General features: G+C 68.7%; 49 protein-coding genes and 7 pseudogenes. 31 read left to right on the top strand and 25 right to left on the bottom strand.

All coding sequences use genetic code 11. The features are described 5' to 3' along the window. Positions 1-279: 279 nt before the first annotated feature. Positions 280-989: pseudogene (locus IEZ21_RS11875) on the top strand (IS6 family transposase). Positions 990-1,239: 250 nt separating this feature from the next. On the opposite strand, the gene IEZ21_RS11870 reads toward IEZ21_RS11875, so the two are convergent. The 3 genes from IEZ21_RS11870 to IEZ21_RS11860 form a co-directional block, all read right to left on the bottom strand. After that, entirely contained in the window at positions 1,240-1,668 is a 429-nt protein-coding gene (locus IEZ21_RS11870; protein ID WP_051745863.1) for a cupin domain-containing protein, read from the bottom strand. Positions 1,669-1,734: 66 nt separating this feature from the next. Further along, complete coding sequence (locus tag IEZ21_RS47500; protein ID WP_281399423.1) at positions 1,735-2,328, bottom strand: transposase family protein; 594 nt, start codon at positions 2,326-2,328, stop codon at positions 1,735-1,737. A 197-nt stretch (positions 2,329-2,525) separates the two neighbouring features. Beyond that, the gene (locus tag IEZ21_RS11860; protein WP_189321807.1) at positions 2,526-3,173 is read right to left on the bottom strand and encodes a TetR/AcrR family transcriptional regulator; all 648 of its coding nucleotides are present in this window, start codon (positions 3,171-3,173) and stop codon (positions 2,526-2,528) included. A 156-nt stretch (positions 3,174-3,329) separates the two neighbouring features. On the opposite strand from IEZ21_RS11860, the gene abc-f reads away from it, so the two are divergent. Both abc-f and IEZ21_RS11850 read left to right on the top strand, forming a co-directional pair. Further along, positions 3,330-4,949, top strand: a complete 1,620-nt coding sequence (gene abc-f / locus IEZ21_RS11855; RefSeq protein WP_189321806.1) for a ribosomal protection-like ABC-F family protein — start codon at positions 3,330-3,332, stop codon at positions 4,947-4,949. 47 nt (positions 4,950-4,996) lie between these two features. After that, positions 4,997-5,677 carry a CatB-related O-acetyltransferase gene (locus tag IEZ21_RS11850; protein WP_033329548.1) on the top strand — a complete coding sequence of 227 codons (681 nt, stop codon included), beginning with the start codon at positions 4,997-4,999 and terminating at the stop codon, positions 5,675-5,677. Between the two features lie 307 nt (positions 5,678-5,984). Here the strand turns inward: IEZ21_RS11850 and IEZ21_RS11845 are convergent, their stop codons facing one another. Continuing rightward, positions 5,985-6,242 (bottom strand): hypothetical protein, encoded by a 258-nt coding sequence (locus IEZ21_RS11845; protein ID WP_189321805.1) that lies wholly within the window; start codon positions 6,240-6,242, stop codon positions 5,985-5,987. 198 nt (positions 6,243-6,440) lie between these two features. On the opposite strand from IEZ21_RS11845, the gene IEZ21_RS11840 reads away from it, so the two are divergent. Next, positions 6,441-6,767: a hypothetical protein gene (locus IEZ21_RS11840; RefSeq protein WP_189321804.1), complete on the top strand. Its 327-nt coding sequence runs from the start codon at positions 6,441-6,443 to the stop codon at positions 6,765-6,767. A 382-nt stretch (positions 6,768-7,149) separates the two neighbouring features. Further along, on the top strand, positions 7,150-7,644 hold the full coding sequence (locus IEZ21_RS11835) for a lamin tail domain-containing protein (protein ID WP_189321803.1): 495 nt from the start codon (positions 7,150-7,152) through the stop codon (positions 7,642-7,644). A gap of 152 nt (positions 7,645-7,796) precedes the next feature. On the opposite strand, the gene IEZ21_RS11830 is transcribed toward IEZ21_RS11835, so the two are convergent. Then, the gene (locus tag IEZ21_RS11830) at positions 7,797-8,357 is read right to left on the bottom strand and encodes a dihydrofolate reductase family protein (protein WP_189321802.1); all 561 of its coding nucleotides are present in this window, start codon (positions 8,355-8,357) and stop codon (positions 7,797-7,799) included. 328 nt (positions 8,358-8,685) lie between these two features. On the opposite strand from IEZ21_RS11830, the pseudogene IEZ21_RS49100 reads away from it, so the two are divergent. Continuing rightward, positions 8,686-9,229 (top strand): annotated as a pseudogene (locus tag IEZ21_RS49100) (transposase); the annotation flags it as partial. A 19-nt stretch (positions 9,230-9,248) separates the two neighbouring features. Here the strand turns inward: IEZ21_RS49100 and IEZ21_RS11820 are convergent. The 4 genes from IEZ21_RS11820 to IEZ21_RS11805 all read right to left on the bottom strand — a co-directional run bounded on the left by IEZ21_RS11820 (position 9,249) and on the right by IEZ21_RS11805 (position 13,273). Further along, the gene (locus tag IEZ21_RS11820; RefSeq protein ID WP_189321801.1) at positions 9,249-10,262 is read right to left on the bottom strand and encodes an alpha/beta hydrolase; all 1,014 of its coding nucleotides are present in this window, start codon (positions 10,260-10,262) and stop codon (positions 9,249-9,251) included. Positions 10,263-10,635: 373 nt separating this feature from the next. After that, on the bottom strand, positions 10,636-10,791 hold the full coding sequence (locus IEZ21_RS11815; protein ID WP_246567600.1) for a hypothetical protein: 156 nt from the start codon (positions 10,789-10,791) through the stop codon (positions 10,636-10,638). Positions 10,792-11,432: 641 nt separating this feature from the next. Further along, positions 11,433-12,317 carry an aldo/keto reductase gene (locus tag IEZ21_RS11810; protein ID WP_189321800.1) on the bottom strand — a complete coding sequence of 295 codons (885 nt, stop codon included), beginning with the start codon at positions 12,315-12,317 and terminating at the stop codon, positions 11,433-11,435. A gap of 14 nt (positions 12,318-12,331) precedes the next feature. Continuing rightward, the gene (locus IEZ21_RS11805; RefSeq protein WP_189321799.1) at positions 12,332-13,273 is read right to left on the bottom strand and encodes an NAD-dependent epimerase/dehydratase family protein; all 942 of its coding nucleotides are present in this window, start codon (positions 13,271-13,273) and stop codon (positions 12,332-12,334) included. 70 nt (positions 13,274-13,343) lie between these two features. Between IEZ21_RS11805 and IEZ21_RS11800 the strand changes: the two genes are divergently transcribed. From IEZ21_RS11800 to IEZ21_RS49095, 3 genes and pseudogenes are all read left to right on the top strand, one after another. Further along, positions 13,344-14,252, top strand: coding sequence for a LysR family transcriptional regulator (locus IEZ21_RS11800; protein ID WP_033329585.1), 909 nt, complete (start codon positions 13,344-13,346; stop codon positions 14,250-14,252). An 875-nt stretch (positions 14,253-15,127) separates the two neighbouring features. Continuing rightward, the gene (locus tag IEZ21_RS11795) at positions 15,128-15,805 is read left to right on the top strand and encodes a reverse transcriptase domain-containing protein (RefSeq protein ID WP_308429627.1); all 678 of its coding nucleotides are present in this window, start codon (positions 15,128-15,130) and stop codon (positions 15,803-15,805) included. Between the two features lie 50 nt (positions 15,806-15,855). Further along, a pseudogene (locus IEZ21_RS49095) lies at positions 15,856-16,011 on the top strand (IS701 family transposase); the annotation flags it as partial. Between the two features lie 154 nt (positions 16,012-16,165). On the opposite strand, the gene IEZ21_RS11790 reads toward IEZ21_RS49095, so the two are convergent. Continuing rightward, a complete protein-coding gene (locus IEZ21_RS11790; protein ID WP_189321797.1) occupies positions 16,166-17,602 on the bottom strand; it encodes a serine hydrolase domain-containing protein in 1,437 nt (478 codons plus the stop codon). Positions 17,603-17,741: 139 nt separating this feature from the next. On the opposite strand from IEZ21_RS11790, the gene IEZ21_RS11785 reads away from it, so the two are divergent. The 5 genes and pseudogenes from IEZ21_RS11785 to IEZ21_RS47485 form a co-directional block, all read left to right on the top strand. Continuing rightward, on the top strand, positions 17,742-18,467 hold the full coding sequence (locus IEZ21_RS11785; protein WP_189321796.1) for a TetR/AcrR family transcriptional regulator: 726 nt from the start codon (positions 17,742-17,744) through the stop codon (positions 18,465-18,467). 153 nt (positions 18,468-18,620) lie between these two features. Next, on the top strand, positions 18,621-19,058 hold the full coding sequence (locus IEZ21_RS47495; RefSeq protein ID WP_246567598.1) for a Rossmann-fold NAD(P)-binding domain-containing protein: 438 nt from the start codon (positions 18,621-18,623) through the stop codon (positions 19,056-19,058). 7 nt (positions 19,059-19,065) lie between these two features. Beyond that, on the top strand, positions 19,066-19,485 hold the full coding sequence (locus tag IEZ21_RS47490; RefSeq protein ID WP_246567596.1) for a Rossmann-fold NAD(P)-binding domain-containing protein: 420 nt from the start codon (positions 19,066-19,068) through the stop codon (positions 19,483-19,485). Between the two features lie 124 nt (positions 19,486-19,609). Next, positions 19,610-19,675, top strand: a pseudogene (locus IEZ21_RS48780) (hypothetical protein); the annotation flags it as partial. Between the two features lie 148 nt (positions 19,676-19,823). Continuing rightward, positions 19,824-20,291 (top strand): annotated as a pseudogene (locus IEZ21_RS47485) (IS5 family transposase); the annotation flags it as partial. 23 nt (positions 20,292-20,314) lie between these two features. On the opposite strand, the gene IEZ21_RS11770 reads toward IEZ21_RS47485, so the two are convergent. Further along, the gene (locus IEZ21_RS11770; protein WP_189321794.1) at positions 20,315-21,142 is read right to left on the bottom strand and encodes an alpha/beta fold hydrolase; all 828 of its coding nucleotides are present in this window, start codon (positions 21,140-21,142) and stop codon (positions 20,315-20,317) included. 70 nt (positions 21,143-21,212) lie between these two features. Between IEZ21_RS11770 and IEZ21_RS11765 the strand changes: the two genes are divergently transcribed. From IEZ21_RS11765 to IEZ21_RS11740, 6 genes and pseudogenes are all read left to right on the top strand, one after another. After that, complete coding sequence (locus IEZ21_RS11765; protein WP_189321793.1) at positions 21,213-22,163, top strand: GlxA family transcriptional regulator; 951 nt, start codon at positions 21,213-21,215, stop codon at positions 22,161-22,163. Between the two features lie 335 nt (positions 22,164-22,498). Further along, positions 22,499-23,695, top strand: a complete 1,197-nt coding sequence (locus IEZ21_RS11760) for an RNA-guided endonuclease InsQ/TnpB family protein (protein ID WP_189321792.1) — start codon at positions 22,499-22,501, stop codon at positions 23,693-23,695. Positions 23,696-23,907: 212 nt separating this feature from the next. Next, positions 23,908-24,150: a DUF6411 family protein gene (locus IEZ21_RS11755; RefSeq protein WP_189321791.1), complete on the top strand. Its 243-nt coding sequence runs from the start codon at positions 23,908-23,910 to the stop codon at positions 24,148-24,150. A 7-nt stretch (positions 24,151-24,157) separates the two neighbouring features. Beyond that, positions 24,158-24,385: pseudogene (locus tag IEZ21_RS11750) on the top strand (polyphosphate kinase 2); the annotation flags it as partial. A gap of 96 nt (positions 24,386-24,481) precedes the next feature. Continuing rightward, positions 24,482-25,447: a YihY/virulence factor BrkB family protein gene (locus IEZ21_RS11745; protein WP_189321790.1), complete on the top strand. Its 966-nt coding sequence runs from the start codon at positions 24,482-24,484 to the stop codon at positions 25,445-25,447. A 311-nt stretch (positions 25,448-25,758) separates the two neighbouring features. Continuing rightward, entirely contained in the window at positions 25,759-26,160 is a 402-nt protein-coding gene (locus IEZ21_RS11740) for a hypothetical protein (RefSeq protein WP_189321789.1), read from the top strand. Between the two features lie 181 nt (positions 26,161-26,341). On the opposite strand, the gene IEZ21_RS11735 is transcribed toward IEZ21_RS11740, so the two are convergent. Beyond that, on the bottom strand, positions 26,342-27,022 hold the full coding sequence (locus IEZ21_RS11735; protein WP_189321788.1) for an NAD(P)H oxidoreductase: 681 nt from the start codon (positions 27,020-27,022) through the stop codon (positions 26,342-26,344). Positions 27,023-27,134: 112 nt separating this feature from the next. Between IEZ21_RS11735 and IEZ21_RS11730 the strand changes: the two genes are divergently transcribed. The 3 genes from IEZ21_RS11730 (at position 27,135) to IEZ21_RS11715 (ending at position 29,897) form a co-directional block, all read left to right on the top strand. Further along, positions 27,135-28,064 carry an AraC family transcriptional regulator gene (locus IEZ21_RS11730; RefSeq protein ID WP_444544975.1) on the top strand — a complete coding sequence of 310 codons (930 nt, stop codon included), beginning with the start codon at positions 27,135-27,137 and terminating at the stop codon, positions 28,062-28,064. 430 nt (positions 28,065-28,494) lie between these two features. Beyond that, positions 28,495-29,052 carry a GNAT family N-acetyltransferase gene (locus IEZ21_RS11725; RefSeq protein WP_213089287.1) on the top strand — a complete coding sequence of 186 codons (558 nt, stop codon included), beginning with the start codon at positions 28,495-28,497 and terminating at the stop codon, positions 29,050-29,052. A gap of 584 nt (positions 29,053-29,636) precedes the next feature. Continuing rightward, on the top strand, positions 29,637-29,897 hold the full coding sequence (locus IEZ21_RS11715; protein WP_246567594.1) for a hypothetical protein: 261 nt from the start codon (positions 29,637-29,639) through the stop codon (positions 29,895-29,897). 215 nt (positions 29,898-30,112) lie between these two features. Here IEZ21_RS11715 and IEZ21_RS11710 read toward each other — a convergent pair whose 3' ends face one another. From IEZ21_RS11710 to IEZ21_RS11700, 4 genes are all read right to left on the bottom strand, one after another. Further along, positions 30,113-31,687 carry a TIGR03086 family metal-binding protein gene (locus IEZ21_RS11710; protein WP_189321786.1) on the bottom strand — a complete coding sequence of 525 codons (1,575 nt, stop codon included), beginning with the start codon at positions 31,685-31,687 and terminating at the stop codon, positions 30,113-30,115. 259 nt (positions 31,688-31,946) lie between these two features. Further along, positions 31,947-32,366 carry a hypothetical protein gene (locus IEZ21_RS47480; RefSeq protein ID WP_246567592.1) on the bottom strand — a complete coding sequence of 140 codons (420 nt, stop codon included), beginning with the start codon at positions 32,364-32,366 and terminating at the stop codon, positions 31,947-31,949. 84 nt (positions 32,367-32,450) lie between these two features. Next, positions 32,451-33,164 (bottom strand): hypothetical protein, encoded by a 714-nt coding sequence (locus IEZ21_RS47475; protein ID WP_246567590.1) that lies wholly within the window; start codon positions 33,162-33,164, stop codon positions 32,451-32,453. A 119-nt stretch (positions 33,165-33,283) separates the two neighbouring features. Then, positions 33,284-33,688 carry a hypothetical protein gene (locus IEZ21_RS11700; protein ID WP_246567588.1) on the bottom strand — a complete coding sequence of 135 codons (405 nt, stop codon included), beginning with the start codon at positions 33,686-33,688 and terminating at the stop codon, positions 33,284-33,286. Between the two features lie 472 nt (positions 33,689-34,160). On the opposite strand from IEZ21_RS11700, the gene IEZ21_RS11695 reads away from it, so the two are divergent. The 5 genes from IEZ21_RS11695 to IEZ21_RS11675 all read left to right on the top strand — a co-directional run bounded on the left by IEZ21_RS11695 (position 34,161) and on the right by IEZ21_RS11675 (position 40,216). Next, positions 34,161-35,165 (top strand): hypothetical protein, encoded by a 1,005-nt coding sequence (locus IEZ21_RS11695; RefSeq protein WP_213089286.1) that lies wholly within the window; start codon positions 34,161-34,163, stop codon positions 35,163-35,165. 1,050 nt (positions 35,166-36,215) lie between these two features. Then, on the top strand, positions 36,216-36,950 hold the full coding sequence (gene biuH / locus IEZ21_RS11690) for a biuret amidohydrolase (protein ID WP_213089285.1): 735 nt from the start codon (positions 36,216-36,218) through the stop codon (positions 36,948-36,950). Between the two features lie 122 nt (positions 36,951-37,072). Further along, positions 37,073-37,813: a cysteine hydrolase family protein gene (locus IEZ21_RS11685; protein WP_189321783.1), complete on the top strand. Its 741-nt coding sequence runs from the start codon at positions 37,073-37,075 to the stop codon at positions 37,811-37,813. A 155-nt stretch (positions 37,814-37,968) separates the two neighbouring features. Further along, positions 37,969-39,705: a regulator gene (locus IEZ21_RS11680; RefSeq protein WP_189321782.1), complete on the top strand. Its 1,737-nt coding sequence runs from the start codon at positions 37,969-37,971 to the stop codon at positions 39,703-39,705. A 94-nt stretch (positions 39,706-39,799) separates the two neighbouring features. Continuing rightward, the gene (locus tag IEZ21_RS11675) at positions 39,800-40,216 is read left to right on the top strand and encodes an AtzH-like domain-containing protein (protein WP_246567586.1); all 417 of its coding nucleotides are present in this window, start codon (positions 39,800-39,802) and stop codon (positions 40,214-40,216) included. Between the two features lie 127 nt (positions 40,217-40,343). On the opposite strand, the pseudogene IEZ21_RS11670 reads toward IEZ21_RS11675, so the two are convergent. The 4 genes and pseudogenes from IEZ21_RS11670 to IEZ21_RS11655 all read right to left on the bottom strand — a co-directional run bounded on the left by IEZ21_RS11670 (position 40,344) and on the right by IEZ21_RS11655 (position 46,319). After that, a pseudogene (locus IEZ21_RS11670) lies at positions 40,344-41,064 on the bottom strand (IS6 family transposase). A gap of 294 nt (positions 41,065-41,358) precedes the next feature. Beyond that, positions 41,359-42,771, bottom strand: a complete 1,413-nt coding sequence (locus IEZ21_RS11665) for a family 2B encapsulin nanocompartment shell protein (protein ID WP_189321781.1) — start codon at positions 42,769-42,771, stop codon at positions 41,359-41,361. A gap of 372 nt (positions 42,772-43,143) precedes the next feature. Beyond that, the gene (locus tag IEZ21_RS11660) at positions 43,144-45,447 is read right to left on the bottom strand and encodes a family 2 encapsulin nanocompartment cargo protein terpene cyclase (RefSeq protein ID WP_189321780.1); all 2,304 of its coding nucleotides are present in this window, start codon (positions 45,445-45,447) and stop codon (positions 43,144-43,146) included. A 98-nt stretch (positions 45,448-45,545) separates the two neighbouring features. After that, positions 45,546-46,319 (bottom strand): bestrophin-like domain, encoded by a 774-nt coding sequence (locus tag IEZ21_RS11655; protein ID WP_189321779.1) that lies wholly within the window; start codon positions 46,317-46,319, stop codon positions 45,546-45,548. Positions 46,320-47,893: 1,574 nt separating this feature from the next. Here IEZ21_RS11655 and IEZ21_RS11650 point away from each other — a divergent pair. After that, positions 47,894-48,346, top strand: a complete 453-nt coding sequence (locus IEZ21_RS11650) for a hypothetical protein (protein WP_189321778.1) — start codon at positions 47,894-47,896, stop codon at positions 48,344-48,346. 229 nt (positions 48,347-48,575) lie between these two features. Here IEZ21_RS11650 and IEZ21_RS11645 read toward each other — a convergent pair whose 3' ends face one another. The 5 genes from IEZ21_RS11645 to IEZ21_RS11625 form a co-directional block, all read right to left on the bottom strand. Then, a complete protein-coding gene (locus tag IEZ21_RS11645) occupies positions 48,576-48,806 on the bottom strand; it encodes a hypothetical protein (RefSeq protein ID WP_189321862.1) in 231 nt (76 codons plus the stop codon). A gap of 18 nt (positions 48,807-48,824) precedes the next feature. After that, a complete protein-coding gene (locus IEZ21_RS11640) occupies positions 48,825-50,015 on the bottom strand; it encodes a DUF5685 family protein (protein ID WP_189321777.1) in 1,191 nt (396 codons plus the stop codon). 115 nt (positions 50,016-50,130) lie between these two features. Further along, on the bottom strand, positions 50,131-51,732 hold the full coding sequence (locus IEZ21_RS11635; RefSeq protein ID WP_189321776.1) for a hydantoinase/oxoprolinase N-terminal domain-containing protein: 1,602 nt from the start codon (positions 51,730-51,732) through the stop codon (positions 50,131-50,133). Next, positions 51,729-52,823, bottom strand: a complete 1,095-nt coding sequence (locus tag IEZ21_RS11630) for an S-methyl thiohydantoin desulfurase family protein (protein WP_213089284.1) — start codon at positions 52,821-52,823, stop codon at positions 51,729-51,731. Before IEZ21_RS11630 ends, IEZ21_RS11635 begins: the two co-directional genes overlap by 4 nt. Further along, entirely contained in the window at positions 52,816-54,192 is a 1,377-nt protein-coding gene (locus IEZ21_RS11625; RefSeq protein ID WP_213089283.1) for a purine-cytosine permease family protein, read from the bottom strand. Before IEZ21_RS11625 ends, IEZ21_RS11630 begins: the two co-directional genes overlap by 8 nt. Before the next feature lie 268 nt (positions 54,193-54,460). Between IEZ21_RS11625 and IEZ21_RS11620 the strand changes: the two genes are divergently transcribed. Continuing rightward, on the top strand, positions 54,461-55,102 hold the full coding sequence (locus IEZ21_RS11620; RefSeq protein ID WP_189321775.1) for a TetR/AcrR family transcriptional regulator: 642 nt from the start codon (positions 54,461-54,463) through the stop codon (positions 55,100-55,102). A gap of 257 nt (positions 55,103-55,359) precedes the next feature. Then, positions 55,360-56,187, top strand: coding sequence for an intradiol ring-cleavage dioxygenase (locus IEZ21_RS11615; protein WP_189321774.1), 828 nt, complete (start codon positions 55,360-55,362; stop codon positions 56,185-56,187). Positions 56,188-56,255: the final 68 nt, after the last annotated feature.

Genomic DNA, 56,255 nt, shown 5'->3' with positions numbered 1-56,255 from the left:
CGCTGGCGGAGGGGCGGTGTAGCGTCGGGATTCAGCAGTCGTGGCTCCGAAGTATCGGTTCGCCCGTGATCACGATCGCGGGCGATTTTGCTTTTTCAGTGTTCCTCCGGGCCAGGCGATCACCTCCGGATTCGACTACGCGAGTCCGCTTCGAGCCGTCTTGAAGGAGAAGGTATGGCTACCGGCACCGTGAAGTGGTTCAACGCTGAGAAGGGCGCTGTCACGTTGGTTGACTGGATGGGATGATTTTCTGGTTGATCGTGCGGGAGAGGGCTGTTCGTGGGGGCCGTGTCGCCGTCGTACAAGGGGCACCGGTACCCGGTCGAGGTCATCTCCCACTGCGTGTGGCTGTACTTCCGCTTCCCGCTGTCGTTGCGCGAGGTCGAGGAGCTCATGCTCGAGCGCGGGATCGTGGTCTCCTGCGAGACGGTGCGCCGCTGGTGCGCCAAGTTCGGGCAGGCCTACGCCAACGCCCTGCGCCGCCGTCGGCCCCGGCCCGGTGACAAGTGGCACCTGGACGAGGTCTTCATCACCACCAACGGGGAACAGAAGTACCTGTGGCGGACCGTCGACCAGGACGGCAACGTGCTGGACATCCTCGTGCAGGACCGCCGGGACACCGCCGCGGCCAGGCGCATCTTCCGCCGCTGCTGAAGAACACGGGTGCGGTGCCCCGGGTGGTCGTCACCGACGGGCTCCGCTCCTACGGCGCGGCCCACCGCGAGGTCATACCCTCCGTCGGGCACCGGCAGTCGAAGTACCTGAACAACCGGGCGGAGAACAGCCACCAGCCCACCCGGCAGCGCGAACGGGCGATGAAGGGCTTCCGCTCCGTGGGCGGAGCACAGCGGTTCCTGTCCGCGTTCAGCGGCATCTCGCCCCACTTCCGCCCCCGCCGTCATCTGATCCCCGCATCCGACTATCGAGCCGAGATGACCGTCCGCTTCGCGATCTGGGACCAGGCAACCGGCCGGCCCGCAGCGGCCTGAGCACATAGCCGCAACCCGGCCCCACCACACCCCGACACACCTTCACCCGACGACGCACTCGATAAGTTGACAGCGCCTGTTGCCCGGCTTGCGCTCCGTCCCTGGCGGCACGTCAGCGCACTTCGGCGTGAGGTCGCGCAGACCCAGATCGGGTGATCGTCGGGTCCGCGCGAACCGCGCGACCGGCCGAGAGTGACCGGGCTCAGTGCGTGTTCCGGTCCTGCAGGGCGCGCGGTTCCCCGCCGTGTCCCTACCCCCCGGCGCACGCGGGCGCGTCCGCGTCGACGGACAGCGGGCTGCCCTCGGGCACGAGATAGGTGACGTACAACTCGACCGGCTCGGTGCCGAGGTTGCGGCCGATGTGGACGTGACGGGCTCCGGCCGGCTCGATGAACGATGTGCTCGTCGGCGTGACTTCCACTGAGCAGTCCTGCAACGTGCGGGTGAGTGTGCCCGACTTGACGACCGCGATGAGCTGGCCCGAGTGGTAGTGCCAGCCTGTGGAGCCGCCCGGTGCGATGGTGATGGACCGCACGATGACGTCCGTACGCCCCTTGGCCTTGACCTTCAGCGTTCCGGCCGACGTGCCCTTGGCGAGGATCGTACCGGTGACCCCGCTGCCGGGAGTGGCGAGCGCGGACGTCGACCCGAAAGCCAGTGCGGCCGCACAGCCGGTCATGACGAACGCTCTGCGAACCTTGCCTATCCGAGACGTACTGCTCACGGAAATCCCCCTCCGGATCGGTCAACTCGTCGGCTCTCCTGACGGCTTGAGCCCGACAGACTCACTGCCCCCACACCTCGCCGTCCACACCCCGGCGGTCCGGATCGCTCCGAGCCACTGGTGAGGGGCCAGGCCTCCGCGATACGCGAAGGCCTGGCCGTCCGTTTCCCCAATTACCTTCTTCGTGGCCCCGCAACGGGGCTCCCGGCCTCCGGGACCGGCATGGCCGCGTCGGGTGGCGAAATCGTCCGCCGTGCACGCGCGGCGTGGCGAACTGCGGATCCGGCAGTGCCATGACCCTGCGCAGCAGGTCATCCGCCCGGCTCCCACACCCAGTTGGGCAGCCAGACGGGAACCGGCCCGTCCTGCCGGCGCGAGCCCGACACGCTCCAGCATGCGGTTCAACCGGGTGGTGAAGCGCGCATAGGGGGCGGTCAGCTGCGCGAACCGTTCAGCGAAGATGCGGCGCGGACAGTTCGCGTCACCGCAGATGAACCGCCGAACCCGCAGCAGGATCACGACGCTCTGCCCACCGAGCGGGAGATCCCTCAACCTGCGCCGGTAGGAGACGTGCACTCGGTCCGAGAACTGACCACAATCACCGTCACCGGCCACAGTCGGTGACGGCGGAGGTCCACAAAGACCTGACCGGGCATCACTATCCGCTGTCCGGTGGTGAGGCGTACGCCGTCTCACGCGAGGCCAACCCCTCGCAGTCGAACACAGCGGTAACCCTCTGCGACCGCTCCCCAAGATCTGCGCCAGAGCCCCGTTCTCGGTTACGGAGCCAGCTGGAACTGGTGAAGTCTCACTCAGGTGTCGCTTGCTGACGGGGGCTCGGCGAAGGCGCTGGCGGCTGCGGCGAGGGCGGCGGTTCTGGCTGCATGGCCGGGCAGGTGCGGGTCGGGTGGCGTGCGGAGGAGCACCAGCTGGTGGTACAGCGGCGCGGTGGCGGCGATGAGCAGTCGCCGAGCGTCGGTGTGCGGCGGGAGTTCGCCGCGCCGGACAGCTCGGCTGACGATGATCTCGCAGCGGGCGTACCGGTCCTCCCAGAGCCGCTGTTGGGCGTGGGCGGCTTTCTCGGAGCGGAACGAGGCGGCGATCAGAGCTGCGACGATCGGCGGCTGCGCAATCAGGGCTGCCTGGATCTCCTGGTTCAGTGCTGCCAGGTCGCCTTCCAGTGAGCCGGTGTCCGGTGGCCGCCAGTCGTCGTCGCTCGCCGCGTCGAGAACGTCGGCGAGCAGGCCGCCGACGTCCCCCCAGCGCCGGTACACCGTTGTGCGGTGCACGCCCGCGCGGGCGGCGACGGCGTCCATGCTGAGCCCGTCATAACCGTGTTCGCCGAGCTCCGCGCGGACAGCGTCGAGTACCTGCGTACGAATACGGGCGGTGCGGCCCCCGGGTCGGCGTCGTGTCGGCGTCGGCCGGGTGCCTTCCGGCCCTGGGGCTTCGGGAGTCATCGCTGGTAATCCGTTTGCTCAGGGGGACAGCGTTATGGCAGCATTTTAATGCATCAGTTGTCGCACTAGTGGAGTGATCGATGCTCTTCCGAAGCGTTCGCCCGGCCCTGCGGCCCTTCACTGCCGCCTCGTCCTCGAATGCTTTGGAGTCCCCGCATGCCTACACAGATCACCGCGCTCGCCGTCAGCAAGTCCTTCAACGACAGGCTCGTCCTTGACTCGGTGAGCTGCTCGCTCGCCGCGGGCGAGCGCACCGGGATCATCGGTGAGAACGGATCCGGCAAGACCACCTTGCTGCGCCTGCTCGCCGGGCGTGAACGGCCCGATCAGGGCGAGGTCGTCGTCCAGGCCGCCGGCGGCGTCGGCTATCTCGCCCAGGACGAGCGGCTGACCCCGCAGGCGACCGTCCAGCAGATCATCGACCGGGCCCTGAGCGATCTACGCGCCGTCGAGCAGCGAATGCGCCGTCTGGAGGCCGCGATGGCCGATGGCGACGAGTCGGGCATGGCCGAGTACGGCGAACTGATGACGTTCTTCGAGCTGCGCGGCGGCTACGACGCCGACGCCCGTGTGGAACGTGCCCTGCACGGCCTCGGCCTGAGGCTGGTGAGCCGTGACCGTACCGCTGGCAGTCTGTCCGGCGGAGAACAGGTCCGGTTACGGCTGGCGGCCGTCCTGGCGGCCGCGCCGGAGGTGCTGCTGCTGGACGAGCCGACCAACCATCTCGACGAGGGTGCCCTGAGCTGGCTGGAAGAACACCTGCGCACCCGGCGGGGCACCACGGTGATGGTCTCCCACGACCGCGTCTTCCTCGAACGTGTCGTCACCAGCCTGCTGGAGGTGGACGCCGACCGGCGCCGCGTCGTCCGGTACGGCAACGGCTACGCCGGCTACCTCGCCGAGAAGACGGCTGCCCGGCAGCGCTGGGCTCAGGCGTACGACCAGTGGCGGGCCGACGTCGACCGGCTCCGCGAGGCCGCCGCGACCACCGCCCGCCAGGTGGCCCCCGGCCGTCCGATGAAGGACGGCAACAAGATGGCCTACGACCGGGCGGGCGGCCGAGTGCAGCAGTCGCTGGCCAGCCGGGTACGCAACGCCGAGGAACGGCTGCGCCGCCTGCTTGCCGACCCGGTCCCGCCCCCGCCGGAGCCGCTGCGCTTCACCCACGTACTGCGGGCCCGCCGCCTGCAGGGCGTCGTACTCGACACCGCAGACATCGCCGTCACCGACCGGCTCGACCGCACGAGTCTCACCGTCATGGCGGGCGAACGCCTGCTGATCACGGGGCCGAACGGAGCGGGCAAGAGCACCCTGCTCGGCGTCCTGGCCGGAGAAGTCGCCCCCGACGGCGGGAGCGTCACCCGCCGCGGCAGGATCGGCTACCTCCCCCAAGAGCCGCACCCCGGGGAACCGGAGGAGACCGTGCTGGCCGCCTTCGCCCGTGGACGGGCGGGGGAGGCCGCCGGGTACACCGAACGGCTGCTGTCCCTCGGCCTGTTCGACCGCGACCAGCTCACGGTGCCGGTCGGCTGGCTGTCCACCGGGCAGCTGCAGCGTCTCGCCCTGGCGCGATTGCTCAGCGAGCCGTCAGACGTCCTGTTGCTCGACGAACCCACCAACCATCTGTCGCCCGCCCTCGTCGAGGAGCTGGAAACCGCTCTAACTGGGTACAACGGCGCCATCGTCATCGTCAGTCATGATCGCCGGCTGCGTCGGCGCTGGCGGGGCGCCCACCTGGCCATGCGCGCGACTTCGACGTCCGCCACCAAGTGCTGAGGTCCTCCAGCCCCGCTGACATCCCTTCAGGAAGGAAGCACTTCGTGATGCCACCTGTTCCCGCTGACCCGACCGTGGTCCATCCGATGCCCGAGCAGCCGCGGGTGGTACTGCTGAAGCCACTGGTCACCTCGCCGCTGATCGAGGTCGGGGAGTTCTCCTACTACGACGACCCCGATGATCCGACCGCCTTCGAAACTCGCAACGTGCTGTACCACTATGGACCGGAAAAGCTGGTCATCGGGAAGTTCTGCGCGCTGGGCGAGGGCGTGCGGTTCATTATGAACGGCGCCAACCACCGTATGGACGGCCCCTCGACGTTCCCTTTCCCAATCATGGGCGGTTCCTGGTCCGAGCACTTCGACCTCATCACCGGCCTGACCGGACGGGGGGACACCGTGGTGGGCCATGACGTCTGGCTCGGTTACCGGGCCATGGTGATGCCCGGCGTCCGCATCGGGCACGGAGCGATCATCGCTTCCGGCTCCGTGGTCGTCGACGACGTCCCCGACTACGGCATCGTCGGCGGCAACCCCGCCCGTCTCATCCGCCGCCGCTACAGCGATGCGGACGTCAACCGCCTCCTGGCCCTGGCTTGGTGGGACTGGCCGCTCCAGCACATCACCGAACACATCCGCACGATCATGTCCGGCAGCATCGACGACCTGGAGAACGCAGCGGCCGCACAGGCGGCAGAGGCACCTCAAGACCCGCCGCCGGGCCGTTGAACGGTCCTGGCAGAGGCCGACCGGCCCTGCAAAGGCCGGGCTCCTCTTGGGGAAACGCTACGTGCGGTGAGGCCGAACGACTTCACCGCCAGGTCGCCGAACTCCGGTGGTCGCCGTATATGCGGTGATCCGCTCCCGTATCAGCGATCCCTTCACATTCCAGCACCGAGAATCGAGCTGTCCGCATACCTGCCGTTCTCTCTTTGCTCATTCAGGCGGCAGAACGTTAGCAGCGAGGGCTCGGGAGGGGTCCCGGAACTGTCCAGGGGAGCACGCCTGTTGAAGACGACGATGGTGGTCGGGCCAGTTACTGGCTGTTCTTCTCTTCCAACCATTCCACGTAGTTGTGAGAGGCGTTGCTGCCCTGCTTGCCGGGCGAGATCTTCAAGATCGCCTTGTCGTTCTCGGGGTTACCGCTGAGATACGCCTCGGTGAGGACGTACGGCAGCCCGTCCACTCGGAACCGAATACTGCCGTCGGGGTACGCGCTGACGCGTACCTTCCGGCCGTCAGGAAGCTCGATCGGATCGGCAACGAAATGCGCCTTGAGGGGCTGGTCAGCCATACAGACCTCCAGGTCATACAGGCTCGACAGGAACGGGCAGCCTACCGCCAAGCTCGGCTGCCCAGGACGCGTTCTTCGAGCAGCTCGGGGTGAGCCCGATCTACCAGGCTGCGCGAGACGCTGGGCGGCTGACGCCGTAGCCGAGCGGGTGGCTGTCGTGGGAGCGACGGGGCGCCTGCACGAGTACGCTCCCCGTTCATGACAGAACCGAGGGCGAACGCACATTCGGTGCCGGATCGTCAGAACCAGATGTGGGGTCTCTTCGTTGCCTCGCTCTCTGTCTTCCTCACGAACTGGTTTATGAGCTGGGGAAAGGCGTATGTGATCAACGATGACTTGCCCAACTTCTGCGGCGATGTGCGCAGAAGACTCTTTCCGCCGGAGGTGGCGTGCGTGGCCGAGAACGGCACGGTCGCCGGCGGGAACGCCTGGTGGGTCGCGCCTCTGTTCTTCACCTCGGGCGCGCTGACCTTGATGTTTGCGGTCTTGGCCCTCAGAAGGGCCGCGGTCAGCCGGAAGGCGTGAGACGGCCTCCCAGGAGGCTCTCCACACCTTTCAGTGGTCATCACGCCAGCGGTACGCGCTCCTTGCTCAGGCTCAGAAAATGTCGGCGACAGCGCCGGCGTCAATGGCCAGCGCCCCGCCGATCGAACAAACGATCATAAGATTGGGGGGACACGCCGGTACCGGCGCGATCACCCTCCACGCCGGCCGAAATCGCTAAGGCGTTTCGTCACGGGCAGCGCTTCCCCCGCCGTAACCGGACCCGTGGCCGCGCCGGCCTCGGCGACACATCAACGAGCGGTACGTTTCCTCCGGGATGGGATCCCGTGATCCGGTAATCGGATGGTCGCGGGCGTCTGTAGGCTTCTGCCCCTCATCAGCACCATTGAGGGGGGACCTCATCATGCGTACGCATTCTGTCTTCGCCGCGGCCGCCGTAACCGGCGCACTGGCCGTTCTCGCTGCCACACCGGCTCAGGCCGCCGAGTACTCCTCGGCGTTGAAGGTCCGCGGAGTCCAGTACGACGCGCCCGGCCGGGACTCCAACAGCTGCTCCACCGGCAACACCGACGAGGAATACCTGACGATCAAGAACTACTCGTCCTCGGCGACCGTCAACCTCAAGGGCTACGTCGTCAAGGACGCCGCCGGCAACCGCTTCACCTTCACCGCCGGCCACTCCCTCCAGCCCGGCGACTACATCAAGCTCCGCGGCGGCAACGGCACCGACTCCGACAGCAGAAACGTCGTCTACCGCGACAACTGCAACTTCATGTGGAACAACGACCGCGACACGATCTACCTGTACAAGCCCTCCGGCAACCGCGCAGACGTCCACTCCTACACCAAGACCGCAAACGACCGGGACGGCAACGGCTACATCCGCTACCACAACTGACCCCGACCCACATTTAAGCTCGCGGTCCGCTACGAGGCGACCGTCCTCGTAGCGGCCATCAACGAGTGGCTGTGACCAGCACACTCGATACACGCCCGAGCCGGCCCGGCGGCATCCAAACCTGAACGGCCCGGTCGGGGCCGCCACGGTTCCTACGCTTCCGCAACGGGGTGGTAGCGCACATCGACCTCGGCAAAGGGCTGTGAGCCGTGGGCGTGTCGCAGCCGGATCGGCCGGCCGCCGGGGTTGTCGAAGAGCCGGATGCCGTCACCCAACAGGACGGGGGCAATGTGCAGGTTGATTTCATCGATCAGGCCGCGTTCGAGCAGTTGGCGGCCGATCGTCGGGGAGAGGACTTCGAGGTTCTTGCCGTCGGCGGCCTCCAGGCCGATGCGTACCGCCTCGGCCACGTCGCAGTTCAGGAACGTGACACCGTCGGCGGGCGTGGCGTCTTCGGGGTGGTGGGTGAGGACGAAGATCCGGCCCTTCCAGTCCTCGCTGTAGGGTCGGGCGCTCGGGTCGCGGTCCCAGCCGTTCCGCCCGCCCAGGACCGCGCCGGTGGTCTCGATGTACTCCTCTTCCACGCCGTCGCGGCCGGTGACGCCGGTCAGCCAGTCCATGGCGTGGTTCGGGCCCGCCACGAACCCGTCCAGCGACATGCTGAAGTGCAAGAGGACCTTGCCGGCGGCCTGTTGCGGTTCGAGGTCGAACATCTGGAGCTCCTTCGCTCGTCGTGCCGGCGCGAAAGCGCCGGCTACACAGTTAGACCAGACGGACGCCCCAAACTCATCGCCGCATCCCGGACCGTTCGGGCGCCGCAGACACGGAGCGACCCGGCGGTCCACCACCGTCGGGACCGCCGCTGTCCGAAACCGCCCGGTTTCTCAGTGAAGGGCTCGATCGTCGTCAGAACATCAGCCGTTGGCACCGGCACAGCGGTCTGGCTCTGCCAGGCGGCCGAAGCTGATCGGGCCGGACCAGACGGGGCGGGGCACAGCACTACCTCCGATACAGCCCCTAGTCGAGCCGGCCGACCACGGGCTCGGACGCTCCCGGGGCGGGCTGACTAGCAAGATCCACCTTGCGGTCGAGCAGAACCAGAAACCTCTGTCGATCGTGATCACGGCTGGTCATCGGGGTGACTCCCCGCAGTCCGAGCCGGTTCCGGAAGGCATCCGAGCGCCCCGGCTGGCCGCCGGGGGCCGAAGCCGCTCGGGCGTCCGGCCGAGTCCGAGCTGACAAAGCGAACGACTCTCGCAAGAACCGCGCCTACCTGCGCAGACGCGGCATCAAGGCGACCATTCCGGTCCCGGCGGATCGCGTCCGAAATCGTAAGAACCTCGGCGCTCGCGGAGGCCGACCTCCGAGGTTCGACAAGACCGGCTACTGCGAGCCCCATGCCGTCGAGTGCGGGATCAACCGCCTCCATCGCCATCGCGCGGTGGCCACGCGCTACGACGAATTTGCCGTCCGCTACGAGGCGACCGTGCTGATCGCAGTTATTCACGAGTGGCTGTGCCCCGCCCTTTCTCGACAGACCCCCATCTTGGTGGCGGATGGCCATTCCTCGTTGGGGGCGTGGTGATCTGACGAACCGCCAGGTCTTACGGGGCGAGCATGGCCAGTGCGCTCGCCACCGGTGCAGGGTCCAGCGGGCCGATGTGCGGAGCGGTGGGGAAGTCATGGACCCGGAAGGGATTGTGAGGCGTCCGTGCATCGGCCTCCGCGATCATCCGGTCCTGGAGCTTCGTGGCGATCGTCCGGTCCTTGCCGAAGCGGAGATACGTGCGGGGCAGCCGTCCCCAGGTATCCGCCCTGCCGACGGCCCGCCCCGCGTAGGCCGTGGTCGACTCGTCTGTTTGCATGCTGCCGAGCCGCTGCCGGAACACATCGTCCGGATAGCCCGCGCACATCATCTCCCGGAGCGCCTTGAGGTCCCCGGCGTCACCCGTGCGGGGATTGAGCCGCATCACGCCGAGCTGTTCCGGGTCCCCGATGATCTGATCGAACGGTATGAGCGCGTTCTCGTTCTCCGGCGCCGCGGTGCAGGCGTCGGGGGTCGGCAGGGCGGGGCTGGGGCAGAAGGCCGCCATGTAGCAGATGTGGTGGAGCAGTTCCGGTACGGCGTTGCTCACCCGGCTCACGGTGGCACCGCCCAGGCTGTGGCCGACCAGGACCACCGGGCCGTGCGCCGCCGCGCGGCGCACCATGCGCGTCACGCGCTTCTCGTAATCGTCCAGAGAGAGGGCGGCGACAGGTGAGGGCTCGGTGGCCATGGCCGCCAGGTCCTGCCGCTGGTACGACTCCGGCACGAACGCCTGCGAGCCGTGCAACGGCAGATCCACCGCGACGACGCGATGACCGCGCAGGGTCAACTCCTGCGCGACGGGCAGCCAATACGCTCCCGCACTGTGCGTGCCGTGCACCAGCACATACGTACACGGTCCTCTCCCGCCCCGGCTGCCGTCACGCCCGGTCGCGGCAGCGGACGCGGTGCCTCCCGTGCCCACGCCGAGGACAGTGCCACCCGCGGCGAGGCCAAGCCCCAGCAGCACACCCCTGCGCGTCGTGCTCCCACGCCCAACACCGTCATCGCCCACCACATAGTCCTTCGTCATACCTTGACGCTAGGGGCGGCCGACGGCCTCCGGGAATAGGGTTGAGCGCCGCAACGGGCTGGGGCAGACCCCCGGAGGCGCACTCTGGTTACCCCCGCCAGGTGGCACAACGCCGTGGACAGTTCCTATGCGGAGCGAGAATTCCCAGCCGCCGTCCGGAGGCATCTTCGTCGCCGGGTCAAGGACAGAACTTGCGCACCAGGCAACGAAGTCGACGGCTGTGACCCAGCACTTCCTCAACAGGCCCTAGAAGATTCTTGCCGAGCCGTTGCAGCGCGCCTCACCACACCTGGCCCAGCTCGTCACCTACACGAACGAAGACATCTGGCTCTCCCCCGCCGTCCGGCTATCTGGCACTGCACGCGTCCGCAGTTCAACACACAGAACTTGACAGGGAACAGACCCGGTCGGTGTACAGCTTGGTGGTCAGCTGAAGGCCGCAGCCTCCCAGCAGCAGCCCGCACCAGAACGTGTCGTGCTCGTGACAGCGGCGGAAGGCGTCCAGCTCGATCGCCTCCAGCGGCAGCATCAGCGGCTCCTCCGAGTCCGCACCACCCAGCACCGCCGTCTGAATCTGCCGCCTGTCACCCCGCAACGGATGCCCCCAACTCCCATTCGCTAATTACCTGTTCATCCATCGTGCCACCGCCATGTGGCTCAGTAAGTGAGAGTTGCTCGCAGACATCGACCTCCGGCGAGATGCGATCCTCGGGCGCCCCGGAAGGCGACCGCCACGCGGCGGACGTTCGGTAGAACGTCGGTCAGCTGGGAGTTGCGATTCTCGTTGGCCCCGAAGGGCGACTGTCAGGATGCGCTCCGGCGCGCTCGCGCCAGCGGCGTCCGCGTTGTGATCCTCGGTCCCCCTCCGCTCGCACGGAGAGCACGCCGACGGGGAAACCGTCGCGCGCTACCTGAACGGTCCACCTCCGCTCGCGCGGAGAGCACCTGATCGTCCTGTACTGGGACGAGATCAAGGCTGGTTGTCGGCGTACGCGTTCGCCTCCCCAGCTGCGTACGGATGAACGTCCCCAGGTGTCAGGGCCGCGTTGGTCACATCCCGGAAGCGGAGCTAACAGGTGCCAGCCACGCGGCCGCCCTGGCGCTCGACGGTGCTCACCTGGTCGTCGAGCGTCGCGTTCGTCCGTCAACCGGCCGACAAGCGGCGCCGACTCAGCTGGGCAGTGCGTCATCCAACTGCGTCTGCTCCGCCTCGCTCAGCTCAAGCTCGGCCGCCTTGGCAGAGTCCTGGATCGATGCCGGGCGGCTGGCGCCCGGCACCGGGATCACCGCCGGGGAGCGGGTCAGCAGCCAGGCCAGGGCGATCTGCTGCGGGCTGACGCCGTGCTCGGCCGCGATGCGGTGGAAGGCGGTGCTCGCAGCGGTCGGGCCGGAGGGTCCGTCGAGGGAGCTTCGGGAGATGCCGCCCAGTGGGCTCCAGGGCAGGAAGGCCAGCCCGAGCTGCGTACTCAGCAGCAGCTCGGGCTCGCTGTCGCGGACTGCAGGGGAGTACTGGTTCTGTACGGAGACGAGGCCGTCGCCGAGGATCGCGTGCGCCTCGCGGATCTGGCCAGTGGTGACGTTGGAGATCCCGGCGGCGCGGATGGTGCCGGTGTCGAGCAGCTCGCGCAGCGCGCCCACGGACTCCGCCCAGGGCACGGCCGGGTCCGGCTTGTGCAGCTGATACAGGCCTATGGCCTCGACGCCCAGACGCTTCAGGGAAGCTTCGGCGGCGCGCTTGAGATGGGCGGGGGTGGCGGTGACGGTCCAGCTGCCGTCGCCGGGGCGGCCGCGGCCGCCCTTGGTGGCGACGAGGAGGTGGGAGGTGTCGCCGCCGTAGCGGGCCAGGGCGCGAGCGATGAGGAGTTCGTTGTGGCCGTCTTCGCCGGTGTGCCAGTGGTAGCTGTCGGCGGTGTCGATGAGCGTGACCCCGGCGTCCAGGGCGGCGTGGATGGTGGCGATGGCCCGCTGTTCGTCCGGGCGGTGCTCGATGGACAGCGGCATGGCGCCCAGGCCGATGGCGCTGACGGTGGTGTTTGCGATAGTGCGGTACTGCATGGTGTGTCTGTTCCTCAGGCGGTGGGGGCGGCGGATGCGTCGAGGGCTTCGGCGACGGCACCGGGGAGCCAGTCGGTGGTGTGAGAGAAGGAGAAACCCAGCCTTTTCGCGCGGGCATTGCTCATGGCGTAGTGGCGGTCGAAGGAGAACGGCGAGGCCGGCTCGCCCGCGGGGGCGCTCCGGTACACGGCCTTCCTGCCGACCTGTGCGGCGATGACAGCACTCAGGTCGTAAACGTCGAGTGGACCGTCGGAGCAGGCGTTGATCGGGCCGGTGACGTCGGTGAGCGTGGCCGCCCACAGCAGCAGATCCGCCAGCTCCTCGTAGTGGATGAAGACCGTGGGCAGCGACTCGGCGTGCACGGTGATCTGCGTGCCCTGGGCGACGTGCTCGACGTAGTACGCCAGTCGGCCGGTGAACTCCGCCGCGCCGCCACCGAGCACGTGGGCGCTGCGCACGGCGGCGAAAGCGAACCCGTGATGCTGAGCGAAGACGGCCTCCGCCTGGCGCTTACCTTCGGCGTAGTGCGCCTCCAGGTACGCCGCGTCGTGCCACGGCAGGTCCATGGCCACCAGCCACGTGGACGGGTCCACGACCTCCTCCGGTAGCGGTGTGCCGGGGGGGACGGCCGGCAGTGCGACGGTCGCCGGGTCGTAGACCTCGATAGTGGAGGTCATGACGTAGCGCCGTGTGCGGCCGCTGAAGGCGCGGGCCGCGATCACGGCCTGCACGGGGGTATAGCAGACCTGGTCGACGACCACGTCGAAGGTGCGCGAGCCGAGTGCAGCGGTCAGGGCGGCTTCGTCGTTGCGGTCGACGACGAGGTGCTCGACCCCGGCAGGCGGCGGGGTGGAGCCGCGATTGATCACTGTGACCTGGTGGCCGGTGGCCTGTAGGCGCTGGACCAGGAGCTTGCCGAAGTACCGGCTTCCGCCGATGACGCAGATCTTTTGCATGCCCCCATCCTGGACATCTACCGTCATCAGCAGAAGTGCCTGCTTACTGGAAGCGTATTAAGGAATACTGTTGATCGATGTGCAGCGGTTGCGTGTCCTGCGAGCGGTGGCGGAGCTCGGCAGCTTCAACCAGGCCGCGGCAGCCCTCCACCTCACCCCGTCAGCCGTGTCCCAGCACGTCGCTGCATTGGAGCGCAGCCTCGGCGCCCAGGTCGTGGTGCGTAGCACACGCGGAGTCACGCTCACCCCGGCCGGCCGGATCATGGTCGGGGCCGCCGAGTCGGTCGCCGCGGAGCTCGAATACGCCAGACAGCAGGTCGACCGGCTCGGCAGCGGCCGCACTCAGCTAACCATCGCCACCTTCACCAGCGGCGGCAGGCTCCTGCTACCCGGCGCACTCGCCCGCCTCGCCACCGCCCATCCCGAGACTGTGGTCCACGTCAGGGAAAGCGAGCCCGAAGACAGCCTGCCACTGGTCCGCCAGGGCGCCGTAGACCTCGCCCTCGCCTACCACTTCGACGGCCCGCTGCCCGGTCGGCCAGGCCCGAACTCCAGCCTGGCGTGGACTGCACTCATGGAAGACCCCCTGCATGTCGTCCTGCCCGACGCCCATCCCCTGGCCGGCCGCGAGACACTCGACATCGCCGAGTTGGCCGCCGAGCCCTGGGTACTCGGCTGCCTCAAGACCGAGACGTACCTGCGTCGCTACGCCGAACGTGCCGGCTTCGACCCGGAAGTGCGCGGCACGACATCGGACTACTTCTTCGCCCGCTCGCTCGTCGCTGCGGGCATGGGAATCTCGCTGATCCCCTCCATCGCGCAGACCCCGCAGGTAGCAGGCCTACGCACTGTCCCAATCGCGCCGCCGACTCCGACCCGGCACATCGGCGTTGCCACGATCCTCCGCCGCAACCACGCCCAGGTCAGGACGCTGATACAGGCACTCCAGGGACAGGCAGCAACGCTGGGCGAAACCTGACCCACACAGCACTATCTGGCCTCATTCATCCGTACGCAGCTGAGGAAGTCCGTGTGTACGCCGACACTGGTCCACCTCCGCTCGTGCGGAGAGCACAAACCACCCGCCATCTGAACCTGACTCTCTTCCGGTTCACCTCCGCTCGAGCGGAGGTGAACCGCGCTGGGTTCCGTTAAACCCGGTGCCCGACCAGGGGTGCCGGTGAGAACCGTGTCAGTACGCCACGAGGCACTGTTGTTTCGGACGGAGGTGGAAGACCACCGTCGCTTCGCCGTCGTAGCGGCGAGGTGAAGCTGGGGGCAGCCTGAACCGGGGATCGCCGGGGAGGGCGAGAGCAGCCTCGACAAAGTCGGGTCGGCCCAGCACTGCCGGATGGGTCGGGCCCGGTGAGCGAGACGGGAAGGTATACGCGAGGAACCGGCGTCATTACGCCTCTTGAGTTCTTGCCAGCTCCAATCCGGTGGATATGGGCTGGTCAGCGGTGCACAACCGCCCGGAAGGGCGGTGAACTCCCGGTCCGGTATTGACAGTTTGGGCCGGGAGGCCACGACGAAGGTCTACGGCGTAGTCGTGGCGAGGCCGCAGGGGCAGAGCCGGGTGCCTAACCCGTCAACCGAACAGCAGTGAACGTGGGAACCGCTCGTGTCCGTTCCCCGTGACCCGGTCAGCCAGGCCGGACAGCGGGGATAGGCGCGATGCCTGCCGATGGGCGCGAGTGGGGCGGAGCCGTCGTAGTACTCGGAGCCGGGGAGAGCAGGGGGAAGGGCGGCAGCGTGCCAAGCAAGGAGAGGAGCGCAATGCCCGAAGAAGCGCCGGTGAATACCGGCGCCGTGCGGTGGCCGGGTCCTGACTCGGCTCATTTCGCAGTACGGGAGATGCAGATCAAATTGCACCGATGGGCGGGAGAAGACGACTCCCGAAGGTTCGGTGACCTGTTCAACCTCGTCTACGACCCGGCGTTTTTGGTGCACGCGTGGGAACGCGTGGCCACCAACACCGGGGCGAGGACTCCAGGAATCGACCGGGCCACGGTGACCATGATCGAGACCTGGATCGGGGTCGAGGCGTTCCTGGAGCACATCAGGGACGCGCTGAAGGCGGGTGCGTTCGAGCCAGTCGAAGTGCGGCAGGTGATGATCCCGAAAGCGAGCGGCAAGCTCCGCGCGCTGGGGATTCCCACGGTCGCCGACCGGGTGGTCCAGGCCAGCCTCAAAGCAGTGCTCGAACCCATCTTCGAGGCGGACTTCATGCCGTGCTCGTACGGGTTCCGCCCCAACCGGCGGGCACACGACGCGATTGCCGAGAACCACCACCTGTCTTCCGGGGCCAACAAGTTCCACTGGGTCCTGGAGGCAGACATCAAGGCGTGCTTCGACGAGATCGATCACACGGCCCTGATGGACCGCCTGCGGGCGAGGATCAAGGACAAGCGCGTCTGCACACTGGGGCACCGACGGAACTCTGCGACCTGGACCGTTCTGCCCCTCCGGTCAGGCTGGATCCCGCGCTGTTGTAGATCGCTTCCCGCCGTATGGGGTCGACCGGGTCGGTGAGCTGGGCATCTCGACCGCCAACTCGCCGACGCCGCACGACAGTTTCGTCGGTGCCCCTCTACCGGGCCTGGTACCGGCACGTCACCCTCTCGATGGCCGCCCTTGCCTACCTGACCGCCATCCGGGCCGCAGAAGCCGCAAAAGGGGCGGCGAAGACATTGATCGAGAGCTCATACCCCTCAGCGCCCAGGAGATCCGCCGCCTGATCGGCCATGTCGTCACCACACCCCGCTACCATGCCAACGAACATCGTCTGCACTGGTCACACTTCCGACGCCGCAGCCAAGCCCGAGCCCGCCGCTGCCACTACCAACGCCGAGGCAACGACCCCCGCATGCGGTTGCACTATTAAAGATCAAGCTAGGCGACCTTGGGGCCGCAGCGCATGCCGATGTAGACGCAGGCCGTGCCGTCCTCCAGCGTGGAGAAGACCACGGGCATGTAGTCCTCGCTGAACGCCGCGCCCACCCCGGTACCCGCGAAGACCGTCTCCGTCACCGGTACCAGGTCTATTTCCAGGGGCTCGGAGAAGTCCTTCATACCGTCGACGAACTCGTACACCGCGTGGCCCGCACCGTCCCGCTCGGTCACGGTGATGACCACGCCCTCGCGCCGGTACGTGCCGACGAACGGCGCGAAGTCGACCACGGGCGGCTGGGCCGGCGGGGCGAAGGGCTCCGGCATCGTCACCCCGGCCAACTCGGCGAGGAGTTCCCGGTAGAGCGCCGCGTACAGTTCACGCGCACCGCCGCCGTTGGTGAGCAGCGCGACCGCGACGCCCGCCGAGGGCACCACGCGCAGATAGCCGTACTGCCCGATCGAGGCGCCGTCGTGCCCGTATCCCTGGACGCCGTTCCAGTCGTACAGGGTCCAGCCCAGGCCCCAACCGTCCGCGCTGACGGTCCACTTGTCGGGGGAGTCGACCACACGCTGCTGCATCAGCGCGACCGTCTCCTCGGAGAGCACGCGCGTGCCGTCCTGCGCCACACCGCCGTTGAGGTGCATCTGCGCGAGCCGCGCGACGTCCCCGGCCGTGGCGATGACCCTGCCGTAGGGGCCCGCCGAGCGCGGCATCAGGTCCCAGGATGGTGCCGGTTCCGGGTCCTGGCCCGCCTCGCCCAGGTGCCCCATCGCCGCACGGAACCGCAGCGCCTCCTCGGGAAGCGTCATCGTGTGCGTGACGCCGAGCGGGGTGAGGAGCAGGTCTTTGAGGGCCTCGTCCCAGACCTGGCCAGTCACCACCTCGACGATCCGGCCGAGCACGTTGTACCCGACGCTGCTGTACGAAATGGCGGCGCCGGGCGGGCAGTCGAGCGCCACGTCCTTCGCGGCCTCGACGTACTTGGCGAGGCAGTCGTCGCCGCGCCCGCTGTCGTAGGTGAAGTCGCAGGTGAGACCGCTTGTGTGGCTGAGCAGTTGGCGTGTGGTGATCGCCCTGGTCGCCTCGGGGTCGGCGACCGAGAACTCCGGCAGTACGTCCACGACCGGCGCGTCCAGGTCCAGTCGGCCGGAGTCGACGAGCCGCATGATCAGGGTGGCGGTGTAGACCTTGGCGATCGAGCCCATCTGGTAGACCGAGTCGGTCGTCGCCGTGACGCCCGTGCCGCGGTGGAGCACGCCGCTGGCCAGCTCGTGGACGGTCCCGTCCACGAGGACCGCGAGGGACGCGGCCGGGACGTGGTGCTCAGCGCGCAGTGCGTCGAGGCGGTTCTGCCAGTGGACGAGGTCCAGCTTCTTGCCCGCCGAGTCCCTGGTCCCCCAGTTGCCCTGCACGTCCCAGCTCACGTTCTTCGACATATCAGCCCCTATCTGGTGCGTACGGCGTTCTTTCGATGCGAACACTGTACGCATGATGTAACGCTGTACGCAAGATGCGTACAGCGTGCGCTAACGTGGTGGGGACGATGAACGTGGGACGAGCAGAGACGAGGGCCGCATGCCAGCCGACGAGAAGCCGACCGCCTCGGTGTGGACCCGGCCGCGCCCCCGGCAGCGGGAACACCTGACCCGCGAGCAGATCGTCGCCGAAGCGATCCGCCTGCTGGACGCGGAGGGCGTCGAGGAGCTCAGCATGCGCAAGCTCGGCACCCGCCTAGGCACGGCGGCCACCTCCCTGTACCGGCACGTGGCCAGCAAGGACGAACTGATCGAGCTGGTCGTGGACGACGTCTACGGCGAACCGGACGTACCGACCGCCGTCGATGGGACCCGGTGGCGCGCGGCAGTCACCCGCACCGCCACCGAACTGCGGGCGATGACTCTGCGCCACCCATGGATCGCCCCCGAACTGGGCCAGGTCGGCCTCGTCCACATCGGCCCAAACGCCATGCGGATGTCGTCGGCGCTGCTCGCGCAGTTCGAGGCGGCGGGCTTCCCCGCGGACGAGATGGACCAGGCCATGGGCACACTCATGGCCTACGTCATCGGGATCGCAACCGCCGAGGCCGCGTACCTCTCACTGATCGCCCGCAGCGGCAAGACCGAGCAGGAGTGGGTGGCGGGCCTGCGACCGGCCTTCGACGAGGCCACGCGGGAGCACCCGCGGCTGCGTGCGGGAAGCTCCGCCCAGCAGGACGTGCACCCGCAGCGGATCCGCGATGACAACTTCGCGTACGGGCTCGACCGGGTCCTCGATGGCCTGACGGCCCGACTCACGCCCTAGTACTCCGGTGACGTTTCGTGTCCTGATCTGGTCCTCCTCTGGTAGTGGCAGCATCGGTGGGGGTCCGGCGACCGTCCCGGAAACCGTTTGATCGCCGGCCGCGGCGGCGGTTTGACTCTCCGTATGAGGGAATCGAGGTCTCACAAACCGACGGTGGTGCTGGGCGGCACGGGGAAGATCGGCCGCCGTGTGGTGCGGCTGCTACGAGAACGCGGCGTGCCGGTGCGCGTTGCCTCACGCTCCGGCGAGCAGCGTTTCGACTGGGAAGACCGGAGTACGTGGGAGCCCGCGCTGCGCGGGGCGAGAGCGGTCTATCTGGTGTACCTGCCCGACCTGGGCAGCCACGACGCCGCGCCGCGCCTGCGGGAGGTGAGCGAGCTGGCGGCGTCGCAGGGCGCCGAGCGGCTGGTGTTCCAATCGGGAGGCGGGTGGCCGGAGGCCGCCCCCGCCAAGGAGGCGGTTGGCATGGCCAGCGCGGCGTGGACGATTCTGCGGCCTGCGTGGTTCTCGCAGAACTTCAGTGAGGACCTGTTTCTTGAGCCGCTGCGGCACGGTGAGGTGAGGTTGCCGGCAGCCGCTGCGGCACGGTGAGGTGAGGTTGCCGGCCGGGGATGGACGCGAGCCGTTCATTGATGCCCGGGACCCGTTCATTGATGCCCGGGACGTCGCCGAGGTGGCAGTTGCGGCGCTCACCGAGGGAGTTCACGCCGGGCAGGTCTATAAGCTGTCCGGGCCGAACCCATTGAGCTTTGGCGACGCCGTCACACAGATCGCGCGGGCGAGCGGCCGCGACATCCGGTACATCCCGCTTACCCCTGAACGCTTCGAGAGCGAGCTGGTCCAGGCGGGCGTGCCGGCGGAGTTTGTGGCGCTGGAATTGGGGCGGTGCGCAGCGGTGCGCAGCGGTGCGTACGCCGATGTCACAGACGGCGTACGGCGCGTACTGGGGCGCGAGCCGAGGGCGTTCGCCGAGTACGTGAGGGAAACGGCGGCCACGGGGGTGTGGGCGAGCGCGTAGCACTCAGTTTCCTGGGCGCGTTCATCGGCGGTGGCCGCGGCGAGGAAAGCGTGGGCGAGCATCGCGAGCGTGACCCAGCGGTGCCAGGACGTCCACCGTCTGACCTGGTGTTCGTCAGGGCATCTTGTACGTCCTGCATAACGACATCGCGTGCCAGCTCCTGCCCCTGAAGTTGGGGTTCGGCTCTGGGCAGACCTGCTGGCGGCGTCTGGACCGCTGGCAACAGGCAGGTGTCTTCGAACGGCTGCACCGCATCCTGCTCGCCGAGCTGAACGCGGCCGGCGAACTCGACTGGTCGAGAGCGTGCGTGGACGGCTCCCACGTCCGCGTCAAAGGGGGGTGCTGCAACCGGCCCGTCGCCGGTCGACCGGCGGAAGACGGGAAGCAAGCACCACCTGATCTGCGACGGCAAGGGCACCCCGCTGAAGGTCATCACGACCGCGGCGAACGTCAACGACGTCACCCAGACTCTCGCCCTCATCGACGGCATCCCGTCCGTGGCCGGCCGTCCGGGGCATCCTCGTCGTCGCCCCGATGCCGTCCTGGGCGACAAGGCGTACGACTCCAAGGCTGTGCGCCGCGAGCTGAGGCGCCGCCGGATCCAGCCGGTGATCTCCCGCAAGAGCGCCCCCAACATCAAGGGACTGGGCAAGCTCCGATACGTCGTCGAGCAGTCCTTCGCCCTGTTGCACCAGTTCAAGCGCCTGGCCGTGCGCTGGGAACGTCGGCTCGAACTCCACGACGCCTTCGTTTTGTTGGGCTGCAGCCTGATCTGCTGGCGTCGGCTCAGGAAGGCCGAATCATGATCGCATTACGAGTTCGAAGATCTCTACGCTGTGAAGAAGTCGGCGAGCGCGCGGCCAATTTGGTCGGGGGCGTTCTCCGTGGGGATGTGATCCGCATTTGGGATGCGGATGAGCGTGGTGCGGGGCATCTCTGAGATGAACCGTTCGGCGTATTCCACCGCCTCGTGGAGGTCATCTTCGCCCCAGATCAACAGCTTGGGCGTCGTGGACCGCTGCAGCGCGGGAACGAGGTCAAGGGTGTAGCGGTTATCGGCCGCGCCCGCCAGGGCCATCCAGGAGCGGCGCACCCGCTCATCGGTCCACGGATCCGCGTAGTCCGCAATCAACGACTCAGTGGCGACACCGGCCAGCACCCTCGTAATCGCCTGCCGCCGGGCGGCGAGCACGCCCTCGCCCGTGTCCCCGTCCCGGAATTGGGCCACGTGGGGCGCGGGCCAGGAGTCGTAGAGGACCGAGTTGACCAAGGCGAACCGGGACACGTCGAGCCGGTTGTGGGCAAGGAGGTGCTGGGCGATGGCGCCGCCGATGTCGTGTCCTGCCAGGGCGATGGGGCCGGAGAGGTTCAGCGCAGAGACGAATCGCGTCACCCAGTCGGCGAGGGCCGGAACCGTGGCCGCTTCCGGGGTGAGCTGGCCTCCTGAGCGTCCCAGCCCGGGGAGGTCGACCGCGAGGGGCCGCAGCCCCGCGTCGGCGAGGTGGTCGAGTACGGGGAGCCAGACACGGCTCCAGTACGTTCCGTGCAGCATCAGCACGGGCGGGGCGTCCTGCCGCCCTGCGGTCAAGTAGCTGGCCAGCTCGCCGTCGACCTGGACTGCGGTCCTCAGTACTGTCGTTTCGGTGGTTTCGCTCATGGGTCCACTGTGTCCTGTGCGGGTCATCCGGCCGAGAGTCTAGAAAGACACCAAAGAGTACAATCTTGCCATGCATCCTCATCGGGTGATGGCCCTGCTCAATCCGCCTCAGTCGCACTTCGAACTCTCCTGCGCCACCGAGGTCTTCGGCACCGCCCCGCAGGACGAGCCGCCCCGCTACAGCTTCGGGATCTGCGCCGAGCACCCAGGCCCAATGCCGACCACCGCCGGCTATGCGATGCTCATCGACGCCGGGCTGGAGGCCCTGGAGCAGGCGGACACCGTGATCGTCCCCGGCTGGCAGCCGCCCGGCGCCCCTGCACCACCGGCCGTCACCGCGGCGCTCCGGACTGCCCACCGGCGCGGGGCGAGGATCGTCGCCATCTGCACGGGAGCCTTCGTCCTCGCCCAGGCCGGACTGCTCGACGGCCGCCGCGCCACCACCCACTGGCGCGACACCGCCCGACTCGCCGCCGCCTTCCCCGAGGTGCACATCGACCAGGACGTGCTCTTCGTGGACCACGGCGACGTGGCCACCAGCGCCGGAACCGGCGCGGGCATCGACCTGTGCCTGCACCTGGTCCGTTCCGACCACGGCACGGCATACGCCGCCCAGATCGCCAGAAACATGGTCCTGCCGCCGCACCGGGAGGGTAGCCAACTCCAGTACGCCGCACAGCCCACACCAGCCAAGGCGGACGAGTCATTGGCACCCCTGCTGGAGTGGGCCACCTCCCGGCTCGACACCCGACTGACCCTCGACCGGCTCGCCGAACGCGCCGGGCTTTCCAGCCGGACCCTCGCCCGGCGCTTCACCGAACAACTCGGCACCAGCCCAGGACAGTGGCTGCTCGGCCAACGCATCGACGCGGCACGTGTCTTGCTGGAACAGACCGACCTGCCGGTCGAAGCCATCGCCACCCGCGTCGGACTCACCTCGGCAGTCAACCTGCGCCGCCGCTTCCGGGCACATCTCGGCACCACACCCGGCGCCTACCGACGCACCTTCAGTCAAACCTGATGACGCAGCTGGGCGTCGAATCCGCTGTCGTGGGCGAAACACCCACACCAGCCATGCCCGGCCAGGACACCTTCAACAAGATCCCGTTACGAGCTCTTAATAGCGCATCGCGGTGAAATCGATGGGCCTGGGCTGAAGCCTCTGGACGCGGGCCGTCAGCTGCTTCATTCGCCTGGTCATCTGGATTCCTCCGTGGATACCCCCGCCTTCAGGCGGGGGAGGAAACGGACTCCTGCGGAGCAGGGCAGGGAAAGCCGATTCGCCCTTCGGGCGGATCGGCGTCCATCACCAACCACCAGCAGGCGGTCACAAGTCGATGTGCTAGTTTGTGAGGCATGGTCACTCACGTGAAGCGGGCGTTCAAGTACCGCTTCTATCCGACCGATGCGCAGGCAGCCGAGCTGTCGCGCACCTTCGGATGCGTGCGCAAGGTCTACAACCTGGCACTCGCCGCCCGCACCGAGGCGTGGGCGCGGCAGGAACGGGTCAACTACAACGCCACCTCCACGATGCTGACCGCGTGGAAGAAGACCGAAGAACTGGCCTACCTCAACGAGGTCTCCTCCGTCCCGCTGCAGCAGGCGCTGCGGCACCTGCAGAACGCCTTCGCGAACTTCTTCGCCAAACGCGCCAAGTACCCGCGCTTCAAGGCGAAGAAGACCTCCCGGGCGAGCGCGGAGTACACCTCCTCCGCGTTCCGCTTCCGCGACGGCCGTCTGACGCTGGCGAAGATGGCCGACCCGCTGGACATCGTCTGGTCCCGCCCCCTGCCCGAGGGGGCGACGCCGAGCACGGTGACGGTGAGCCGGGACAGCGCGGGACGCTGGTTCGTCTCCCTGCTGTGCGAGGACCCGCGGGTCAAGCCACTCGCGGCCACCGATACGGCGGTCGGCATCGACGTGGGCCTGGACCATTTGCTGACCCTCTCCACCGGGGAGAAGATCGCCAACCCCCGGCACGAGCGCCGCGACCGCGAGCGCCTGGCCAAGGCGCAGCGGGAGCTGTCCCGCAAGACCAAAGGCGAGGGCGCCAACCGGCGCAAGGCCCGCCAGAAGGTCGCGAAGATCCACGCCCGGATCGCCGACCGCAGGCGCGATGTGCTGCACAAGCTGACCACTCGACTCGTGCGTGAAAACCAAACGCTCGTGATCGAGGACCTGACCGTACGCACCATGGTCAAAAACCGGAGCCTGGCCCGCGCCATCTCGGATGCCGCGTGGGCCCAGTTCCGGAGCATGCTGGAGTACAAGGCCGCCTGGTACGGGCGGGAAGTGGTCGCGGTGGACCGCTTCTTCCCCTCCTCCAGGCTGTGCTCCGCCTGCGGCACCTTGCGGGAGAAGATGCCGCTGGGCGTCCGTACCTGGACGTGCGGCAGCTGCGGCACGGCCCATGACCGGGACGTGAACGCCGCTGAGAACCTTCTGGCCGCCGGGCTGGCGGTGTCTGTCTGTGGAGCCGGTGTAAGACCTCAACGGAGAACTCCGGGCGGGCAGTCGGCGGTGAAGCAGAAAACCCCACGGCGCGAGCCGTAGGAATCCCCCTCGTTCACGAGGGGGAGGAAGTCAAGAACCGTGCCGGTGTACCACTGGAAGCGACGGAGAGGCGACCCGGCTGAGGTGCCCTGCCGAGCTGCCCACGTCGGGCCGCCGTCGACCGGCGGGCAGAAGCCGCCCAGGGCGCCAGTCACATAGAGGGGACGTGACGGGGTACCCGTGTCCTCCCGCCCGATCAAGGGAGCCGACTCGTGATCATTGCGGCAGTTGTTGGAGTGTGTGTGGTCCTGGCCGCGCTGGCCTTCTTCGTCCCGCGTCTCTCCCGCCACCCCGAACGCGGCACGCAGCGTTCGCTCGGTGTCGGCGCGCGGGCCGGCGGCAAGGCGCCCGGCGTCCTGGGCAGGCTTTTCAGCAAGCCGTTCCGGACGAGTTCCCGCGCTGTGGGCCGTAGCGGCTCGGCCGGCCGTCGCACCCGTGGCCGCATGCCCTTCTGACCTCGGCGTCCTCAAGAGCAACGACAAACGTCGCGCCCGGTGGGAAACCATGCGCAGTCTGTTGTCGCGCATGGACCACACCAGCAAGGATCCCGAGGCGGTCGGTACCTCCGACCCGCTCATCGTCGGCGCCGTCAGCACCTTCCTGGAGCCCGGCGAGGAGGACACCACTCTTTCGCCCACTTCTTTGTCCCACCGCGCCAGCGGGCCCGGCAGCCGCCCTGAATCCACCTGACGGCCGACCGCCGCAGTCGTCCGGCTGTACGGTTCTCCCGGCGGCAAGATCGCGTTCCTCATCTGGCCGTACGAACGACAGGAGGAGACGTTTTCGATGGGGACCGTTGTGCACGTTCCGCAGACGCGGGACATGATCGGGGACGAGCTTTCCGGAGACGAGGCGCTCACCGCGCTGAGGCACTACGGAGGCTACCGACTGCTCCTCGACGCGTTCGCCCGGTTCCGCTACGCCGACGGCTTCACCAACTCCCGTTCGCTCGCGTTCCAAGTGGTCCTGGGCTTGGTGCCGTTCACCATCGCGCTGGTCGGCGTGGCGACCACCGTGCATACGGAGAGCGTGGGGCGGATCATCGAACTCACCCTGGGCCAGATCGTGCCGGGCGCCAGTGCGAGTCTGGTCGAGGACGCTCTGGACACCACCGCGCGCAGCGCCGGTTCCGGAGTCTGGAACGCTGTCGCCATGTGGCTGGGACTGGCCTTCGCCGTACTCAACCTCGCCTCGGCGATGGGGCAGGTCGAACGAGGCGCCAACCGCATCTACGGCATCGAACGCGACCGGCCGTTCCTGACCAAGTACGGGCGGTCCCTGCTCCTCGCCCTCGCAGCGGGCATGCCGATGGTCCTGGGGTTCCTCGTGCTCGTCGCGGGGGATGCAGTCGGGAACGCGGTGGTGGAGGCCTTCGGCTGGCCCCGGGAGCGGCTCGACTGGTGGAGGCCCCTGGAAGTGCCACTGGGCGTGGTATTCGCTTGGGTCGCGTCGGCGGTGATCTTCCGCTGGGCTCCACGCAGGGACCAGCCGGGCTACACATGGCTCGCGTTCGGCTCGGCGGTCCACCTGGTCCTGTGGATCACGGCCACGTGGCTGCTGGCGCTCTACGTCGCCAAGAGCGGATCATTCGGCGCCGTGTACGGACCGCTGACGGCGTTCGTAGCCCTGCTGCTGTGGGCCAACCTGACCGGTGTGGCGCTGTTCCTGGGCATCGCGTTCGCCGCACAGCTCGAAGCGGCCCGGGCCGGAATCACCGAGGCCGTGCAGCCGGATCCAGGACCAGGGCCGTGATCCCGCACCGTGGAGTTCCGGGACGTCCTTGCCGCCTGAATGACGGACCGCCAACAGCTACGCAGGGGGTGTCACCGCCACGACCGGGGCAGGCGCGCGTTGATCTCGGCGAGTCGGAGTGCCACACAGCACGGGCGGTGTTCCCCCGGTCAGACCGCCGTCCATCCAGTACGCCGCTTGCCGAGCACGCCGACGCGCGGCCCGGCAGGGGCCGTCGCAGTGTGAAGGCACTGGATCTACGAGTTGAAGTTACGGACAGCTCGCTGCTGTGACAGGGGCAGGTGGGCTACTTCCCAAGGCGCGCTGTGACCATGACCGTGAAAGGCGACGGCCCAAGACACGGATTCGGCCTCAACCCCGACCAGGTCGACGCCGTGTGCCAGCGCGAGGACCTGGCCGACCCAGTCGCCGCCAACACCCCGCTCGGGCCCGACCAGGCCGCCGAACGTCTCGGTGTGAGGCGAGTCGAGTTCGACCACATGCGAACCCTGGGACGGATCAAGCCCACCGAGTGGCGCGAGGTGCGGTACGACAACGCCCGAGCAACGGGCGCCCGTACTGCTCCGGGTCTCCCGCCCCTCGCCGCCACTGGAGACCGCACGGTCCAAGCTGACCCACGCTCAGCCGGCCATCTCGCAGTCGTCACCGAGGGGTGCTTCGACCGCATCGACCAGGCGGCCCTGATGAAGGGCAGATCAAGATGCCATGGATGACGGGGAGTTCGCATGGTCCGGCCTCGGCCCTTGGGCCTGCAGGCGTGGGTGCATCCGGTCCCCGGCCAGTGCCTCGGCGTCGGCCGTAGCGACTGGTGTTGCAGACCGTGGTGTGCTCGGAAGCGTTGCAGGCCAAGCATCAACCGGGCACCAGCCTGCAACGCCGCCGCTACCGTGACCCTCAGGCCGCCACCGGCTCCGCCGCAAGGAACCCTTCCACGGCCTTCCCCGCTCGGCGGTCGAACTCGGTGTACTGTGCCTCGCGCTCGGCTCCCGCGACCGCGTCGCCGACCAGCAGATTGCCCTCGGCGTCGAGACGCTGAGGGCGCTCCTCGGCGTCGGGGAGCAGGGCGACGGAGGAGTGGGAGAACCCGCAGTAGTAGGCGATGCCCTCGCTCAAGTTGGTCTCCAGCACGGCCTGCATTCCCTCCGTGATGGGGTCGTCGGAGGTGGCACCGGCCAGGCCCAGCCACAGCATGCGCTTGCCCGCCAGGCGAGGCTTGCTGCGGCCGTAGGCGAATCCGTAGTTCCACACGCGATCGATCCAGCCCTTGAGGAGGGCGGGCATGCTCTGCCAGTACACGGGGAACACGGCGACGACGACATCGGCGTCGAGAATGCGCTGTATATGGGCCCGGACTTCGTCCGAGTACGGCTTCTCCCGGTTGCCCCAGTCAGGCTGGTCCGCCACGTTCATCCGCGGGTCGAATCCCTCGGCGTGCAGGTCGAGCAGGTCGACGACGTATCCGGCGGTCTCAAGTTGCGCAACGGTACGGCGGGCGGTGTGCGCGGTGAGGGAATCGGTGCGGTGGTGTGCGATGACCACAAGGGCGGTTCTGGCTGCGCTGTCGAGGTGCGACATGGTCTCTCCTGGCTGGTCTCGGTCGGTTCTGCAGTCCAGTACACCCATGATCGATTGGATGATCCATGGGAGAAACGCTCCGCTGCATAGGAGTTCGTCTACGATGGCGCCCGTGGATCCTTTGAGTTCTCTGCTCAGTGGCATCCGGGCCGAGGGCTCGGTCGTCAGTCACGCCGTGCTGGAAGCGCCCTGGACCATCCGCTTCGCCGACGGCGCCCCGCTCACCATGGTGAGCGTGCTGCGTGGTGGCGGCACCCTGCTGCTGCCCGACGGCACTGAACAAGCGGTCGGCGTCGGCGACACGGCCATCGTGCGCGGCCCCGACCCGTTTCACCTCGCGGATCTGCCGGCCTCCTGCAACCGCCCACACGTCGAGTACGAAATCGCCTGCTTCACAGAGGATGCCGCATGCACCGCCCAGGACCTCGGCGGCATCCGCTGGGGCAACGATCCGGACGGAGCGACCGCACTGATCGTGGGCGCCTACCGCGCATCGGGCCATCGCCATCAACGACTGCTGCGCGCCCTGCCACCCGTACTGGTGATCAACGAGGACACCGAGGTTTGCGCCTGGCTGGAGACAGCCGCCGCCGACGCCGCCCTGCGCTCGGCCGGCTCGCAGGCGCTGATGGACCGACTCCTGGACTGGGCCCTGGTGTGCACGCTGCGCACCTGGTTCGAGCAGGCAGGCCCGGACGCCCCCGACTGGTATCGCGGCCTGGCCGAACCGATCCTCGCCCCCGCCCTCCAAGCCTTCCACGCCCGGCCCTCCCAGACGTGGACGGTAGCGGCGCTCGCCGCCGAATCCGGCGTCTCCCGGGCGCTGTTTGCCAAACGCTTCACCGAGGTGATGGGCCGCCCGCCGCTGGCCTACCTCACCGAATGCCGCATGGACGAGGCCGAGGCACTCCTGTCCGACACCGACTTCGCCATCGCTCAGATCGCCAAGTCTGTCGGCTACGCCGATGCCTTCGGCTTCAGCGCCGCCTTCAAACGCCATCGGGGCCTGAGCCCCAGCGTCTTCCGCGCCGCGGCGTCCTGACGTCCCGCACCCCCGGGTAGCGGATGTCGCCGAAGACCACGGGCGGCCACTCCAGCACACCGAGACTGGCGCGGTACGAGATGACGCTGTCGGCTACGCCGGCGGTCCGGGCGTCTTCCATGAACTCGCCCTCCGGAGCCACCTCACATCGCCTGATCTTCACCAACCGTCCGCGAAATGGAGCCAGTTGGAGTCGCCTGGGCGGAGCCACAGAACGCCACCCTAGCCAGGATTCTCCGATCCGCGGTGGACGACGAGGGCGGGCATTGGCTCGGTCGGCGGAGAACGGGCGGGCTCAGCATGGCGGAGGCCGGCGCCCCTCAGAGGCGCCGGCCTCGGTCGTTGCACTGGGGACGGTGGGGCCTGCGCAGCGACAGCATGCGTGAAATTCGGGGGTGGATCGGGACGGGGGCACGTAGTGTCGGTCTGCATGTCAGTTGTCACCGACTGGCCAATGCCTGTGCAAGATCAGCTCATTGCCCCGGACGGAATGACACAGATGGATCTTCTTCCTTTTGTCGCTGCTCACGCCGTCACGGTGGCGGGCTGGCCGTCTTCGTCCAGGGAGGTCGTCATGTGGTGCGGGCGACAGGAGTTTCCCGTGCTCACGCAGACGATCAGTGATTGGCAGCGGGATGACGACGTGCAAGCCCACATCCTCGTCGACGATGACAGGGTCGTCGGTTACGGAGAGTTGTGGTTCGACGCCGAGGAAGACGAGGTCGAGCTCGCCCGGATCATCGTGGCGCCCGATATCCGCGGGAAGGGGCTCGGCCGTGTGCTGGTGCGAGGGCTTCTCGCGCAGGCTCGTGCGGCGGGCTGTCCCGACGTCTTCATGCGCGTGCATCCGGACAACGAGACGGCTCTGCGTTGCTATCGGGGGGCCGGGTTCGTGCCGGTCGACGCCAGCCTTGCCGAGAGCTGGAATGCGGCTCAGCCGGTCAACTATGTCTGGCTTCAGCGCGATGCTGAAGCTTCGGGCGGCTGAGCGTCGCGGGCAGTACCGGGTGCGGGATCCCCGCGGGTAGGAAGACCGGGTCTCCGGCCCTCCTACCCGATCATTGACGGGACGTGTCACACCTTGCGGCCAGGGGCATTGCGTGATCGGGATTGGTCCGGTTCGTCGGTCTCGTGAGTGACATGACGTCATATCCGTTGTGCGCCAAGGGGCCCGGAGAGCAGAGCAGGCACGGCGCCGGTGATCATGTGGTTGTCGAGACCCATGAGAACCGAGCGAGACCGTGCCTGCCCGAACATCATCGCCCGTCCCTTCCGCGCTGGAGCAACTGGGCTCCCCGACTGATTCCCCCACCTCAAGCGATGTCGCTGACCCGCGGCGTTTCCTGATCCTGGTCGCCGACCCCCGTGATGTGCGGGGACTGCGGTATCCGGCGGTCGTGTTGCTGTGCGCGGCCGTCTCGGCGGGGCTGGGCGGGGCCCGCTCGCTCATCGCGATCAGTGAGTGGATCACGGATGCCCCGCAGCATGTGGGGGGTGTCCTCGGCTTCGCGGCCGATCCGCTCACCGGCCTGCGACCGGTGCCACGTTCCTCCGCCTCGCAGGAGACTCCCGATGCCTCGGGTGCCTCGGGACCCGCAATCCCCCGCACCCGCTCGCCCGGAACCACCCGGCCCGCCCAGCACGGGACTGCCGTCCGATGCGCCGCCGCTGCTGTCGGTGCACGCTGCCGTGGTCTTCCTGGCAGCCGGCTTCATCGGCTTCATCATGGGCGGGCTCGTGTTCCTCTCCGAGAAGTCCGTGCCCAAGGCCGTCGCCGCAGGCTTGGGCTCCTTCGGGCTCAGCGTTCCCGTGCTGCACAAGCTGATCGGCTGACGGCGGCGGAGCCTGGGCTGGCACGTCCTGCCCGGCCCCGCCGCCTCTCGGACGTCAGGCGGCACTGAACTCGTGGGCGTAGCCGCCGCGCGGGTCGTCCAGGACGGCCCCTGGATCAGGTGCTCACCTCGGTGGCCTCGTTGTGCTCCTTTTGTCGGCGTACACGCGAACATACTCAACCGGGTACACGGGAATGTGGTCGCGTCGGCCGTTCGTCACGTGACTGAGCGGCCCAGGTAGGCGGCGAGACGGTCGAGCGGGCCGGCGTCATCGGGGACCGGCTGCGGCGGAGCGAAGGAACCGGCGGCAGTACGGGGCAGATCGCCGTAGATCTCGCGTACGACGGGGAGGGCTGTCTCAGCGACGTGCTGAGCGGTGTCGTAGGGGTGCCCGATGGCCTGGGCCAGGTCCCAGCCGTGGACCAGCATCTCGATCACCAACTGCTCGACGAGCCGTCGCCCGGGAGCGGGCCCGTAGCGCCGCTCGAGCATGCCCGGGCGCCTGAAGGCCGATCGTGCGGCCTGGGATGCGGTACGGAATGCCGCGACATGGTCGTCCCCGAGATGGTCGGCGGTGAAGTCGGAACGGGGAGTTCCGTTGGCCAGGCCGGCCCACAGCAGGTTCTCCCAGACCAGGTGGTTGAGGAGGGTGTGAACGTCCCAGTCTGCGCAGGCCGTTGGCCGGTCGAACTGGCCCGGCTCCACCGCGGAGACGAGTTCGCCGACGGCGTCCAGGACTTCATCACAGGCATGGAGCACGCCGTTCGGTTCCCACACGTCCTGCCCGACGTCGTACAACTCGGCGAGTCGCGCGGCTCGCACACCAGGTTCAGGATGCGCCCGCAGCGCCGTCGTCAGCCATCGGCCGGCTGCCGCCATGCTGGGCCGCACGGGCCAGCCGTTGATGATGCACAGCAGCTGCCAGTACCGCTCCACATGCGTGTCGGAGGCGACTTCGAGCTGCTCAAGGAGTAGCGCTCTGGCCTGCGCGTTGTCGACGAGCCCCTTTTCGTCCGGAGCCGCCTGCGTGGGGATCCAGGTCGCCACGATGGCGGTGACGACGGGATCGGCTGCCGGCGAGTCCGGGGCAATGCCCTGCGCCGTCGCTGTCTCCACTCGCCGCAGCCAGTCGTCTGTCACCTGCTCCGCGTCCCGCAACGCGCTGTCGTCGTGCTCGCCCGGGTGGTGTTCGGCAGCGTAGTGGGCCATACGGCGCGCACTGGCGCGCAGAGCCGGATTCCTGACGAGTTCGCCCAGTTCCAGCCAGGCGTCAACCTGCTCGTCGGTGGGATCGGCGGGCAGGTCCGGGGTGGCCGCCAGCAGGCCCCGTCGGTAGGTGGGTACGTCCAGTTCCCCCAGGGTGTCGGTGACGAAGTCCTGGATGATGGAACGGCGTTCGGCGGCGGACATGCGCGCCAGCCCGGTCATGGTGGTGAGCCCCTCGGCAGTGGTGTTGCGGCGGATGACGGAGCGCAGCACGGCCTGCTGCGTTCGCAGCGTGCGGATCTGCTTCTCCAGCGCGTCGATGTGCGTCGCGGCCACCTCTGACAAGGTGCTCTCGCGCTCCAGTACGTCCCGGATCGTCGCCAGCCCCAGGCCCAGCCCGCGCAGGGTCTGCGCCAGTTGCAGCCGGGCCAGTGCCTCGGTGCCGTACAGCCGGTAGCCGGCCGGAGTCCGCTGTGCCGGGTGGACGATCCCGGCGTCCGACCAGTGCCGGATCAGCTTCACCGACAGTCCGGTCTTCCGGGCGACCTCCCCGATACTCCAGAACGTGTTGTCACCGACGTGCATGCGCTCCACCCTTGGGTCTCCCACGAAGGGAGAGTCAACAGGCACCAGGTTCCGCCGGCCTTCGCTGCGGGATTCCACGGGAGACGTTTCGGTGTACGCGGCTGGACACAAAGAGTCGCACGCCGACACCACCCGAACGAACGGCTCCTGATCGCCAAGAGTCGTCCCGGCGGCACGGCGGATGACCTCACCTCTCGGCCTTCTCCAACAGGTCAGCCGCCGTGCTCAGGGCAGCGGCAAGGCCCTGCTTGGCCCGCACTCACTGTTGGCGGAAGCCGCGGTTGGGGTTGCGGGTCTGCTCCGGGTCGAAGGGATCGAACCAGTCCTGAGCTGCGAGGTTGACCATGCCGAGCGCCTGGTTGACGTGGCTGTCGCTGTCCTCGATGCCCTCGAGGGAGTTGTCGAACAGCATCAGGACGTCGTGGTCCTGGAACAGCATGTCCGAGCAGGCATGCCAGTCGAAGTCGCGGCAGTGCTCGGGTAGATCCCCCACGGTCTCCTGGACGCGGCGCGGCCGGTTGCGCGTCAGGGCCCGGGCTCGGGCGATGCCCAGGTGGAGCGCCATCTCCTCTGCGGTACAGCGCGGCTCGACTTCTGCCTCGGACGAGAGATCGGCGACCAGGTCGTCGAAGGCCCTGACCATGTTCCCACGCCAGGTGCCGTCCTGGCGCAGCGTCACCGACGGCAGCGAGCCGAACAGACCGCCGGCGCCGCGCGGCAGCGGTTCGTCGCCGAGAGCAACAGTCTCTTCCCAGGCCTGGTCCTACAGGTCCTGCAGGGCCAGGCGCAGGACGGCCCTCGTGCGCGCCGTGAGGACTTCCTCGCCCTCTTCGCCTTCTTCGTCCCAGTCCTCGAAGTCCTCGTTCCACGGATCGGAGCCCCCGTAGCGGGCGCGGTCGCGCAGGCGTTCCCGCACACGGTGGGCGGCTTCTTCGGGGGAGGCGAGGGCGGTGTCGACGATCAGCAGGTCCTCGGAGAACGGTTCGGCGCTCAGCAAGGTGGCGGCTTCCGCGAGGAGGGCAGCACCGGTGCCATGGGAGGCGGCGTGGGGAAAGACCACGGCGAACTGGTTGTCGGTCAGCCGGTCGATGACGCTGGCGGCCAGACCGGCGATGATCCAGGGGTCGTTCCAGGGCGCGGCGATGTCCAGCTCGTCGACGACCAGGACGCTGGAGGCCATGTCGACGAAGTCCTCGAACTCCGGGCTGAACTTCCCCTCTGGGCCGAGTAGTTGCTCCGCCACCAGGGCGAGGAAGGACTGTTCGTCGGCCATCCGCTCGCACAGGTTGTCCGCCTTCCAGTACAGGCCACGCGTGGCCCGCAGGCTGCCGATTGTCTTGTCGTCCGCGGTGATGTCGACCCGCCAGGTCTGGACGCCTTCTTCGGAGGGATCGATGAGGCGGTGGGTGTGCCGGAATTCCAGCACCAGGACGCCGGGATCGGCTTTGGTGCCCGGCATGGTCGCGTGGTCGGTCATCGATGTCCTCTCGCGCTGTGGCTTGCGGCCGTTCACAGCCACCACTGGCCCAGATTAGCCAGTACAGCGCGGGTGCTGAGGAGTTGCCGTATGCAGCGGAGCGGTCGCAGTTTGGCCGCTCAGGTTTGGCACTGCGCCGTGCCGGCGGTAGACCACCCGCTCCAGGCGGCCCCGTCGGCACGGGCGTGTACACGAATCTCGACCTTCACGGGCCCGCACACCCGGGTCGAGCTTCCCACCTCCGTGGGCCCGGCGGTCCCACCTGCCGGGACATAGGTGCGACCGCTGCCCAACTTCACCCAGTAACCACCGTCGACGACACGAAAGAACGCCTCGTAGGAGAGGTTCACCGCCCTCGGCCCCGTGTTACGCGCCTTGACGTACGCCGTGATCTCCCGAGTGTAGATGCGGCCTTCCTTTCCGCGTTGGGCGCTGATGCAGCCGTTGACGGCCACCCGGCCGGTCGACACACCACCGCCGCAGGCGACTGCTGCGGCGTGAGCGTTCGTCGGAATGGCCAGCATGGTGAGCGCGACAGCGCTCAGGATTGTTCCGATACGCCTCACATGCACAACCCTGCTCCCTTCGACCCTGATTGCCTCAGAGGAACCATGACGCGTTGAGGCGTGGCGGGCAGCAGTTCATCGAGTTCTTCACTCCAACGGGAGCGGGCAGTGCTCCGGCACGCGAGGCAGAACTATCGAAGGCTCAGACACACGCACTCACCTCCGAACAGACGGCCGCTCTGGAAGCACTAGGTGTGGTGTCTCAGGAGGTTGGTGCCTGGAAGTCCTCGATCGTGAGTTGCTGCGGGAAGGTGTCGAGAGGTTCCGATAAGACGGCACACCTAGGGGCATGGTCGGGGAGTTCTCCGGGCATTCCCCGATCGTCCTGCGAGCCGCGGCCCGCCACGCTCGGGGGATGGGCTCATCTCGCCTCAGGCGCTTACCTCGACCCACCCTCCTCCGCGCAGCCAACGCCGCCTCGCACGCGCAGTTGTTCGCGCTCTCTGGCATCGCCGCCGTGCTCGGCACCCGCGCCTTTCTCGCCCAGGCCGGGTATCCCAAGCTCGGCGGTGGGGCCAGTCACCTGCACATCGCGCACATGCTGTGGGGCGGGCTGCTGATGATGGTCGCCCTGCTCGTCCTGCTCTGCTGCGTCGGGCGGGCCGCCCGCGGCGGCGCCGCCGTTGTCGGCGGGGTCGGGTTCGGGCTCTTCATCGACGAGGTCGGGAAGCAGGTCACGGACGAGCCCGGGTACTTCTATCAGCCCGCCGCCGGGATCATCTACGGAAGCTTTGCTCTGCTGTTGCTGCTCGTCCAAGGCATCCGGAGACGAGGGGCCGAACCCGCCGCCCTCACCCCCGACCAGCGCACCGCCCAGGCCGCCGACCTCGCCCTCGGCGGCGTCGGCTCCGGGCTCACCGACGAGCAGCGCCGCGCCGCGCTCCGCCTCATTGAGGGGTCCGGGCACGACGCCGACCAAGCGCTCGTACGGCTCATCGACGCCCTCCCGGAGCGGCCTCCCGCACCGCACCGTCGACGATTCGCGGAGACCGCGCACGCCCTGCGCCACGTCGCCCGCACCCGCGCTGCCGCCATCGGGGCCGTCGCCTGCGTGCTCACCGAGGCCGTGCTGCTCACCGTATGGATCCCGATGGATGCCGTGAGCGGCGAACTCGACCGCGATCCGCAAGTCGGTGCCGCCGTCGGGATCCTGGTGAGCGCCGCGGCGTCCGTCCTCCTCGGCGTGGCGGGGCTGGTGCGGCTGTGGCGCGATCGGGCCGTTGCCTTCCGGCTGTTCAGGCTGGCACTGCTCGCAGACATCCTGGCCGGGCAGGTGTTCAAGTTCACCGTGAACCAGTTCGCCTCTGTCACCGAGCTCATCTTCGACCTCGGGGTGCTGTGGGTGATCTCCGTACAGCTCGCGGAGGCCCGGCGAGATGTGCGGCGTACCGCCACCGACCGCCCGGCTATCGCACCCGTGGAACCAACGGCATGAGATGGCACAACTAGGAATCCGATGGAACACGGGCTCGCTCTGAAAGGATGTTACGTGACTTGATGTCCGCTTCGCGGTTCGGGGCGGGCGGATGTCGGCTGGTTACGTGCCCGGTGCCGGTCGCGCGCGAACGGTCGTGGCCGATCTTGCCCGCGCCGGACCTGGCAGGCCGGGACAGCCGGGATGGGGCCGTCGCCTCGGCCGGCGCGACGGACATCCCTCGGGCTCGGGGTAAGTACAGTGCCCGTGGCGATGAGAGAAACAGGCCCCGGCCGGACAGGTGGGGGGTGGAATCCATGCTGGAGCAGGAATTTGCCCGGGCCCGAGAAGCCCGCTTCGAATCGCTGGCGCGCGGTGGCGGAGCCGCTGCACCGGTATCTGCTGCGCCGGGCGGACGTCGACGCGGCAGATGACATCCTCGCGGAGACGATGCTCGTGCTCTGGCGGCGCCTCGAGGACGTGCCCGGGCTCGGGAAGGGCCCCGTGGCCGACCCCGACGGCGTGCCGCCCTGGTGTTATGGCGTCGCACGTGGCTGCTTGTCCAATGCCCGCCGGGCGGAAGGGCGCCGGCTCCGGCTCGTGGAGCGGCTGACCCGTACCGCACCGCCGCCAAAGGTCGCCGATCGCGCCCGTGCCCGCTACGGGCAGCCGGTGCTCTACCCCGCTTCGCGATCTGGGACCAGGTCACCAGCGTCGCCGGCCTGCCCACCACGCCCTGAGCACTCGGCCGGAACCCAGCCCACCACACCCCACCACACCGTCAAAACACCTACACATCCAACAACGTGACAGCGCCGGTCCGCCGCTTCTGGCGGCCCGGCGGCTTCGCCGTCCCTGACCGGCCCGGGCTGCCGCTGCGCACACTGGAGGGCGTAGTCGTTCCGTAAAGGGGCCCTGGCCCTGGGCCCTGCGCCCACCCGTGGCCGCGTCATTTCTCCGTAACGTGGCGACCGTCTGGCCGAAACTAATTTCCACATAATCACCATGTACGGAATGCCAGAAATATTGTGGCTACTTTCCCATACACCGCTTCACCGGCTTGGGGGGTCAATGGCTGACAGTACGCCCATAAGTCCGCAAAACCCGACAGTAATCGTCGGTCCGGTCACCGCGAAGCCCTACGCATGGCCGTACGACACATCCGTGCCTGCCGACCGTGTCGCCGTGCTCTGCATCGACTGGCAGACGGACTTCTGCGGACCCGGCGGTTACGTGGACACGATGGGATACGACATCTCGCTGACCCGGGCCGGGCTCCCGGCGACGCAGAAGCTGCTCGCGCACGCCCGCAGCACGGGCATGCTCGTGGTCCACACTCGTGAGGGGCACGCCCCCGATCTGGCAGACCTGCCGGCCAACAAGCGCTGGCGGTCCGCGCAGATCGGCGCCGAGATCGGCGCCGCCGGACCGTGCGGCCGCATTCTGGTCCGGGGGGAACCCGGCTGGGAGATCGTGCCCGAAGTGGCCCCGTTTCCCGGTGAGGTGATCGTGGACAAGCCGGGCAAGGGGGCGTTCTACGCCACCAACCTCGACCTCGTACTGCGCACCCGGGGCATCACACATCTGGTCCTCACCGGCATCACCACGGACGTGTGCGTCCACACCACCATGCGCGAGGCCAACGACCGCGGCTACGAATGTCTGATCCTCTCCGACTGCACCGGCGCTACGGACCCTTCGAACCATGAAGCCGCGCTGCACATGGTGACCATGCAGGGCGGCGTCTTCGGATGCGTCTCCACCGCCGACGACCTGATCGCCGCCACGACTGAGGCCACCTCCTGACCTGACCCACCGGACGGGCCCCTGCACCGCTCGAACAGTCCTGCACATCCGGGCGCATGGTCCGAATCCGCCCGAGCCGACCGCGTCGACTCCCATTCCCCTCGACGAAAGCAGGAACCGCCATGGCAGTTGCAGAATCGCTCAGTGTCGAGGCCGCCCCGTACCGGTTCTCCTTCGACCCCGCCGAGACGGCACTCGTTCTCATCGACATGCAGCGGGACTTCCTCGAACCCGGCGGATTCGGCGAGAGCCTGGGCAATGACGTGGAACAACTACGCAGAACCATCGCTCCGCTGCGGGCCGTACTCGACGCCTGCCGCGCCGCGGGCATGACGGTCATACACACCCGCGAGGGACACCTGCCGGACCTGTCCGACTGTCCCCCCAGCAAGCTGCTGCGAGGAAACCCCAGCATGCGCATCGGCGACCCGGGCCCCAAGGGCCGGATACTGGTCCGCGGTGAGGAGGGCCACGACATCATCGAGGAGCTCTACCCGGTGGCGGGTGAGCCGGTGATCGACAAGCCGGGCAAAGGCGCCTTCTACGCCACCGGGTTCGGTGATCTGCTCACCGCCCGCGGCATCCGCCGTCTCGTAGTCACCGGCGTCACCACCGAAGTGTGTGTGCATACGACGGTCCGCGAAGCCAACGACCGTGGATACGAGTGCCTGGTGCTGTCGGACTGCGTCGGCTCGTACTTCCCTCAATTCCAGCAGGCGGGTCTGGAGATGGTGGCCGCGCAGGGCGGCATCTTCGGCTGGACCGCGGAGTCGGCCGCGTTCCTGGCGGCACTGGCCACCGCATCGCCCGCTGGCCCCGACGCTCCGGAAACCGTCCGCGAACCGGCGCGCCAGCCGCTCTGACAGGGCCGCGGACCAGCGCCCCGGCCGCGCGCGCCGCGCCCCCGACTGACCCGACCGCACCGCCACCTCAGCGGTGCCTCGGTCCGCCAACACCCCGTTACCCGGCGTACCCCACGCCATAACCACCGCTCCACCCGACGAAGGGTGATCCCACCATGCTGTCGCTCCGCCGCACCGCCCCCGCCGAGAAAAGACCCATGCCCCTCCCGCTGTGGGTACGGGGCGACACCAACGCGTTCTTCGGACTGGGCGTCAACGTCCTGGTCAATGTGCTCACTTTGACCGGGTTGTGCCTGGGAGTCCTCAAGATTCCCGCCGACGATGTCTTCCACACCATCCTGCCGGCGCTGGGCATCGCCCTGATCGCGGGCAACATCTACTACGCCTACCTCGGCCGCAGACTCGCGCTGCGGGAGGGGCGGCAGGATGTCACCGCGATGCCCTACGGGCCGAGCGTGCCGCACATGTTCATCGTCGTGTTCGTCATCATGCTGCCGATCTACCTCAAGACCAAGGATCCGCTGCTGGCCTGGAAGGCCGGTATTGCCTGGGCCTTCATCATCGGCGTGATCGTCATCATCGGGGCCTTCATCGGCCCGTACATACGCCGGTACGCACCCCGGGCAGCCCTGCTCGGCACCCTCGCCGGTATCTCTGTCTCCTTCATCTCCATGCGGCCTGCCGGCCAGATGTGGGACAACCTGTGGATCGCCCTGCCGGTCTTCCTGCTGCTCCTGATCGGTCTCATGACCGATCTGAAGCTGCCCGGCAACATCCCCATCGGGCTCGCCGCGCTGCTGGTGGGCACCGCCATTGGCTGGGCCGGCGGAGCAATGGACGGCTCTGCGATCTCAGCGGCGGCCGACGACATCACCTTCGCTCTCCCGGGCCTCCACCTCGGCACGCTGTTCTCCGGTCTCTCGGATGTCGCACCGCTGCTCGCCACCGCCATCCCGCTGGGTGTCTACAACTTCACCGAGGGGATGAGCAACGTCGAGAGCGCCGCTGCCGCCGGTGACAACTACAACCTGCGTTCGGTACTGCTGGCCGACGGCGCGGGCGCCGTCATCGGCTCCGCGCTGGGCTCTCCCTTCCCGCCCGCCGTATACGTCGGTCACCCCGGATGGAAGAAGGCCGGCGGGCGCACCGGCTACTCGCTGGCCACCGGCGCGGTCATCGCTCTGATGTGCTTCCTGGGCATGTTCAGTCTGTTGGGCGCGATCTTCCCGGTCGCCGCGATCGTGCCCATCCTGCTCTACATCGGCCTGCTCATCGGCGCCCAGGCCTTCCAGCTTTCACCCAAGGCACACGCCGCGGCCGTGGTCGCCGCACTCGTGCCGAACCTGGCCTCCTGGGCCGTCGGCCAGATCGACAACGCCCTCGCAGCCGCCGGCACCAGCGCGACCAAGGTCGGGGAGGCCGGTCTGGAGTCGTCGGGTGTCGTTTACCACGGACTGATGGTCCTCGGCCAGGGCGCGATCCTGGCCGGCCTGATCCTGGGCGCGCTCGTCGCGTTCGTCATCGACAAACGGTTCGTCCCGGCGGCAGGAGTGGCCCTGGCCGGAGCGGCGCTCTCCTTCATCGGGCTCATCCACGCCCCGAAGATCGACTGGAACGCCAGCGGGAGCGTCAGCCTCGGTTACCTCTTCGCAGCCGTGCTGTGCGGAGCCTTCGCTCTGACCAGGCCCGCACCCCGCGAGCCGGACGCCGAGGAACTGGCACTCGAGCGGCTGCACGGCGGCGGCTCCTCCGCGGCTGCGGCTCCAGAGCCGCAGGACGAGCAGGGACCTGACCCGGTCCCGGAAACTGTGCCGGCCGGCGCCGGCGCCGCCGTCCTGCCGGACGAGGCCACCGAGACCGCCGAGCCGGACAAGTCGGCGGCCACCGACTGACGATGGCTCACCACAGCTGACGACGACTGGAGGCGACTTCCGTGCGGCCGGGTGACCACCTGGCTGCACGGCCGCGCGAGGACGGACCGGACCCATGACGAACGGAGAGCGGATGGACGTGGACCTGCCACAGACGGTCGCCGAAGTGACGGCGGTCTTCGCCGGCTACGAGGAAGCCCTGGTCACCGACGACCACGAAAGCATCACCGGGTACTTCTGGACCTCACCCGACACGGTCCGCTTCGGTATCGCCGATCGGCAGGCCGGGATCGAGGAAATCCGGGACTGGCGACGGCAACAACCGCCGTTTCCCCCGGGCAGAAAGCTCTTCGACACCAGAATCAGCACGTTCGGGACCGACTACGCGGTGGTCACCACCCTGTTCGCCTACCCCGGGGGTAACGCCGTCGGCCGCCAGACGCAGTCGTGGACACGCTTCCCCATAGGCTGGCGCATTGTCAGCGCCCATGTGTCGGAGGTGCCGGACGAGACCTCCCGGCCAGGCGCGTGAAGGGCCTTGGCGGCCATGCCGACGAGACGGGCCGCCAGAAGCGGCGGACTGGCGCTGTCGCGTTGTTGGATGTGTAGGTGTTTTGACGGTGTGGTGGGGTGTGGTGGGCCGGGTTCCGGCCGAGTGCTCAGGGCGTGGTGGGCAGGCCGGCGACGCTGGTGACCTGGTCCCAGATCGCGAAGCGGACGGTCATCTCGGCTCGGTAGTTGGGAGCGGACATCAGGTGGCGGCGGGGCCGGAAGTGGGGTGAAATGCCGCTGAACGCGGCGAGGAATCTCTGCGCTCCGCCGGTGCTGCAGAAGCCTTTCACGGGGCCCGTTCGCGCTGCCGGGTCGGTTGGCGGGAGTTCTCGGCCCGGTTGTTCAGGCCTTTGCGGGAGCGGTGCTCGACCGAGGGCATGATTTCGCGGTGGGCGGCGCCGTAGGAACGGAGCTTGTCGGTGACGACCACCCGCGGCATGGACCCGGTCTCCTTGAGGAGCCGGCGGAGGAATCGCCTGGCCGCGGTCTTGTCGCGCCGGTTCTGGACCAGGATGTCGAGGACGTTGCCGTCCTGGTCGACGGCCCGCCACAGGTATTTCTGCTCGCCGTTGATCGTGACGAAGACCTCGTCGAGGTGCCACTTGTCGCCGGGGCGGGGCGCCGGCGGCGCAGGGAGTCGGCGTAGGCCTGTCCGAACTTCAGACACCAGCGGCGGACGGTCTCGTAGGACACGACGACGCCGCGCTCCAGCATCAGCTCCTCGGCCTCACGGAAGCTGAGCGGGAACCGGAAGTACAGCCACACGCAGTGCGAGATGATCTCGACCGGGTACCGGTGCCCCTTGTACGACGGCGACGCGGACGACACGGGCGATCCCCTCCAGACACGATCAACCACAAGATCATCCCGCCCCGCTCAGCCAACGTGACAACGCCGTTCCTGGAGTTCAGCGACACCTGAGGCACGAAGTATCCAGCGGTGATCAAGCTGTGGTCCGATGCCTGGGCGGAGTTCGCGCTCTTCCTCTCCTTCGACGTCGAGATCCGCAGCCGCGAGTGGCCGTAGCCGGCGTCGAGAGCCCGCTGGGGTGCCGGACAGCCCTTGGACGATCCGCGATCGTCCAAGGGCTGTCCGGCCCAGCTCCGGGTCTCGGCACCTGTGTCAGCGCCAGTGGCCGATTTCGACGTTCTCCAGGACGCCGAGGGCGTCCGGCACCAGGACTGCCGCCGAATAGTAGGCCGTGACCAGGTACGAGATGATCGCCTGCTCGCTGATGCCCATAAAGCGAACGGACAGGCTCGGCTCGATCTCGTCCGGGATGCCGCTCTGCCTGAGCCCGATGACGCCCGCTTCCGACTCGCCCGTACGCATGCAGATGATCGATGTCGTACGGGCGTCGGAGATCGGGATCTTGTTGCAGGGGAAGATCGGCACACCGCGCCAGGCGGGCACCTGGTGGCCGTGCATGTCCACCGTGTCCGGGTAGAGACCCCGCTTGCTGCATTCCCGTCCGAACGCGGCGATCGCCCTGGGGTGGGCGAGGAACAGCTTGGATCCGCGGCGCCTGCTGAGCAGTTCGTCCATGTCGTCGGGGCTGGGAACGCCGTTGTGTGGCTGCAGACGCTGGTCGTACTCGCAGTTGTGAAGCAGACCGAACTCGCGGTTGTTGACGAGTTCGTGCTCCTGGCGTTCTTTGAGCGCCTCCACGGTGAGCCGCAACTGCTGCTCTGTCTGGTTCATCGGCTGGTTGTAGAGGTCGGCGACCCTGCTGTGGATCCGCAGCACTGTCTGCGCGACGCTCAGTTCGTACTCGCGCGGGGCCGACTCGTAGTCCACGAATGTGTGCGGTAGTAGGGCTTCTCCGACGTGGCCGGCCGACAGGTCGATCGCGGCCTCCCCGTATTTGTTGGTGCGCTGCTCGGGAACGGACCGCACCTGCTCCAGGTGCGCGTGGAGCGATACGGAACGGTCCGCCAGTGTCAGGACATCCTGCCGAGTGAGGGCGAGAACGGTGCAATGGGTCAGGGCACGTGCCGTGAACTCCCAGATGCCGTCGGAGGCGGTGAGGCATTGGTCGCCGAAGTAGGCGCCGTCGGCCAGTACTCCGAGTACCGCGTCATCTCCGTAGGGCCCTGAGCCCACCTTCTCGACCTTGCCGTGCGCCAGCAGGAACACCGTGTCCGCCTGGCTGCCGAAGGAGGCGAGGACCGCCCCGGGCTCGTACTCCTGCTGCCGGCAGCGCCGCGCCAGTTCGCCGAGCACCTCGAGGTCGCCGTAGTCCCGCAGAACCGGAAGTTCCCCCAGCTCGGCCGGGATCACTTCCACCTGGTCCCCCGTCTTCACGAAGGTCACGCGCCCGTCCCCGACCGCATAGTTCAGCCGGCGGTTCACCCGGTAGGTTCCACCTTCCACCTGGACCCAGGGCAGCATCCGCAGCAGCCACCTGGAGGTGATCTCCTGCATCTGCGGGACGGACTTGGTGGTGGTGGCCAGGTTGCGCGCGGCCGACGTCGCCAGGCTCTGCTGGCGACGGTCTTGCTCCGTGCGGTTCTCGCTACCCGCCTCGACCGACATGTATTTCCCCCAAGCGTTTGTGATGGAGAATCAGTTTTTCGGCTCGCTGAAAAAGCGTGACATTTGAAACCGGCGTCTTGCCATAACTCAAACGAGTGGGAATGAACTGCCACCGAACGGGCACCACCGAGGATTCCCCAGAGGGGCGCTTCCGCTTTGACGGGCTCTTTTTGGCATGAAATGGCACCCCCAATGGCGAAAGCGGAATTCACGCAGTGCGGCCGAGCCACGGGAGTGGCTCGATTGCGGATCGCAATTCGGCGGATTTGAGAGTACGACGCGGATTTGAGAGTACGACAAGGCCGAGTGCGTCGACGGCGCGGACGGGGCAACCGCCCGGTGAGACCGTCACGCACCTGCTGCAGGGGCACCTCAGGCGCGGCCCCGTCCGCGGGACGGCGACGTGCCGACGGCAGGAGTGCGGAAACGTGCGGAGGCCGGGATGCGAGCCGCTGATGTACCGAGACCGGTGGGACGGGTGGGCAGGCTGGTCCACCTGCCCACCGGGCGGCGCAGCTCGGCTTCCTCGTATCGATGGCACTGCCGGTGCCAGATGAGGATTCCGGCGAGCCAGTGCTTGAGTTCCTGTGCGTACCCGGTGAGCGTGGCCCGTGTGTCGGAGTCGAGATCCAGCTGGTCGAACATCTCCGGAAGCTCGGTGGACACCACGCGTTCGAACTCCCGCATCCGTGAGGTCATCAGATCGGCAACGATGCCGAGCGCTTCGGTGAGGCCGCAGTCGAAGAAGTCCTGGACGACGAGGACGGCGTTGTGGATCTCACCCTCGAACTCGATCTCCTTCTGGTACGAGTACAGGTCGTTGATCAGGGCCGCGTAGTCCGCCGCCGAGTTCTGCATCGCCTGGACGGGACGGCTCCGGTACGCCTCCGGCGGTACCGTGCGCCGGTGGGACAGGCGGCACAGACTCATCGTGAGGTCCGCCCCGAAGGTCTTGCGCCGCATCTCGATGTAGTCGACCGGGTCGGGGATGCGGTTCTCCGCCGCGTTGCACAGTTCCCACACCCAGCTGCCGGTCATGTCCTCGATGGTGCCGCGGAACGCGCGGCGTGCGGCGGTCGTCATCGGGCCGGCCGTACGGGACCACAGGTCCGCGAGCCCGCGTTCCAGCGCGTTCGCCGGGGTGGGAACCGCCGTGGAGTCCACCGGCATGAACGCGGACAGCCGCTCGTTGCACAGCCTGGCGCCGGTGATGTCGGACCGGGGTCCGAACACGGCGGGGTAGTAGTCGTCGGCGTACGTTCCCCAGGTGAGCCAGTGCGACGTCAGGTCCAGCTCTTCGGGGGAGGCGTCCGGATGGATGCCCGCCGAGCACAGGGCGAAGTCGAAGGCCCGCAGCTTGTGTTCGTCCCAGATGCCGGGACCGGGCACGCCGGGCAGCGGCTCCAGCATGCCCACCGTGTGGGCCCAGTCGACGACGTGCTCGCGTGAGTCGTCCAGATGAGGGCTCAGCTGTGTGGTGAACGGCATGTACAGCTCGGGGACGGGGACCGGCCCGACCCGCTGGAACGGCACATGCGCGTGGCTGCGCAGCCGCTTCGGCATCGTTGCCACCACCGAGGCCGTGATGCGGGCCGCGGAGGTGCCCAGACCGGTCGGACCGTGCAGGACACCCGCCAGGCCGCCCGGGACGGCTGATGCGCTCGCCGTGACCGGTGAGCCTGCGGCCGCGCCGTTCATGTAGCGGCTGGAGCGCATGTGCCATTCGTGGCCGCCCGCCTGCCAGTCCTGGAGTCCCTTGACGTAGGCCAGGACGTCGGCGCAGGACTGCGGGGGCAGGCCGTGCTCGGCGAACAGCGGTGCCAGCTCGGTCAGCGCGGTGTGCTCGAACTGCTGCAGCCGAGAGGTGAGCAGCTCGTTGACGGCGTCGGCGGCCTGCTGGGTGTCGCAGCCCAGGAACCGTTCGAAGACCAGCACGCTGTTGGAGAGTTCGCCCTCGTCCTCGATCTCCCGCTGGTAGGAGAACAGGTCGTTCCGCAGGTGCACCGCGTCGGAGAAGGTGTCCCGGAGCACGAGCATGGGACGGCAGGCCGCGATCGGCTCCGGCACCTCGGCGCCCGCGGCGTACTCGACGAGACCCGCGGACCAGGGGGCACCGCCCACCTTGCGCCGCATCTCGATGTACTCCAGCGGATTGGCGACACGGCCGTCGGAGATGTTGCGCAGCTCCCACAGGGATTCCTCGAGCAGGGCTTTCGTGCTCGTCGCGAACCGGCGGCGCCAGTCCTGGGACATGGCCGGCACGGTGCGGGCCCACAGGTCGGCCAGGCCGCGTTCGACCGCGCTTGCCGGCTCCGCGGGCGCACCCCCGGGCTCCATCGGCATGAAGGCCGGCAACCGGTCGAGGTAGGCGCGGGCTCCGGGAAGGTCCTGGCTGCGCTTGAAACGCCGCAGGAAGTCGTCGTCGAAGAAGAACACCCACACGTACCACTCGGTGACCAAGGACAGCTCGGCAGCCGGGGCGTCGGGATGGGTGTACGAGCACAGCAAGGCGTAGTCGTGGGAGTCGAAGTCACGGCTGTCCCAGACCTCCGATCCCTCGATCATCCCCATCCTGCGGGCCCAGGTCTTGGAGTCCTTCCGCACCGTCTCCAGGTGGGGGCTGAGCCGTGCCGGGTACGGCTCGTAGAACACCGGAAGTTTGAAGGGCTGTGACATGGTCTGCCTCTCGTTCCTCTCTGTGGAGGTGCTGTTTTCCGGATGCGTCGCTCTTTCGGACGACGGGCTGTCCGGGACGGCGTCGCCGCCGACGGCGGTCAGGGTGCGGTTGAGTCGACGGCGGGGAAGAGGTCGAGGAAGGGGCCGGCCGCCGTGCCGGCGTCCCGGCTGAAGGGGGAGTCGAATTCCCAGATCAAGAAGAGCAGGAAGGCGATCAGGGCGCTGAACAGGCCGGCGAGCAGCAATTCCGGTGGAGAGGCGCGGATCTGCAGGGTGAAGATCATGCCGATCGTCACCATCGCGCCCACGATGAGGCCGAACCAGACCACACCCGGCATCGCCCCACCCGCGCTGTCGCCCCGGGAACCCCGGGCGTCATCGGCAACGGCGACCTGGTCGACCATCGGCTGGTAGGCCCGGTCTTCCTGGTCGGTCCGCGGTTCGTAGCCGGCAACGTCCTTGCGTACCCGCGAGAACAGTTCGGTTCCCCGGTCGGACAGTTCGCCGTGGTCGGCCATGACCTGCCACTCCTCGTCGACCACGTAGTGCACGTAGGCGTCGATGTCCTTCTTGATGCGGTCCCGTACGACCGCCGGGTAGGCCTGAGCACGCTCGTTGACCTCGTGCAGGGCCTGGGCCTCGGCGCGTACGTTGTCATGCGCGGCACTGCGCGCCTCCCAGCCACCGGCGATGGCGAGTCCGAGCACGATCGCGTAGACAACACCGATCATCATGGTCATGTACTCGATGACGTCGGGGGTCTCGGTGGGATCGTCATCATCACCGATACGCCGGTGCTTGAGCAGGGTGATGGCCAGGACCACCACGCAGGCCGAGGCCATCACCAGGGCCAGGACCAGCCATTGCGACATGGAACCTCCGTAGAGCGGCAGGGTCGGTGGGGCTTGCAGTGGGGGCCTGGTCCGGTCGCTGCGTCTCAACCTGTGGCGGTGGTGAGGGGGCGCGACCCGGGTGGCCGTCTAACGGCCGCGCCCGCCGCCCCGGGACGAGGAACGCGTGCGCAGGGCCGCCGCGGCCAGTACCGCCGGAGCCATGAGCAGCAGGGCCAGGGTCATCAACGGGATTCCGTCGCGTGTCGCTCTGCGCGGCGGAGCCTGGTACGTCCGGTGCGTGACAGGCTTCGGGGTCGGCGCCGCCCGCTCCGGGTGTTTCGGCTTCTGGCTCGGCGTACCGGCCGCCTTCGATGGGTGCGGCCGGGTCGGCACGGGAAGCGCGGCCTGCGGAGCTGTGACCCTCGGTGGGGAGGGCGTGGGGGTCGGGGAAGCAGGGGTGGGTGACGGGGAGGCAGGGGTGGGGACAGGGGCGCTCGGAGGTGAGGGCTCAGGACGCGGAGTAGGTGGGGGCTCAGGACGCGGAGTAGGCGGGGGCGTCGCGGGCGGCGTGGCGGGCGGCCTCTCGCACGGTCGCTTCCACACGAGGCTCAACTGCAGCTGGGGCGCCGTGCGCGCTGTCACGGCCACGTACGAGTGCGGGCAGGCGTCACACCCCACGGTCACGAGGGAGTGGCCGCCCTCGGTGCCAACGACGATCCGACGGCATCCAGGCGCGGGCCCCGCCGTCACTTCGACACGTACACCGTGGGGCGGCGGGCTGTCCGTATCGGCCGTCTCCGCCCGCACCGCACCACTCGTGAGTGCAACCGAGCCCAGCACGACAACGGCGGCGACGCTCACTCGCGTCAGTCCCCTGCGGGCCGGTGTGATCCCCCACTCCGTCATGTCTTCAAGGCTGTGCAGGCAGACCTGCGGGCAATCGGGATACGTCGCGCTTCCCCCGGACGAGGCATGCCACGACCTGGCGTTCGAATGGACAGGAGTCCGGGGATCCCGCAGCAGGCCGGGCCGGCCTGCGCCGACTCGCAGTAGCCGGCTGTCCGCCGGCGCGATCAACTCCGCGGTGGCGTCCGCCCGCACGCCCGCGTGACAGCCGGCCCGTTCTCCTCTTCCGCCGCCTCTCGCGGTCCCTCTGGGAAGGGCCGTGGTGCAGGGCGCGCGCTCGGTGGGCGTTATCGGGTCGGGAGCCAGGTGAGATCCGGCGGGTACGGGTCCGTGTGGACGGCGTACGACGGGGTCTTGCGGCGGGAGGTGGCGGCCAAGGAGGTGGGGGCGGCGTCTCGGACTTCTTCGTGGCCCTGCTGCCCTGGCGCTCTTCGCCCTCGGGCTCTGCGTCCTCGCCGTACAGGCGTGCGCGGCCCTCACGCGGCGGCGCGCCGCGAGCGAGTGCCCCTGTGGCGGTGGTACGTCCGGTCGCTCGCGCCGCCCTCGCCGTGGACCGACGAGGAGCGGGATCAGCGCCGTGCCGCCGCTGAACGGGCCGTGGACGAGGCGCTGTTGACGGTCGACCGGCGGGTGATGGCCGCGTCGCCGGGCAGGGGACGACCGATGTCTGACCAGGAGACACCGCCCGCCGAGACGCCTGCCTGGACGTGCACTTCGACGGGAAGAAGTGGCGGTCGTTCCCGACGCCCGAGTTCCACCGCCCCGAGCCGGATCCGGAGGACGATGCCTCGCTGTACGACGTCGTCACCGTCTCCCGGGACGACGTCTGGGCGTTCGGTGCCCACAGGTACTGGACGGGCGAGGAGGAGCACGAGCCGACGGTCGCCCTGCACTGGGACGGCAAACGCTGGCGGAAGGCCCCGAAGGCCCTCGACACCGAGCTGCGCAAGAACCACGGTCTCGACACGTCGGGGACCCGGGACAGCGCAGGCGGGTTCGTCCTGAACGGCGGCCTCCATCGCACCGCCGACGGCGCATTGCACATGGTCAAGGTGTCGAAGCCGGTCGCCGGCCGCTCCGGGAAGATCACCAAGGCGGATCGGCGCCGGCGCTTCGACGTGAGCGACCTCGATCTCGTGCCCGGCACCCACGAGCTTTGAGCCGCCGGCAACATCAGCGTCGAGCTCAGCGGCGACGCGAACTTCATGCGCGGCGTGGTCGCCTCCTACTCCACGGGCGGCTGACCCCGAGGGTCGGCCGGCCCCGGTGAGCGCGTCGCGGCCGGGCCCCAGGCCCGGGTGCCACCAACCTCATGAGGCGGGTTCGTGAGGTGATGTCCATTTGCCGATGAGGTGGGGGCAGGGCTGCTGGTCGCGGGGCTTCGGGCTGCTACTGCTTCCTGGTGAAGCTGCCGGTGTCGGCCTCGGTGAGGATGTCGGGCTTGGCGAGGCGTTTCAGCTTGGCGCGGGTGCCTTCGATGTTCTTGCGCAGCAGTTCGTGGTCGAGGGCTTCGCTGACGTCACGGGCCCGGAGGGGGCCGGTGGCCTCGTTGAAGACGGCGAGGATGCGGGGGTCAGGTTCGGCGATCGCGACCTCGCCGATCTCGCCGCCGGAGCTCAAGGACTGACCGGGAGCGGCTCAGCAACTGCAGCCGCAGTCGCAGCCGTCGCAGCCGCAGCCGTCGTCGCCGCAACAGTTCCCGCAGCACTCACAGCAGCTGCAGCAGTCACCGCAGCCGCTGCAGTCGGTGTTGGTGCACAGTCCTTCCCGGCGTTCCCGGCTCCACGGGTCGTCGAACCCTCCGCAGCACATCTGGCAGGTACAGGCGAGCCCCATCCACACCGCGCACCCGGCGAGCAGCCCGCGCCGGTCGCGGCGGGGCGGCTCCGGGGGCAGCGGGGCCCACGGGCCGCCGGGCGGGGCGTACGGCCCGCCCGGCATCGCTCCCGTCGGCGCGGATCCGTGCGCGCAGGCGGCGGTGCCGAAGGCCCGGTCCACGGAGGTGCGCAGCTCGTGCACGAGCAGCCGGTGCGCGAGCTTCGGGTCCGTGAAGTCGGCCTCCCGCAGCGCGAGCCGTATCCCGTGCACGGCGTCGTCGGCGAGCCGCCGGGCCTCCGTGAGGGGCGTCCCGGTCGCGGTGAGAGGGTTCCAGGCACCCGACGCGGCGTCAGTCTCCTTGTCCTCCACGGCGTCCAGGAGATGCGCGAGCCGCCCGAAGAGGCGCCCGGCCTCGGCGAGCGGTTCCGCGTTGCCCGGCCGTCCGGCGAGGACCGCGGTGTGGGCGAAGGCGGCGGCGGTCGCGGTCTCGGTCGGTTCGGTGACCGTGAGAAGGGGCGTTCCGAGCCCGGCGAGCGCCTCGATGCCGACCTGCCGGTCCACTGCGTCGACGAGCAGGACGGTGTCGAAGCCGACGTCCGAGCCGGTCCGCTCCCCGGCCCGGCCCCAGCTCGCGGCGACCCGGCGCGCGGCGAGCGCCACCGGTTTGCGGGCCAGCAGCCCGTCCTTGTCGGCGACATGGTCGCGCACCTTGGCGGAGGCGAGCACCAGCGAGACGGCGGCCGCGAGCCGCGCTCCCTCACCGTGTGCGACGGATGCGGTACGCATTCCGCGCAGCGGACACGGTCCCGCCGTGCGCCGCCCGCCGCCGTCCTTCTCGGCCTGAGCCTCCGTCAGAACGGATATCAGCAAGCCGTCGTAGTTCGTGACGACCCTCGCGAACTGTCCGTGGTCCTTGCGCAGCGCGAGGCACAGCCCGCACAAATGCGCCATCCACTGGGTTCTGAGACTCTCTGAGAGCCGGTGACGGCAGGGCCTGACGATTCCGAACACGACGATCCCCCGTGGTACGTACAGCGTTGAACTGCGGTGAGCTGCGGCATCGTACCGATCGCCGCGTTCACCCGTACGCACCCCCCATCACCCATACGCCGTGAAGAATCATATTTCACTCATAGTCAGCAGCCGTTTGAGGAGGCAAGCCCGGATCCGCCAGCCGCCCGACCGCCTTCACGGTGACCCTGATCGACCGGCGTCCGCCGTAGCTGAGAGGCACCTCGCGGATGCGGACGACGGAGACGTCATCGGGGTCCGCGCCCCTCTCGATCGCCCGCTCGACGGCGGTGGCGCGCGCCTCCTGGAGGGCTTCCCGGCGTCCCGAACCGGCCGGGACGACGGTCTCGTGCTCACCGCCGACGAGGGCGATGGCCGCGCCGACCGCGTTGGCGACATCCGCATTGCGGGGCCGTTCGACGGCATGCCCGCCGACCGTGTCGGGGACCAGGCCTGCCGCGCCGCCGACGGCGATGACCGGCTGGTCGCGGCGGCCGTGCGAGACGAGGCTCACGGCATGGGACAACTCGGTGTCGAAGTCCTCCACCGCCGTCTTGAGCCGGGCGGCCGCCCCGCCGTCCCGGCGGTCGGCGATGCGATCGCGGTCCCCGAGGGCGATCCGTCCGGCGAGGACTCCCGCATCGCTGAGCGTGGGCGTGTCGCCGCCGAACACCAGGGCACGCGTGGTGATCGCCCGGTCGACGGAGTCGGGCCCGACGCGGGCGTCGTGGACGACGGTGCCGCCTCCGTACGCGATGGACAGCACATCGGGCATGGACAGGTTCGTCTGTACGCCGCCGATGACGCACCCGGCGGCGCTCTCCCGCGCGAAGCCGTCGACCAGGACACCCAGGTCGGTCGTGGTGCCCCCGACGTCGGCGACGATGGCGTCGCTCCGGCCGGTCAGCAGCGCGGCGCCGCGCAGGGAGTTCGACGGCCCGGAGCCGATGGTGAGCACGGGGAAACGGTCGGCGTGGGCCGCCTCCATGAGCGTGCCGTCGTTCTGCGCGAAGTAGGTGGCGGCGTCGAGGCCGTGGTCGGTGACGACCCGGGAGAGGGCCGCCGTGACCACTGCGATCGCGGGGCCGAGGGCCGCGTTGAGGACCGTCGAGTTCTCTCGTGCCAGCAGGCCCAGGGCGCCCATCTGATGACCCATCGAGACGCGCACTGCAGTGCCGAGTTCGGCCCGTACGAGCTCGGCGACGCGCAGTTCGTGCTCAGGGTGCACAGGGCCGAACACCGAGGTCACGGCGATCGCCTCGGCTCGTCCCGCGACCTCCCCCAGGAAACGCTTGACGGCCTCGATGTCCAGCGGGGCCACCGGGTGCCCGTCGATCAGATGACCGCCGCCGACCCCGGCGACACCGGCCACGACCTTCCCGTACAGGTCGGACGGCCAGGCGGCGAGCGGCGGGACCGCGTCGGCGACCGGTCCGGCGATACGCAGGACGCCGACCCGGGCGAGGCCCTGGCGCTCGGCGACGGCGTTGGTGGCGTGGGTCGTGCCGAGCATGACGGCGCGTACGTCCCGGGACCGCTCCCCCAGTTCCGCCAGGACCGCTTCGAGCGCGGCGCGCATGCCGCCGGTGACGTCGTCCGTGGTCGGCCGCTTGGCGCGGGCGACGAGCCGGTCGCGCGCGTCGAGCGCCACGGCGTCGGTGTTGGTGCCGCCCACGTCGATGCCGATCCGCAGCCGGGACGAGGGGTGGCGGGTCATCGGCGGCCCTCTTCCATCAGCAGGCCGGTCCACTCCACCGGCATGTAGTGATGCTCGTACCCGAAGGCCGCCGGGCCCGCGACCTCCAGGCCGCGCGGGGTGCGCCACAGCGGGTCGCACGGCCAGGCGAGCACCGTGACCCGCTGGCCGAAGCGCAGGGATTCCGTGGCGATCGGGATGCCCGTCTGCGTGTCGCACACCGTGATCAGGTCGGGAACGCTCGCGAGGACCGCGCCGCCCTCCCACGCCACCAGGTTCTCGTTCTGCAGCTCGATGCGCAGGTGCCGCCCGTGGTCGGCGCCACGCCCGGAGACGGTCACGCTCCCGCGGACGAAGCCCTCGTCGGTGTCCCGGTCCACGTCCTCGAGCACGCCGGTCACAAGGCTCCGGGCGCCGAGGGCGGCGACCAGGGCGTCCATGGGCTCATCGGCGGTTCGCAGCACCCGGCCCACCTCCAGGGCCCGGGACACCGACCCGTGGACCACCGCGTCCCGGTCGGCGGGCGTCAGCAAGTGGTCGGCCATGAGCGCCGACGAGCCCGAGGCGACGCACAGAGCCCGCCCCCAGCGCTCGGCCCACACCGCGTCGACCGGCCGTAGCGAGGCCGTGTTGCCGAGCGCGTCGACGAGGACGACGACCTCGGGTTTCAGGCCCGCTACGTGCATGGACACCATCTGCAGCTCGGGAAAGGCGCGTCCCATCCCGTCCGCGTCCAGCAGGGGCAGCCCGAGCCGGGCCGCCCAGCCGACCGGTGCCACGCCGTTCGCGCCGCCGATCTCCGCGGCCATCACGGCGACGACACGCCGCCCGGTCAGCCGCTCGACCTCGGCCCGGGCCGCCTCCGCCTCCCGGCCGCTGCCCGGCATCTCCAGGGCGACGGTGGGCGCGCCGATCATCGACAGCGGGAGGATCAGTCCGTCCGTCGGCAGATCGGTCATCGGTACGAGGGGGACGTCACCGTACGTCTTCAGGGCCACGGAAGCGGCCAACAGCTCACCGGAGACGTCGCCGCCGCCACCGGTGCCGTAGACGGCGCAGCCGAGCGCCAGGTCGTCGAGGTCGTCGGCGGTCAGGACCATCGGCTCAGCCATGGCCGGCCTCCTGAGGACGGGCGGACCGCTCGCTCCAGCGCCACAGCGCCGCGTACACCGCCACGGTGAGCTCGGGCCCGACCAGGAAGCTCACGTCACCGCCCGCCAGGGCGTCGGACAGCGGCCCCTGGTAGTCGGTGGTGTTCACGCACAGCGCGGCACCGGCGGCACCCACGACGAGCGCGGCCACGCCCGCGACGTTGAACCCGCCGCGGTACCAGAAGCGGCTCGTCCGCGACTCGTCGTGCAGTGCCACGCCGTCGTAGCGGTTGCGGCGCAGCACGATGTCGGCGACGTACAGCGCCATGGAGGGGGCGAGCACGGCCACGGTCACTTCGAGGATGCGGCTGAGCGTGTCGGTGAAGTCATGGACGAACAGGGCGTACGAGGCGATCGCCATGCTGAGCGCGGCGTCGAGGAACACCGAGCGGGCCCGGCTCACGCGCAGCCCCATCGACTGCAGGCACAGGCCGGAGGAGTAGGCGGTGAGGATGTTGTTCGTGATCGAGCTGAACACGATGACGAACAGGAACACCGGATAGAACCAGCCGGGCACGATCTCCGCGAGGTTGCCCTGCGGATCGCCCATGTCGATGCGGGTGCCGGCGAGGACACCGAGGACGCCGAGGACCACAGCGGGCAGGAAAGCGCCAAGGGCCGTGTGGGCGAGAACCCGGGGCAGCGACACCGTGCGGGGCAGATAGCGCGCGTAGTCGGCGCCGTTGGCCCAGGACAGCGGCACGGAGGCGATGATCGCGACGCCGATCGAGAGCGTGGCCCACAGGTCCGCGCCGTGCAGTGGGGCCTCCGGTACGTAGCCGGTGTCGGCCTCCCGCAGCACGAACACCGCGAGCAGCACCATCACGGTGGCGAGCACGGCGGTGAAGTACGGGCTGAGCCGCACGATCGTCGCATGGCCGAAGATGCTGACGGCGAAGGTCACCGCGGCGGTGACGAGCAGCACGATCACCTTGACCGGACCGGAGACGGTCAGCCCGGCGTGGTCGGCCAGCGCGAATCCGGCGAGCGCCCCGAGCGCGAGGTTGACGGCTTCGTACGCGATCGCGACGAGCCAGCCGATGCCCGCGCTGAAGGGCCGGTTTCCGCGCACGCCGTACATCGCGCGGGTGACGACGACGCTCGGAGTGCCGGACGGCGGACCGCTGATGGCGAGGGTGCCCACGCCGACCCAGTACAGGTTGCCCACGACGAGTACCAGCACGGACTGCCAGAGGGTCAGTCCGAGCAGCAGGACGACACCGCCGAGGACGAAGTAGAGGTACGTGATGTTCGCGGCGAACCACACCCAGAACAGCTCGCGCGGACGTCCGTGGCGCTCGGCGTCGGGGATGTGGTCGATGCCGCGCACTTCGACGCGGCCGGGCCGCCCGGCCCGCCGGAGCCGTCCGCGCCGGGCGGGCCCGCCGCCGGCGCGGGTGTCAGTACCGGCTGAGGGTCCATGAGTGCCACCGCCCAGAAGTTGTTGGCCACAATGCTATTGGCCATGCGGCCAACAGAAACGGACGGCAGGAGTCGACCACGGGCGGCGCGAATGGGTCAAGAACTATTGGCCTGGAAGCCAATAAAAGTAACGTGGAGTTTGCACGGGCCGTACCGGCTGACGTAGGAAGACCCCCATGAGCGCACCGCAGCCCACCGCCAGGAGCCGGCGTCTGCCCCCCGCCGAGCGGCGACAGGAGATCATCGAGGCAGCCGCAGCGGTCGCACTGGAGGAGGGACTCGCGGCGGTCACGTACCGCAGTGTCGCCGCCCGGCTCGGCTGTGCGCCCGGCCTGGTCCACCACTACTTCGACGCCGTGGAGGCGCTGGAGGCGGAGGCGTTCACCCACGCCGTCAGCACCGACTTCGAGCGCACGTTCCAGGAGGTCGAGGAGCTCGGCGACGCGGTGCAGGGACTGCGTCACATGCTGCGCGTCTGGGTCTCGGAGAGCCCGGAACCGCACAAGACGGTATGGCTCGACGCCTGGTACATGGCGGCCCGAAAGCCGAGGGTCCACGCGGCCGTGGACCACGCCATGCGCATCACCCACAGCCGCCTGGTCGAGGTCCTGGACCGGGGCGTACGCGAGGAACGCTTCGCCTCGCACGACCCGGACGCCCTGGCCTGGCAGCTGCTCACAGCCCTGGACGGCGTCATCGTCCACTCCTCGATCGGCGTGAACCAGGGCATCGTGGACGTCCGCCGCACCATCGCCCACTTCACCGAAACCGCGCTGGGCCTCGAACGGGACGCTTTGGCCTCGGCGTTCGACGACTGAGCACGCCCTCGGGACCGGACAGCCGGCGCGCTGCGCCCGCAGGACCGGTGGCCTGTCCGGGAGAGCGCTCCACGGCGGGCCCCAGACGCTGCAGGACGTCGAGCGCCCGGATGCCCAACACACCGATCCGTACGAACCACGTCCGCGAGACGGGATCGAATCCACACGCACAGCTGGCTCGTGGACGCTTCACAGGCAGCGGCCTTACTGTCACGCACAACCAGCGGATGGCACAGACGAACCAAAGGCGAGCCCTCATGAGCGAAGAACTCCACGACCACGACAGAGGTCTCTCCTACGACCTCCCCACGCTTCACCGCCGCAAAATGATCCGGCTGCTGGCCGGCGTGAGTCTGGTCCCGGTGGTGGGCTGCAGCAGTGAGGAGCCGGAGACCGCCGGCTCCTCACCCTCCTCGGCCTCGTCCTCCGCGGCCTCCTCGGGGACATCCGAGGCGAGTTGCGAGACCATCCCGGATGAGACGGCCGGGCCGTACCCCGGCGACGGGTCCAACGGCGTCAACGTCCTCAAGGAAAGCGGCGTCGTCCGCTCGGACATCACCTCCAGCTTCGGCTCCGCGAGCGGCACCGCCGAGGGTGTGGCGCTGACCATCACCCTCACCGTCACCGAGGCCGCCTCCGGCTGCGGTACGCCGAAAGAAGGCGCGGCCGTCTACCTCTGGCAGTGCGACCGGGACGGCAACTACTCGTTGTACTCCGAGGGCGTCACCGAGGAGAACTACCTGCGCGGCGTACAGGAGACCGACTCCAAGGGCCAGGTCACGTTCACCAGCGTCTTCCCGGGCTGCTATCCGGGCCGCTGGCCGCACATCCACTTCGAGGTGTACGGCAGCCTGGACGACGCGACCAACGCCACATCCATCACGGCGACTTCACAGCTCGCCTTTCCTAAGGACGTCTGCGACACGGTGTACGCGAGCGACGGCTACGACCAGAGTGTGCAGAACCTGGGCCGGCTCTCCCTGGAGAGCGACATGATCTTCAGCGACGGCTACGAGCAGCAGATGGCCGCGGTCGAAGGCAGCGTCGACAAGGGCTACACAGCCACGCTCACGGTGCCGGTCTGACCGCCACCGCGTGAGCCGAGCCCTCGACGTCACCCGGCGTCGCAGGTCGGATGTGCCCCGCATCGCCC

Source organism: Streptomyces flaveus (genome assembly GCF_014647675.1).
Classification (GTDB): Bacteria; Actinomycetota; Actinomycetes; order Streptomycetales; family Streptomycetaceae; genus Streptomyces; species Streptomyces flaveus.
The sequence above is the reverse complement of the archived record's forward strand: the minus strand, read 5'-3'. Positions and strand labels throughout refer to the sequence as shown.

Bases quoted from the DNA above. Each gene is read 5' to 3' on its own strand.
- IEZ21_RS11870 (WP_051745863.1), bottom strand. From the start codon at position 1,668: ATGACCGGCTGTGCGGCCGCACTGGCTTTCGGGTCGACGTCCGCGCTC.
- IEZ21_RS11860 (WP_189321807.1), bottom strand. From the start codon at position 3,173: ATGACTCCCGAAGCCCCAGGGCCGGAAGGCACCCGGCCGACGCCGACA.
- abc-f (WP_189321806.1), top strand. From the start codon at position 3,330: ATGCCTACACAGATCACCGCGCTCGCCGTCAGCAAGTCCTTCAACGAC.
- IEZ21_RS11850 (WP_033329548.1), top strand. From the start codon at position 4,997: ATGCCACCTGTTCCCGCTGACCCGACCGTGGTCCATCCGATGCCCGAG.
- IEZ21_RS11845 (WP_189321805.1), bottom strand. From the start codon at position 6,242: ATGGCTGACCAGCCCCTCAAGGCGCATTTCGTTGCCGATCCGATCGAG.
- IEZ21_RS11840 (WP_189321804.1), top strand. From the start codon at position 6,441: ATGACAGAACCGAGGGCGAACGCACATTCGGTGCCGGATCGTCAGAAC.
- IEZ21_RS11835 (WP_189321803.1), top strand. From the start codon at position 7,150: ATGCGTACGCATTCTGTCTTCGCCGCGGCCGCCGTAACCGGCGCACTG.
- IEZ21_RS11830 (WP_189321802.1), bottom strand. From the start codon at position 8,357: ATGTTCGACCTCGAACCGCAACAGGCCGCCGGCAAGGTCCTCTTGCAC.
- IEZ21_RS11820 (WP_189321801.1), bottom strand. From the start codon at position 10,262: ATGACGAAGGACTATGTGGTGGGCGATGACGGTGTTGGGCGTGGGAGC.
- IEZ21_RS11815 (WP_246567600.1), bottom strand. From the start codon at position 10,791: ATGCTGCCGCTGGAGGCGATCGAGCTGGACGCCTTCCGCCGCTGTCAC.
- IEZ21_RS11810 (WP_189321800.1), bottom strand. From the start codon at position 12,317: ATGCAGTACCGCACTATCGCAAACACCACCGTCAGCGCCATCGGCCTG.
- IEZ21_RS11805 (WP_189321799.1), bottom strand. From the start codon at position 13,273: ATGCAAAAGATCTGCGTCATCGGCGGAAGCCGGTACTTCGGCAAGCTC.
- IEZ21_RS11795 (WP_308429627.1), top strand. From the start codon at position 15,128: ATGCAGATCAAATTGCACCGATGGGCGGGAGAAGACGACTCCCGAAGG.
- IEZ21_RS11790 (WP_189321797.1), bottom strand. From the start codon at position 17,602: ATGTCGAAGAACGTGAGCTGGGACGTGCAGGGCAACTGGGGGACCAGG.
- IEZ21_RS11785 (WP_189321796.1), top strand. From the start codon at position 17,742: ATGCCAGCCGACGAGAAGCCGACCGCCTCGGTGTGGACCCGGCCGCGC.
- IEZ21_RS11770 (WP_189321794.1), bottom strand. From the start codon at position 21,142: ATGAGCGAAACCACCGAAACGACAGTACTGAGGACCGCAGTCCAGGTC.
- IEZ21_RS11765 (WP_189321793.1), top strand. From the start codon at position 21,213: ATGCATCCTCATCGGGTGATGGCCCTGCTCAATCCGCCTCAGTCGCAC.
- IEZ21_RS11760 (WP_189321792.1), top strand. From the start codon at position 22,499: ATGGTCACTCACGTGAAGCGGGCGTTCAAGTACCGCTTCTATCCGACC.
- IEZ21_RS11745 (WP_189321790.1), top strand. From the start codon at position 24,482: ATGGGGACCGTTGTGCACGTTCCGCAGACGCGGGACATGATCGGGGAC.
- IEZ21_RS11740 (WP_189321789.1), top strand. From the start codon at position 25,759: ATGACCGTGAAAGGCGACGGCCCAAGACACGGATTCGGCCTCAACCCC.
- IEZ21_RS11735 (WP_189321788.1), bottom strand. From the start codon at position 27,022: ATGTCGCACCTCGACAGCGCAGCCAGAACCGCCCTTGTGGTCATCGCA.
- IEZ21_RS11725 (WP_213089287.1), top strand. From the start codon at position 28,495: ATGTCAGTTGTCACCGACTGGCCAATGCCTGTGCAAGATCAGCTCATT.
- IEZ21_RS11715 (WP_246567594.1), top strand. From the start codon at position 29,637: ATGCCTCGGGTGCCTCGGGACCCGCAATCCCCCGCACCCGCTCGCCCG.
- IEZ21_RS11710 (WP_189321786.1), bottom strand. From the start codon at position 31,687: ATGCACGTCGGTGACAACACGTTCTGGAGTATCGGGGAGGTCGCCCGG.
- IEZ21_RS47475 (WP_246567590.1), bottom strand. From the start codon at position 33,164: ATGACCGACCACGCGACCATGCCGGGCACCAAAGCCGATCCCGGCGTC.
- IEZ21_RS11700 (WP_246567588.1), bottom strand. From the start codon at position 33,688: ATGCTGGCCATTCCGACGAACGCTCACGCCGCAGCAGTCGCCTGCGGC.
- biuH (WP_213089285.1), top strand. From the start codon at position 36,216: ATGGCTGACAGTACGCCCATAAGTCCGCAAAACCCGACAGTAATCGTC.
- IEZ21_RS11685 (WP_189321783.1), top strand. From the start codon at position 37,073: ATGGCAGTTGCAGAATCGCTCAGTGTCGAGGCCGCCCCGTACCGGTTC.
- IEZ21_RS11680 (WP_189321782.1), top strand. From the start codon at position 37,969: ATGCTGTCGCTCCGCCGCACCGCCCCCGCCGAGAAAAGACCCATGCCC.
- IEZ21_RS11675 (WP_246567586.1), top strand. From the start codon at position 39,800: ATGACGAACGGAGAGCGGATGGACGTGGACCTGCCACAGACGGTCGCC.
- IEZ21_RS11665 (WP_189321781.1), bottom strand. From the start codon at position 42,771: ATGTCGGTCGAGGCGGGTAGCGAGAACCGCACGGAGCAAGACCGTCGC.
- IEZ21_RS11660 (WP_189321780.1), bottom strand. From the start codon at position 45,447: ATGTCACAGCCCTTCAAACTTCCGGTGTTCTACGAGCCGTACCCGGCA.
- IEZ21_RS11655 (WP_189321779.1), bottom strand. From the start codon at position 46,319: ATGTCGCAATGGCTGGTCCTGGCCCTGGTGATGGCCTCGGCCTGCGTG.
- IEZ21_RS11635 (WP_189321776.1), bottom strand. From the start codon at position 51,732: ATGACCCGCCACCCCTCGTCCCGGCTGCGGATCGGCATCGACGTGGGC.
- IEZ21_RS11630 (WP_213089284.1), bottom strand. From the start codon at position 52,823: ATGGCTGAGCCGATGGTCCTGACCGCCGACGACCTCGACGACCTGGCG.
- IEZ21_RS11620 (WP_189321775.1), top strand. From the start codon at position 54,461: ATGAGCGCACCGCAGCCCACCGCCAGGAGCCGGCGTCTGCCCCCCGCC.
- IEZ21_RS11615 (WP_189321774.1), top strand. From the start codon at position 55,360: ATGAGCGAAGAACTCCACGACCACGACAGAGGTCTCTCCTACGACCTC.